The organism is Eubacterium oxidoreducens (assembly GCF_900104415.1).
Classification (GTDB): domain Bacteria; phylum Bacillota; class Clostridia; order Lachnospirales; family Lachnospiraceae; genus Eubacterium_C; species Eubacterium_C oxidoreducens.
The window spans coordinates 1-57,671 of the sequence record NZ_FMXR01000009.1; the positions used below are offsets into that span (position 1 = coordinate 1).

At 40.0% G+C, this 57,671-nt stretch carries 61 protein-coding genes and 2 pseudogenes (1 of these 63 running past the window's edge); 12 read left to right on the forward strand and 51 right to left on the reverse strand.

From position 1 onward, the window contains the following. A partial coding sequence (locus BLS20_RS06225) for a transposase domain-containing protein (RefSeq protein ID WP_143010235.1) occupies positions 1-249 on the forward strand: 249 nt, incomplete at its 5' end. A gap of 151 nt (positions 250-400) precedes the next feature. Here the strand turns inward: BLS20_RS06225 and BLS20_RS06230 are convergent. The 4 genes from BLS20_RS06230 to BLS20_RS06245 all read right to left on the reverse strand — a co-directional run bounded on the left by BLS20_RS06230 (position 401) and on the right by BLS20_RS06245 (position 3,997). Continuing rightward, positions 401-892 (reverse strand): hypothetical protein, encoded by a 492-nt coding sequence (locus BLS20_RS06230; RefSeq protein ID WP_090173370.1) that lies wholly within the window; start codon positions 890-892, stop codon positions 401-403. Beyond that, positions 892-1,326 (reverse strand): PqqD family protein, encoded by a 435-nt coding sequence (locus BLS20_RS06235; RefSeq protein WP_090173372.1) that lies wholly within the window; start codon positions 1,324-1,326, stop codon positions 892-894. The genes BLS20_RS06230 and BLS20_RS06235 overlap by 1 nt, the downstream gene beginning before the upstream one ends. A gap of 68 nt (positions 1,327-1,394) precedes the next feature. Continuing rightward, entirely contained in the window at positions 1,395-2,078 is a 684-nt protein-coding gene (locus BLS20_RS06240) for a DNA alkylation repair protein (RefSeq protein WP_423230172.1), read from the reverse strand. A 50-nt stretch (positions 2,079-2,128) separates the two neighbouring features. Then, a complete protein-coding gene (locus BLS20_RS06245; protein ID WP_090173376.1) occupies positions 2,129-3,997 on the reverse strand; it encodes a heavy metal translocating P-type ATPase in 1,869 nt (622 codons plus the stop codon). 124 nt (positions 3,998-4,121) lie between these two features. Here BLS20_RS06245 and BLS20_RS06250 point away from each other — a divergent pair, with 124 nt between their 5' ends. Next, positions 4,122-4,394 carry a metal-sensing transcriptional repressor gene (locus BLS20_RS06250; RefSeq protein WP_090173378.1) on the forward strand — a complete coding sequence of 91 codons (273 nt, stop codon included), beginning with the start codon at positions 4,122-4,124 and terminating at the stop codon, positions 4,392-4,394. Positions 4,395-4,465: 71 nt separating this feature from the next. Here the strand turns inward: BLS20_RS06250 and BLS20_RS06255 are convergent, their stop codons facing one another. The 21 genes from BLS20_RS06255 to BLS20_RS06355 form a co-directional block, all read right to left on the reverse strand. Beyond that, a complete protein-coding gene (locus BLS20_RS06255; RefSeq protein ID WP_090173381.1) occupies positions 4,466-4,876 on the reverse strand; it encodes a MarR family winged helix-turn-helix transcriptional regulator in 411 nt (136 codons plus the stop codon). Further along, positions 4,869-5,933 carry an alpha/beta fold hydrolase gene (locus BLS20_RS06260; protein WP_090173383.1) on the reverse strand — a complete coding sequence of 355 codons (1,065 nt, stop codon included), beginning with the start codon at positions 5,931-5,933 and terminating at the stop codon, positions 4,869-4,871. The genes BLS20_RS06255 and BLS20_RS06260 overlap by 8 nt, the downstream gene beginning before the upstream one ends. 471 nt (positions 5,934-6,404) lie before the next feature. After that, positions 6,405-7,667 (reverse strand): glutamate-1-semialdehyde 2,1-aminomutase, encoded by a 1,263-nt coding sequence (hemL, locus tag BLS20_RS06265; protein WP_176762316.1) that lies wholly within the window; start codon positions 7,665-7,667, stop codon positions 6,405-6,407. 6 nt (positions 7,668-7,673) lie between these two features. Further along, on the reverse strand, positions 7,674-8,651 hold the full coding sequence (hemB, locus tag BLS20_RS06270) for a porphobilinogen synthase (protein ID WP_090173656.1): 978 nt from the start codon (positions 8,649-8,651) through the stop codon (positions 7,674-7,676). A gap of 66 nt (positions 8,652-8,717) precedes the next feature. Then, the gene (gene cobA, locus BLS20_RS06275; RefSeq protein WP_090173386.1) at positions 8,718-10,283 is read right to left on the reverse strand and encodes a uroporphyrinogen-III C-methyltransferase; all 1,566 of its coding nucleotides are present in this window, start codon (positions 10,281-10,283) and stop codon (positions 8,718-8,720) included. After that, positions 10,283-11,248: a hydroxymethylbilane synthase gene (locus tag BLS20_RS06280; RefSeq protein WP_176762317.1), complete on the reverse strand. Its 966-nt coding sequence runs from the start codon at positions 11,246-11,248 to the stop codon at positions 10,283-10,285. Before BLS20_RS06280 ends, cobA begins: the two co-directional genes overlap by 1 nt. Positions 11,249-11,272: 24 nt before the next feature. Then, on the reverse strand, positions 11,273-11,863 hold the full coding sequence (locus BLS20_RS06285; RefSeq protein WP_090173390.1) for a precorrin-2 dehydrogenase/sirohydrochlorin ferrochelatase family protein: 591 nt from the start codon (positions 11,861-11,863) through the stop codon (positions 11,273-11,275). 26 nt (positions 11,864-11,889) lie between these two features. After that, entirely contained in the window at positions 11,890-13,035 is a 1,146-nt protein-coding gene (gene hemA, locus BLS20_RS06290; RefSeq protein ID WP_090173392.1) for a glutamyl-tRNA reductase, read from the reverse strand. Between the two features lie 105 nt (positions 13,036-13,140). After that, entirely contained in the window at positions 13,141-13,392 is a 252-nt protein-coding gene (locus BLS20_RS06295; RefSeq protein WP_090173394.1) for a sulfurtransferase TusA family protein, read from the reverse strand. 27 nt (positions 13,393-13,419) lie between these two features. Next, complete coding sequence (locus tag BLS20_RS06300) at positions 13,420-14,280, reverse strand: 4Fe-4S binding protein (RefSeq protein WP_090173397.1); 861 nt, start codon at positions 14,278-14,280, stop codon at positions 13,420-13,422. 19 nt (positions 14,281-14,299) lie between these two features. Further along, a complete protein-coding gene (locus tag BLS20_RS06305; RefSeq protein ID WP_090173399.1) occupies positions 14,300-14,716 on the reverse strand; it encodes a M67 family metallopeptidase in 417 nt (138 codons plus the stop codon). Between the two features lie 38 nt (positions 14,717-14,754). Beyond that, positions 14,755-15,570 (reverse strand): thiazole biosynthesis adenylyltransferase ThiF, encoded by an 816-nt coding sequence (gene thiF / locus BLS20_RS06310; RefSeq protein ID WP_090173401.1) that lies wholly within the window; start codon positions 15,568-15,570, stop codon positions 14,755-14,757. Between the two features lie 41 nt (positions 15,571-15,611). Beyond that, a complete protein-coding gene (thiS, locus tag BLS20_RS06315; RefSeq protein WP_090173403.1) occupies positions 15,612-15,821 on the reverse strand; it encodes a sulfur carrier protein ThiS in 210 nt (69 codons plus the stop codon). Between the two features lie 14 nt (positions 15,822-15,835). Next, positions 15,836-17,092, reverse strand: coding sequence for an O-acetylhomoserine aminocarboxypropyltransferase/cysteine synthase family protein (locus tag BLS20_RS06320; protein ID WP_090173405.1), 1,257 nt, complete (start codon positions 17,090-17,092; stop codon positions 15,836-15,838). Between the two features lie 116 nt (positions 17,093-17,208). Beyond that, complete coding sequence (locus tag BLS20_RS06325) at positions 17,209-18,855, reverse strand: sulfate adenylyltransferase subunit 1 (RefSeq protein WP_090173407.1); 1,647 nt, start codon at positions 18,853-18,855, stop codon at positions 17,209-17,211. A gap of 1 nt (position 18,856) precedes the next feature. After that, on the reverse strand, positions 18,857-19,759 hold the full coding sequence (cysD, locus tag BLS20_RS06330; RefSeq protein ID WP_090173409.1) for a sulfate adenylyltransferase subunit CysD: 903 nt from the start codon (positions 19,757-19,759) through the stop codon (positions 18,857-18,859). Positions 19,760-19,772: 13 nt separating this feature from the next. Continuing rightward, a complete protein-coding gene (locus tag BLS20_RS06335) occupies positions 19,773-20,090 on the reverse strand; it encodes a 4Fe-4S dicluster domain-containing protein (RefSeq protein WP_090173411.1) in 318 nt (105 codons plus the stop codon). 15 nt (positions 20,091-20,105) lie between these two features. Further along, positions 20,106-21,872 carry an adenylyl-sulfate reductase subunit alpha gene (locus tag BLS20_RS06340; protein WP_176762318.1) on the reverse strand — a complete coding sequence of 589 codons (1,767 nt, stop codon included), beginning with the start codon at positions 21,870-21,872 and terminating at the stop codon, positions 20,106-20,108. Between the two features lie 159 nt (positions 21,873-22,031). After that, the gene (locus BLS20_RS06345; RefSeq protein WP_176762319.1) at positions 22,032-22,277 is read right to left on the reverse strand and encodes a hypothetical protein; all 246 of its coding nucleotides are present in this window, start codon (positions 22,275-22,277) and stop codon (positions 22,032-22,034) included. A gap of 22 nt (positions 22,278-22,299) precedes the next feature. After that, the gene (locus BLS20_RS06350) at positions 22,300-22,662 is read right to left on the reverse strand and encodes a helix-turn-helix domain-containing protein (protein WP_027207030.1); all 363 of its coding nucleotides are present in this window, start codon (positions 22,660-22,662) and stop codon (positions 22,300-22,302) included. A gap of 85 nt (positions 22,663-22,747) precedes the next feature. Next, on the reverse strand, positions 22,748-22,942 hold the full coding sequence (locus BLS20_RS06355; RefSeq protein ID WP_090173415.1) for a hypothetical protein: 195 nt from the start codon (positions 22,940-22,942) through the stop codon (positions 22,748-22,750). A gap of 146 nt (positions 22,943-23,088) precedes the next feature. Between BLS20_RS06355 and BLS20_RS06360 the strand changes: the two genes are divergently transcribed. After that, positions 23,089-24,864, forward strand: a complete 1,776-nt coding sequence (locus BLS20_RS06360; RefSeq protein ID WP_090173418.1) for a sensor domain-containing diguanylate cyclase — start codon at positions 23,089-23,091, stop codon at positions 24,862-24,864. 115 nt (positions 24,865-24,979) lie between these two features. Then, positions 24,980-25,192, forward strand: a pseudogene (locus tag BLS20_RS13500) (transposase); the annotation flags it as partial. Positions 25,193-25,241: 49 nt separating this feature from the next. On the opposite strand, the pseudogene BLS20_RS13905 reads toward BLS20_RS13500, so the two are convergent. From BLS20_RS13905 to BLS20_RS06385, 5 genes and pseudogenes are all read right to left on the reverse strand, one after another. Next, a pseudogene (locus BLS20_RS13905) lies at positions 25,242-25,391 on the reverse strand (CDP-alcohol phosphatidyltransferase family protein); the annotation flags it as partial. 1 nt (position 25,392) lies between these two features. Continuing rightward, positions 25,393-25,755: a VOC family protein gene (locus BLS20_RS06370; protein WP_090173422.1), complete on the reverse strand. Its 363-nt coding sequence runs from the start codon at positions 25,753-25,755 to the stop codon at positions 25,393-25,395. Between the two features lie 181 nt (positions 25,756-25,936). Then, on the reverse strand, positions 25,937-26,884 hold the full coding sequence (locus tag BLS20_RS06375) for a hypothetical protein (RefSeq protein ID WP_090173424.1): 948 nt from the start codon (positions 26,882-26,884) through the stop codon (positions 25,937-25,939). Then, on the reverse strand, positions 26,877-27,719 hold the full coding sequence (gene dinD, locus BLS20_RS06380) for a DNA damage-inducible protein D (RefSeq protein ID WP_090173425.1): 843 nt from the start codon (positions 27,717-27,719) through the stop codon (positions 26,877-26,879). The genes BLS20_RS06375 and dinD overlap by 8 nt, the downstream gene beginning before the upstream one ends. Continuing rightward, on the reverse strand, positions 27,691-28,149 hold the full coding sequence (locus BLS20_RS06385) for a hypothetical protein (RefSeq protein ID WP_090173427.1): 459 nt from the start codon (positions 28,147-28,149) through the stop codon (positions 27,691-27,693). The genes dinD and BLS20_RS06385 overlap by 29 nt, the downstream gene beginning before the upstream one ends. A gap of 98 nt (positions 28,150-28,247) precedes the next feature. Between BLS20_RS06385 and BLS20_RS06390 the strand changes: the two genes are divergently transcribed. Further along, the gene (locus BLS20_RS06390) at positions 28,248-28,604 is read left to right on the forward strand and encodes a helix-turn-helix domain-containing protein (RefSeq protein WP_090173429.1); all 357 of its coding nucleotides are present in this window, start codon (positions 28,248-28,250) and stop codon (positions 28,602-28,604) included. Between the two features lie 6 nt (positions 28,605-28,610). On the opposite strand, the gene rlmD is transcribed toward BLS20_RS06390, so the two are convergent. From rlmD to BLS20_RS06410, 4 genes are all read right to left on the reverse strand, one after another. After that, entirely contained in the window at positions 28,611-30,077 is a 1,467-nt protein-coding gene (gene rlmD / locus BLS20_RS06395) for a 23S rRNA (uracil(1939)-C(5))-methyltransferase RlmD (protein WP_090173431.1), read from the reverse strand. Positions 30,078-30,168: 91 nt separating this feature from the next. Next, on the reverse strand, positions 30,169-30,384 hold the full coding sequence (locus BLS20_RS06400) for a hypothetical protein (RefSeq protein ID WP_090173433.1): 216 nt from the start codon (positions 30,382-30,384) through the stop codon (positions 30,169-30,171). 75 nt (positions 30,385-30,459) lie between these two features. Continuing rightward, the gene (pcrA, locus tag BLS20_RS06405) at positions 30,460-32,685 is read right to left on the reverse strand and encodes a DNA helicase PcrA (protein ID WP_090173435.1); all 2,226 of its coding nucleotides are present in this window, start codon (positions 32,683-32,685) and stop codon (positions 30,460-30,462) included. Between the two features lie 58 nt (positions 32,686-32,743). Beyond that, entirely contained in the window at positions 32,744-33,031 is a 288-nt protein-coding gene (locus BLS20_RS06410) for a YerC/YecD family TrpR-related protein (RefSeq protein ID WP_090173437.1), read from the reverse strand. A 175-nt stretch (positions 33,032-33,206) separates the two neighbouring features. On the opposite strand from BLS20_RS06410, the gene BLS20_RS06415 reads away from it, so the two are divergent. After that, positions 33,207-34,148, forward strand: coding sequence for a sugar phosphate nucleotidyltransferase (locus tag BLS20_RS06415; RefSeq protein ID WP_090173438.1), 942 nt, complete (start codon positions 33,207-33,209; stop codon positions 34,146-34,148). A gap of 242 nt (positions 34,149-34,390) precedes the next feature. Here the strand turns inward: BLS20_RS06415 and BLS20_RS06420 are convergent, their stop codons facing one another. Next, positions 34,391-34,612, reverse strand: coding sequence for a hypothetical protein (locus tag BLS20_RS06420; protein WP_090173440.1), 222 nt, complete (start codon positions 34,610-34,612; stop codon positions 34,391-34,393). Positions 34,613-34,891: 279 nt separating this feature from the next. Between BLS20_RS06420 and BLS20_RS06425 the strand changes: the two genes are divergently transcribed. Genes BLS20_RS06425 through mscL form a run of 3 tightly spaced genes read left to right on the forward strand, consistent with a single transcriptional unit; the run spans position 34,892 to position 37,015 of the window. Next, positions 34,892-35,686 carry an enoyl-CoA hydratase-related protein gene (locus tag BLS20_RS06425; protein WP_090173441.1) on the forward strand — a complete coding sequence of 265 codons (795 nt, stop codon included), beginning with the start codon at positions 34,892-34,894 and terminating at the stop codon, positions 35,684-35,686. Positions 35,687-35,718: 32 nt separating this feature from the next. Next, positions 35,719-36,534, forward strand: a complete 816-nt coding sequence (gene proC / locus BLS20_RS06430; protein WP_090173442.1) for a pyrroline-5-carboxylate reductase — start codon at positions 35,719-35,721, stop codon at positions 36,532-36,534. 19 nt (positions 36,535-36,553) lie between these two features. Next, complete coding sequence (gene mscL / locus BLS20_RS06435; RefSeq protein ID WP_090173444.1) at positions 36,554-37,015, forward strand: large conductance mechanosensitive channel protein MscL; 462 nt, start codon at positions 36,554-36,556, stop codon at positions 37,013-37,015. Positions 37,016-37,278: 263 nt separating this feature from the next. Here mscL and BLS20_RS06440 read toward each other — a convergent pair whose 3' ends face one another. The 6 genes from BLS20_RS06440 to tig form a co-directional block, all read right to left on the reverse strand. Further along, on the reverse strand, positions 37,279-38,568 hold the full coding sequence (locus BLS20_RS06440; RefSeq protein WP_090173446.1) for an aspartate aminotransferase type Ic: 1,290 nt from the start codon (positions 38,566-38,568) through the stop codon (positions 37,279-37,281). 16 nt (positions 38,569-38,584) lie between these two features. After that, complete coding sequence (locus BLS20_RS06445; RefSeq protein ID WP_090173448.1) at positions 38,585-39,907, reverse strand: replication-associated recombination protein A; 1,323 nt, start codon at positions 39,905-39,907, stop codon at positions 38,585-38,587. Positions 39,908-40,021: 114 nt separating this feature from the next. Next, positions 40,022-42,607, reverse strand: a complete 2,586-nt coding sequence (clpB, locus tag BLS20_RS06450) for an ATP-dependent chaperone ClpB (protein ID WP_090173450.1) — start codon at positions 42,605-42,607, stop codon at positions 40,022-40,024. A 426-nt stretch (positions 42,608-43,033) separates the two neighbouring features. Then, positions 43,034-43,546, reverse strand: coding sequence for a cob(I)yrinic acid a,c-diamide adenosyltransferase (locus BLS20_RS06455; RefSeq protein WP_090173452.1), 513 nt, complete (start codon positions 43,544-43,546; stop codon positions 43,034-43,036). Positions 43,547-43,555: 9 nt separating this feature from the next. Next, positions 43,556-44,947 carry an asparagine--tRNA ligase gene (gene asnS / locus BLS20_RS06460; RefSeq protein WP_090173657.1) on the reverse strand — a complete coding sequence of 464 codons (1,392 nt, stop codon included), beginning with the start codon at positions 44,945-44,947 and terminating at the stop codon, positions 43,556-43,558. Between the two features lie 91 nt (positions 44,948-45,038). Next, positions 45,039-46,223, reverse strand: coding sequence for a trigger factor (tig, locus tag BLS20_RS06465; RefSeq protein WP_090173453.1), 1,185 nt, complete (start codon positions 46,221-46,223; stop codon positions 45,039-45,041). 166 nt (positions 46,224-46,389) lie between these two features. On the opposite strand from tig, the gene BLS20_RS06470 reads away from it, so the two are divergent. Beyond that, entirely contained in the window at positions 46,390-46,836 is a 447-nt protein-coding gene (locus BLS20_RS06470) for a hypothetical protein (RefSeq protein WP_090173455.1), read from the forward strand. An 83-nt stretch (positions 46,837-46,919) separates the two neighbouring features. Here the strand turns inward: BLS20_RS06470 and BLS20_RS06475 are convergent, their stop codons facing one another. Genes BLS20_RS06475 through BLS20_RS06510 form a run of 8 tightly spaced genes read right to left on the reverse strand, consistent with a single transcriptional unit; the run spans position 46,920 to position 53,799 of the window. Next, the gene (locus BLS20_RS06475; protein ID WP_090173457.1) at positions 46,920-48,062 is read right to left on the reverse strand and encodes a tyramine oxidase subunit B; all 1,143 of its coding nucleotides are present in this window, start codon (positions 48,060-48,062) and stop codon (positions 46,920-46,922) included. Positions 48,063-48,078: 16 nt separating this feature from the next. Beyond that, a complete protein-coding gene (locus BLS20_RS06480) occupies positions 48,079-49,533 on the reverse strand; it encodes an APC family permease (protein ID WP_090173458.1) in 1,455 nt (484 codons plus the stop codon). Between the two features lie 45 nt (positions 49,534-49,578). After that, positions 49,579-49,956 carry a P-II family nitrogen regulator gene (locus BLS20_RS06485; RefSeq protein WP_090173460.1) on the reverse strand — a complete coding sequence of 126 codons (378 nt, stop codon included), beginning with the start codon at positions 49,954-49,956 and terminating at the stop codon, positions 49,579-49,581. Positions 49,957-49,974: 18 nt separating this feature from the next. After that, on the reverse strand, positions 49,975-51,114 hold the full coding sequence (locus tag BLS20_RS06490; RefSeq protein ID WP_090173462.1) for an NAD(P)/FAD-dependent oxidoreductase: 1,140 nt from the start codon (positions 51,112-51,114) through the stop codon (positions 49,975-49,977). Then, positions 51,114-51,440: a (2Fe-2S)-binding protein gene (locus BLS20_RS06495; RefSeq protein ID WP_090173464.1), complete on the reverse strand. Its 327-nt coding sequence runs from the start codon at positions 51,438-51,440 to the stop codon at positions 51,114-51,116. The genes BLS20_RS06490 and BLS20_RS06495 overlap by 1 nt, the downstream gene beginning before the upstream one ends. Before the next feature lie 13 nt (positions 51,441-51,453). Beyond that, entirely contained in the window at positions 51,454-53,067 is a 1,614-nt protein-coding gene (locus tag BLS20_RS06500) for an FAD-dependent oxidoreductase (protein ID WP_090173658.1), read from the reverse strand. A 5-nt stretch (positions 53,068-53,072) separates the two neighbouring features. After that, positions 53,073-53,387 carry a (2Fe-2S)-binding protein gene (locus BLS20_RS06505; protein WP_090173466.1) on the reverse strand — a complete coding sequence of 105 codons (315 nt, stop codon included), beginning with the start codon at positions 53,385-53,387 and terminating at the stop codon, positions 53,073-53,075. Positions 53,388-53,406: 19 nt separating this feature from the next. Continuing rightward, positions 53,407-53,799 carry a Rid family hydrolase gene (locus BLS20_RS06510; protein WP_090173469.1) on the reverse strand — a complete coding sequence of 131 codons (393 nt, stop codon included), beginning with the start codon at positions 53,797-53,799 and terminating at the stop codon, positions 53,407-53,409. 263 nt (positions 53,800-54,062) lie between these two features. Here BLS20_RS06510 and BLS20_RS06515 point away from each other — a divergent pair, with 263 nt between their 5' ends. After that, entirely contained in the window at positions 54,063-54,947 is an 885-nt protein-coding gene (locus BLS20_RS06515) for a LysR family transcriptional regulator (protein ID WP_090173471.1), read from the forward strand. Between the two features lie 179 nt (positions 54,948-55,126). On the opposite strand, the gene BLS20_RS06520 is transcribed toward BLS20_RS06515, so the two are convergent. Both BLS20_RS06520 and galU read right to left on the reverse strand, forming a co-directional pair. Further along, positions 55,127-55,783: a C39 family peptidase gene (locus BLS20_RS06520; RefSeq protein WP_090173659.1), complete on the reverse strand. Its 657-nt coding sequence runs from the start codon at positions 55,781-55,783 to the stop codon at positions 55,127-55,129. A 265-nt stretch (positions 55,784-56,048) separates the two neighbouring features. Then, entirely contained in the window at positions 56,049-56,939 is an 891-nt protein-coding gene (galU, locus tag BLS20_RS06525; RefSeq protein ID WP_090173660.1) for a UTP--glucose-1-phosphate uridylyltransferase GalU, read from the reverse strand. A gap of 170 nt (positions 56,940-57,109) precedes the next feature. Here galU and BLS20_RS06530 point away from each other — a divergent pair, with 170 nt between their 5' ends. Beyond that, positions 57,110-57,671, forward strand: the 5' portion of a protein-coding gene (locus BLS20_RS06530) for an Ig-like domain-containing protein (protein WP_176762320.1). The gene runs 458 nt beyond the window's last position; only the first 562 of its 1,020 coding nucleotides appear in the window; it begins with the start codon at positions 57,110-57,112; the stop codon falls past the right edge of the window.

Genomic DNA, 57,671 nt, shown 5'->3' on the forward strand with positions numbered 1-57,671 from the left:
ATCCGTGGCTTCTGCATAGGCAAGAAGAACTGGGTGATGATTGATACTGTTGCAGGCGCTAAGTCCAGTGCAATCGCTTACAGTATTGCTGAAACAGCAAAGGCAAACCACTTGAAGCCTTATGAGTATTTCAAACACTTACTCACAGTAATTCCTGATCACATGGATGATACGGATCGAAGCTTCCTAGAAGAACTTCTTCCTTGGTCAGATGAATTACCAGCTGAGTGCAGAAAACCAATGAAGTAAATGTCACGACTACGGGCGTGACTTAATTAAAAGGAGGTACCGGTGGTTTACCGGTTACGTTATTTCTATCATCATAACACAAAAAGAATGCCACTGGGGCATTCTCCGACTGCATCAAAAACGACCGACACTTGTCGGCCGTTTTTAAATCCTATGAATGATTAGACTGGGTTACAACTTTTGAAATATAAGCGATTCCATAATGCTTATAATTACCGGTACTTCCATCCGTACTTTCCCAGGTTGCAAGATGGTATCCCGGAGTCAGACTGCCGCTACCGATATTGGTGGAACATTTCGCACTTGCACTTGAAACGCTCTTTCCAATTGACACATTATAAATCGGTCTGTTTCTATCAACCTCACCGTAACGGTATTCATAACCGACTCCACCGGTTGTTGTCGCTCCCATAATCTTGGAAGTTTCTGAAGTCTCTCCACAGCTTCCATGTTTCTTACCATCTGAATTCGAACCCCAATTATAGGTTACCGTGCCAATTCCATCCCCAATATAATTCTTATAAGATCCCGGAATCGCACATGTAAAATTCGCATAATAATCAGAACCTTCACATGTTGCCACATACTCATTTGGAACAAAATTCTCAACTAAAACTTCAGGTCTCATCCACCGTTTTTTCATTACTCTACCTCCACTAAAATTCCTAAATTCACTGACTCAATCACAAACTCTTTTACATCCCCGCTAATCTGTTCCGGATTCCCTTCATACTCAGCTTCCACTCTTTTTATGACATCCTCTATGGTACTTGGCTCTTGAAATTCTTTCCACAAAAATCCCGCCGTATCATTCGGTGTCATAACAGCATTGGAAATCTCACTTGTTGCATCAATTGGAACAATTACATATTCTCCTGCAATCTGTCTAAGTACAAACCCAGAGCTGATGCGATATCTACGATTGATGTTGCTTTCTTTGCCGTCCACATCACACCTGCTTTCCAATAGTTCCTTAAATACTTCTTTCAAATAATAAATTATAAACTTATTTTGAAAGATTATCAAGTCTACTTCTACAACAATATTATAAAACATTTTCATGCAAAATCCAATCATAATACCGTTTTTTCTACATAGTATTCATTTTTGTATCTCTTTTGGCTGCATTATTGCCGACCTGTCTATTATCTGCGAGTCACCTTCCATGATTTTAAATAACTTTTTTGTTCCGGTGTAATCCTGCTGCTCTCCACACTTTTTTGAATCGCTTTGTTATGCGTCCAGTCATCTAGCCTTTTTTGTTCTATATATGGAAGTACGCTTTCGTATTGCTTAGCTAAAGCAGTTGCAAAATACCATGCAATCATCATATTGATGTAATACTCTTTACTTCTTAATCCGGCAACCATCTTCGGATACTCCGGCGCAAAATCTTCATCTAGAAAATGCTTCATCAGCATCCCTATTCCAAATCTTACTGTATAAGTTTTCTCAGAATGAATCCACACCTTTATGCGTTGCAAAAGTACCGTCTTATACTTTTTAAAAATTTTCGGTGACATCTGATCACAGGTAGCCCAGTTATCCACATGCGGCAGGAATTTTTCCAGCTCGTTCAAACACTCATCTAGATTTTTCATCTCTGAGATTATAAACGCATGCAATTGGTTTTCTTCAAAATACTGATGTGGCAATTCATCCAAAAACACCTTATATGTGTCATCTTTTCTTAATTCTTTTGCAATTGTCTTAAGCTGCGGCGTCCTTACGCCAATTATGGCCTTTGCATCTATCGAAGGAATGATCTTGATTTGCATATCGCGATATTTAAGGTCTTGAAGTTCCAACAATTTCTTGTACAAATTCATGCCGTCCACTTGCATCCTCCCCTTTCACAAAGCTTTGCATTTATATCTTTTTACCTTTTCTTCCATTTGAGCAAAAATGCAGAATTCACAATTACAATTACCGAACCTGCATTATGTACCAATGCTCCTACTACAGGATTTAATATTCCCGTGATTGCCAAGATGATTGCCACAAAATTAAGGATCATCGAAAATGTAAGATTTACCTTGATTATGTTCATCATATGCTTAGAAAGACCAATCAGGTGTGGAAGATTCTCGATTTCATCGTTTACAAGCACTATATCTGCTGCATCCACTGCTATATCAGAACCTATTTTCCCCATTGCAATCCCAACCGTTGCTTTTTTTAATGCCAAAGCGTCATTAATACCGTCTCCTATCATACAGATTCTTTCGCTTCTAGCCATCTCATTTTCAATATAATTCATCTTATCTTCAGGCAGACATTGATACTGAACTTTTGATATGCCGGTTTTCTTTCCAATTTCAATGGCCGCATTCTTATTATCGCCGGTTAACAAAACAGGCTCTACGTTACAATCCTTAATTCTTTTTATTGTATCATGCGCATTTATCCTAATGGTATCTGCCAGCGCTATAAATCCTATACACTCCAAATCGGCACTAATCCATGTAATCGTACACCCTTTTTCCATGTACGCGGCGGCTATATTCTTTTTTTCTTCTGGTACTAGGATTCCATAATCTTCTAATAAGAATTCATTTCCCAGTAAATAGTCTACTCCTGCAAGGTTGCCTGCAACGCCTCTTCCTGGAAGCATTTTAAAATGTTCAACATCTGCAAAATATGCGTTTCTAGCTTTTGCATACCGGTAAATTGCCTGACCTAATGGATGCTCCGATTTTTGTTCAATACTTCCCACCACACTACATATCTTAGCTTCATCCCAGTTCGCTAAACTGCACTTAATGGCCACCACTTCCGGTTTTCCATAGGTTAACGTTCCAGTCTTATCAAAAGCAATCTTTTTGACGGAAGCTAATCTTTCTAAGGCATCCCCTTCTCTAACCAGCAATCCATGTTTTGTGATATTTCCAATGGCTGCCATAATTGCCGTTGGGGTAGCAAGCACAAGCGAGCACGGACAAAAGACAACCAATATTGTAACCGATCGAATTATTTCATGTGTAAAAATAAAAGTACAAACAGCCGCTACCACTGCAATAATTACAATCCATACCGCCCATCTGTCCGCAAGACGCACTACCTTCGCTTTACTAACATCTGCCGCTTGAACCAACCGAATCATTCTTTGAATAGAACTATTCTCATCCGTTTTCATAACTCTCATTTCAAATGAGCCATACTGATTCAAAGTTCCACTGTATACCTCATCCCCTTCCTTCTTATCCACAGGAAGCGATTCGCCTGTAAGGCTCGCCTGATTAATTAAGGTTTTTCCCTTTATAATCACCCCATCTACAGGAATTGTCTCACCCGGATTCACTCTAACAATATCCCCCACCGCAATCTTTTCTGCCGGAGTAATGCTCTCATGATTGTCACGTATCACCCTTGCTTGGCGAGGTGTCAGTTTTACCAGATTTTCTATATTCGATCTCGTTCTAGAAACAGTCAACTCTTCAAGAAGGCTACCTAATTGCATAATAAAGGCGACCTCACCTGCTGCAAAATATTCTCCAATAAAAACCGCTGCTACCAGTGCAAGCGCAACTAATACATCTGCCGTGATATCATGATCTCTAAATAGTCCTATTATTGCGGAAACCACAATAGGAATACCGCATAAAATAATAGCCAGCCATGCCATATCCAGATTCCAACGATTACTTGTAAGCATACTGATTATCAACCCTAATCCAGAAACAACAAGCAATAGGATATCTTTTCTTATACCTCCATATTCAAATAATTCTTCTATTTTGTCAAACATACTCTCCTCTTTCCATACCCATAGGGGTATATGTAATTTCGCCCTCATTATACCCATAGGGGTATGTGCATGTCAACCATAATCGTGTATGATGGATTTAGATTATATAATTCGGAGGAGTACTATGAAACAGTGTATGGATTCAGACAATCTTCATAGAAGACTTAAGAAAATAATTGGTCAGGTTAACGCAATTGACAGAATGGTCGATGAGGATGTTCCTTGTGAGGATGTTCTTGCACAGATTAATGCTGCGAAATCCGCGCTTAATAAAGTAGGGCAGGTTGTCTTAGAAGGGCATATTACTCATTGTATCAAGGATGCTATTGAACGTGGGGATGAAAAAGAAATAAAGAATTTTACCAAAGCAATTGAACGCTTTGCCAATATGCAGTAATAACCATTTCAGACGTGAATACCGAAGTGTCCGGCAACAAGATGAAGATGAGTTCTTTTTTCGATAATCCGCTATACTTTATCTGCCAACCTATTCAGCACCGTCTCCAGTGTACTGATTTCGGAAGGAGTGAGTCCCTTATACAGGTCAGCCAGGCGGTCTGTGTTGGCTGCCGTAATAGCCTTATACTTTTCCCATCCCTCTTGGGTCAGGTAAAGTTTCTTTAAACGCTTATCATCTGCATTTTTCTTTATTTCGATCAAGCCCCCGGTTTCAAGAAGCTTTACGTTTCTCGCAATGGCAGCCTTATCAATGCACAGAAGTGAGGCAATACCTTCCTGTGTGATCCCTTCCGATGCACCTATATTTGATATCACAACACTTTCTGAAAAGGAAATTCCTAAATCCTTTAAGAAGCTATTTGCATAATTCAAATAGCTTCTATACAGGATTCCAACGTTTTGAAAAATGTTTCTATCCATTCTCTACCTCCAAGAAAAAATCTTCTACAATAGCGATAAACTGATCCGGTACCTCAAGATTTGTTACGTGGCCCGAGTCCACATATAAGTATTTTCCATCGCTGAGGCAATCCATAGCCACTTCTGCCATTTCCTTTGACATCGCCCCATCCAGGGTTCCATCAGCCAGATAACCTGTGTTGGCCTGAATCAACAACACCGGACAGTCTATCTTCTTTAGCGCTTCCTCATGATCGAAATCCTCATTCCAAGTGCCATCATAGAAGGCAGCTCCAAAAGTTGGATCATAATAGTCCAGCCCACGCAGCATTTCCTGAACTGACACAGGCATGAAGGCAATCTCAAGAGGCTCATCACTGTGGAAGGTGCGATAGATGGTCACCATACCCTTAATTAATTTTTCTGCTCCTGGAAACACATATGTGGCAAAGAACTGCTTGCTGTTATCAATCCAGTACATGAGGTAATCGCCATCATAGTCCTCTGACTCCAAAGCATTGTGGCTCTGGGTAAAAGCTTTATTGGCAACAGTTGTCTTAACAGCAGGATACTCCGACGAAAATAGAGGAGGATCTTCCAATATTACCGCTTTCACCACATCGCCTCTGTTAGCCGCAAGATATGTAGCTAGAAGCCCCCCTGATGAGTTGCCGGTCACATAAACTTCCGTGCCGATAACCTCATCGATGAAGCGGCCTAGATCATTTCCTATGTTTTCGGCGCTCATCACGTAGCCTTCTGGTACTATAGTCTTGCCATGTCCCGGATAGTCGATAGCGTATACATGAAAGCCTTTTGAAAGCTCCGGCAGAACAGCGCTGTACGTGTACCAGTCCAGTAGTTGTGCGTGAAGTAGGACAAGAGCCGGACCGTTATCAGGTCCTTCAGCATAGTTAAAGGTTACGCTGCCCACCTGCACCTGCTTTTCCACTATTCCCGCCTCGACCAGTTCTTTGTCCGCAGGATTTTTATATGTTGCAACATAAATGATCAGTCCACACAATATCAGTACAAGTGCGCAGATCAGTATTAAAAGAAATCTTACCACTTTTTTCATTTCTTGGTCTCCACAAACAAATTGACTGAGTCAACCATATATTATATTGTTGACTCAGTCAAGTATTTAAAAATATTTTTTTATCCAAGTTTGATAACCTGGAAGATATTATTTATAATGCCTCTTCAAAAGTTTATGATGCCAAATGACCCTAACAACTGTAGGAGCAATAACTCCTGCAATCAAAGAAATTCAAGAGTACTGGCCATCGATTTCTTTCATGCCTCTTGTTACTATATCTTTAGTATCGTCTTTCCCTTCGATCCACCGGAAGCCACTTTCTTCAGTGCCTTGTTCACTACTTTTTTTACTTTCTATTTTTGTAAATCAACTGCTCCTGGCAGTATCCTGCCTTTAAAGTTCTCGCAGTCGCATTCCCCATGGAACAAGAGCATGCTGACCTTCCCTGTCATACCATTTGTATCTTCTACTGTCTAAGAAAAAAATGACGATGATATGTATTGTCAAAGTTTAGGAACGTATAGTATCTATCGTCTTACGAATATCGTCTTCAGTGTGTGCATCGCTTATAAACATTGCCTCAAACTGGGATGGAGCTATATTAATACCATTGTCCAGCATGTGACCAAAATATTCTGCATAGGCTTTTGTATCTGAAGTTGCAGCATCATTATAATTTGATACCTGCCTGTCTGTAAAAAATACACTCATAAGAGAGCCAACTCTGTTAACCGTCTTATAACCGGCTGATATATATGCTTTTTCCAGCTGTGCTGCCTTATCATCTATTCTCTTATAAATGTCCTGATCATCCATTAATAGCTTAAGTGTTGCAAGTCCTGCTGCCGTAGCTATAGGATTGCCGGAAAGAGTACCTGCCTGGTACACACTGCCAAGTGGAGATATAACTTCCATAATATCCTTTCTGCCGCCATATGCAGCTAGTGGCATTCCTCCTCCAATTATCTTGCCCATAGTAATGAGATCCGGCTTTACTCCATAGTACTGCGCGGCACCACCTATTGAGAGCCTAAATCCTGTTATAACTTCATCAAATATCAGAACTGTTCCATATTTAGTAGTTATATCTCTAAGGAACTGTAGAAATCCTTCCTCAGGTGGTACAACACCCATGTTAGCAGCAACTGGCTCTACAACAAGGGCTGCAATTGATTCTCCATATCGGCCAAATAACTCTCTTACTGATTCTTCATTATTATATTCTGCAACAAGTGTACAGTCTGTGTATGCTTTGGGAACACCGGCACTATCAGGTACTGCATTAGTTATTAGTCCAGATCCTGACTTTACCAGTAGGCCATCTGAATGGCCATGGTAGCATCCTGTAAACTTCAAAATCAAATCTCTTCCTGTATATCCACGTGCGGCCCTTACAGCACTCATTACAGCCTCTGTTCCAGAGCTTACAAGTCTTACCATTTCTATTGCTGGAACAGCAGCCATTATCAGTTCTGCAAGTTCTGATTCTCTTCTGGTAGGTGCTCCAAATGTAAGCCCCTTTGCACATGCCTTTGTAACAGCATCTATTACTATAGGATGTGCATGTCCCAGAATACCTGGTCCCCATGAGCAGACATAATCAATATATTCATTACCATCAACATCTACAATCTTACTGCCCATGGCATGATCTATAAATATCGGATTACGTCCAACTGCCTTGAATGCTCTTACTGGAGAGTTGACTCCGCCTGGCATAAGTGTCTGTGCTTTTTCAAATAACTGTTCTGATTGTATAGTTGTAATTCCCATTATTTTTTATCTTCCTTCATGTATCTCTTTCATCCATTTGGCTGCATCAAGTGCATGATAGGTAATGATTATGGATGCCCCGGCTCTCCTCATTGCATAGAGATTCTCCATAACTATTCTCTTCTCATCAATCCAGCCCTTTTCTGCAGCAGCCTTAACCATGGAATATTCACCGCTTACGTTATATACAGCAATTGGATAATCAAATGTTTCTGATGCTTCTTTTACAACATCTAGATAAGCAAGAGCTGGCTTGACCATTACTATATCCGCTCCCATTTCTATATCATTTTGTATCTCTCTTATGCCTTCAACACCATTTCTAGGATCCATCTGATAAGATCTTCTGTCTCCAAAACCTGGTGCAGATCCGGCTGCATTTCTAAATGGCGAATAATATCCTGAAGCATATTTGGCACTATAACCCATTATTGGAACATTACTGTATCCGTTGGCATCGAGTACATCACGAATGGATTCTACATCTCCATCCATCATATCAGATGGCGCAACCATATCAGCTCCTGCCTGCACGGTGGTAACAGCCATCTGTGCCAAAAGAGGTAGTGTCTCATCATTAAGTATTGTTCTGCCGCTTATAAGACCGCAGTGACCGTGATCTGTATATTCACACAGGCATATATCAGCTATTACTATAAGACCTGGATGCCTATCCTTAATATATCTGATAGCCCTCTGCACTATTCCATCTGGATTATAGGCATCGCTTCCCTTTGCATCCTTATGCTTAGGTATTCCAAATATAAGAATACCTGAAATACCGCTTTCATATACTTCATCAATTATAGAATCTAGTCTGTCTATAGAATATCTGTATACTCCAGGCATAGAATCTACAGGCTCAGTTATGTTTACTCCATCTATTACAAAAAGAGGATATATAAAATCTCTTACATCAAGTCTTGTCTCAGCCACAAGATCTCTTAATCTTTCTGTTTGTCTAAGTCTTCTAAATCTGTACATAATATCAATATCTCCCTTTATATCCATATACATGCTGCATTTATAGACATATACTATTATCCATAATCATCCGCAGCTATTGTGATCAGCCAGTATTGCCTCCACAATTCCTTCTGCAGTAGCCTTCTGAGCTACAATACAATCATATACTCCAGCCTCCGTAAGAGCCTTTTGTGTATACTTACCAATGCAAACAGCTCTTACACCTTCTGGTATTACTCCGCCATTTTGCATAAATAGTCTTACACCCTCTGCACTTGCAAAAGTTATATAGTCATAAACTCCATCCATCAAACATACACGTTCTATCTGTTCTGATATATGGTCATTTGCAATCGTATCATATAATGCTATTTCATCAAATGATACACCTGCTTTTTGCAATTTAGATGCAAGAACATCATTTCCCTTTGAAGCTCTTGGTATGAGTACATTGTATCTGCTTGTTGAATCAACTTTATTACCGATAACATACTCATCTTTTTTACTTGCATTAGCTCTTTGAATTATGAGCCTAGCCAGTCCATCCGAAGTGTATTCATCAGGAATTCCATCAGCATTTATTCCATATTCCTTAAGATAGCTGGCTGTACTACTTCCAATTGCAAGAATATCTATATTATAAAGGCTTCTGATATCTACTCCGCTCTTATTAAGCCTTTCCATGAATATCCTAATGGCATTTCTACCTGTAAAAGCTATAGCTCCATATTCTCTGTTGATAATACCCGAAAACACTTGGTCTACTTTATGTTCTTGTTCTATTTCTTTAATCTGTAAAACAGGTAATTTAGTTACTCTTGCCCCATGCTCCTGCATAAGTTCTTCTTCTCTTTTACAGAAATCCATTGTTCCGCAGGCAATAATATTTATGCCTTCAAGACCATCTCTTACATTGCTGTTAAGATTAAGTTCCGATACCTTGCCTACAACAATTATTGCAGGTGAGATAACATTAGAATCCGCCTTACATCTATCCGTAATAGTACCCAGAGTTCCTCTTAGTACATACTGATTGAGCATAGTTCCATTACTTATAACTGCTGCAGGGATATTCTCATCCATTCCTGATCTGATAAGGCTATCTGTAATATTTCCTATTGCTCCCAGTCCCATTAGGAATACCAGCGTTCCACTCGTATGTGCAAGTGCTTCAAAATCTATATCATCCTTAATCTCTCCACTTGCAGTATGTCCAGTTATTACTGTAAAAGACCTTGCCATATTTCTGTTAGTTACAGGAATACCTGCAGCCATAGGAACTGCCACAGCAGAAGTTATTCCCGGAACGACTTCATATGGAATCCCATTTTTCTTAAGTTCTTCACACTCTTCCGGACCTCTCCCAAAAACAAATGGGTCTCCGCCTTTTAGCCTTAGTACAGTATTTCCTTCCATAGCCTTTTGTACTATAAGCCTGCTAATTTCATCCTGTTTCATAGAATGGTGTCCGGCTCTCTTACCGGCATATATTTTTTCTGCGTCTGTGCGGCACAATGCAAGAGCCTCTATATCTACAAGGCTGTCATATATAATTACGTCACATTTCTGCAAGAGCCTTTTGACCTTAACCGTCATATATTCAATATTTCCAGGTCCCGCTCCTGCTATATATACATATTTTCTTTTCACTAATTATTTTTCCTTAATTTAATCTGTTCTCTAATATCGTCTACAGCTGTATCTATTTCTTCTATATTGCAGGTTCTAACTGCTATATCACTATTTTTATAAAAAGCTGATATCTTAATATGATTTTTTGTTTCAGACAGGTATTTGATATTAACAGCTGCTGCATCATGACAGTCTGCATTTAACATTTTCATTAGAGCTCTTTCATGATCAAAAATAAATTTAGTGTTTGCATCATTTATTTCTGAAATAATGTCTGCTACAGGATTTCCTTTAATTGTCTCTACAGCTATTATCCCCTGGCATGAAGCCGGAATCATATATTCATCAGGAACAGGGACAGCAATTATTCCGTTTTCTGCAAGATTAATTCCAAGTCTCTTAATTCCAGCTGATGCTAGTAGTGTTGCATCACATTCTCCTACTGCAAGTTTGGTCAGCCTTGTAGGAACATTACCTCTTAGAAGTGTAGTACTGCTTCCAGGCAGAAGTCTCTTAATAAGCTCTTCTCTTCTGGGACTTGAAGTTCCGATAGTAATATTAAAATTCATATTATTATGGATTTCAGCATCTTCTATATTCTGCAGATTACTAATATATTCAAGCGCTTTTCTAGCATCTGGATTTGTATTACGATCTGCAATGATAAACAAATCAGCATCATCTTCTCTTGGAAGCACAGCTGGAATTATAAATGGTTCAGGTGTATAAGATGGCATATCCTTACCACTATGAACAGCAATATCTATATCACCTGCTGCAAGGCGCTCTTCTATCTCTTTGAGGAAGAGTCCTTTACCGCCAATTGCAGCAAGCGATTTATCTGTTATCTTATCTCCGCTTGTCTTGATAATTACATTTTGAATTTCTATTTCCGGATGTTTCTCATGAATAAGGTCTGCGACTATCTGCACTTGTTTAAGAGCCAGCGCGCTTCCCCTTGTACCAACTCTGATAATATTCATACCTGTCCTCATATCTTGAAATAATTACCCCGCATTTATCAGTTCATTTAGTAGTTCTCTTAATATCACAGCCCTTTTAGCCTGATCCGGCTCGCTCTTTTTGAGTTTTTCTCTCTCTTTTCCCATAATATCAGCGATTTCTCCAATATTATCAGGGAGATTATCCTTTAGAATATCTCTTATATACTGCGTAATAACAGGGCCTTTACCGCCACTTGATATACCACATATAATATCTCCATTTTTGTAAATAGAAGAAAAAATAAAACTACACAGCTCTGTATCATCAACTACGTTAATCGGTATTCTTCTGGATTTACAATATCTACTAATTATAATATTCACGTCTCTGTTATTTGTAGCAGCTACTACAAAGCTGATATTACCTTCTCGCAGCTCTTCATCTAGAAGTGCCTCCGTAAATTCTGCCTTAATAATCTTTACATCATTACAGACAGACATTTTCTCTATCTCTTCATCTATCATAGGGGCTATTACTACAACTTTAGCCCCGTACTCCAGAACGTCTTTTATCTTTCTCGATGCTACTTTGCCGGCTCCTATAACTACAACCTTGGTATCATCAAGATTTATATATAATGGAAAATAAGCCATAATTCACTCCATCTTTTATATCTGAATTAAATAAGGTTTCCAAGTAACCAGTCTGCTATTTGTTCTACCTGTTCTTTATCTGCTTTTTTTCTAAGACCATATACTAATTTATCAATTCCATTTGCCGATATCATTTCCCGTATTTCCGGAAGTTTTGTAATTATTTCATGTAGCCTTAGTTCTTTTTCTATTTCATCAGCATGCATATCAGCTTTTTTTCTAGCATCTAGTGCCTTTTCTGCCTTGAGATTATTATTATGTTCTGATAACTGTTTAAAATAGTCTATAGTCACAAGTCTGCAATTATCCAGTTCTTCAATACTACTATCTATATCAGGTGGAACTGCAAGATCGATAAATATACGCTTCCTGTCGTTTCCAACTGTTTTAATATATTCATCTGCTGTTACTGTATAATGAGGGGATTCTGTTGAACTTATAATGATATCCATATCTCTCATAAGCTCATATCTGTCATGAAACTCTGCCATTTTAATCTGAGGATATGATGGTAACAACCCTTCAGCATTGTGCTTTCTGGTTGTCCCTGTAACAATTACTCCACCTTTAGCCACAATATTCTTGGCTGTAATATTGCCAATCTTACCAGTTATTCCAAGTATCATAACCTTATTACCGTAGCCTTCTGATATTAGACTACTGACCATATTTGCAACAAGTGTACCTATAGATACAGGTGTTGTAGATAGTCCTGTACTAGTCTTAATCTCTTTAGCTGCTGCTATAGCCATCTGAAAAATGGTATTGAGTTCATAATCAGTTGCTCCTGATTCATGAGCTTCGTAATAAGCTTCTTTGATCTGCCTTAGAATCTCATCTTCTCCAAGTACCATTGAATCAATTCCACATGCAACTCTTGTAAGATGCCTTATAGCCCTGCTTCCAGTATAGATCCCCAGATATCCAATCGCATGTGAATGAGGAACATTCTTGTATCTGCACAGGAACTTCTCCACTTCCTTAACGTTTTCATCATCACCATTCCAGAATATCTCGCATCTATTACAGGTACTTAATATTACACATTCTCTTATCTCCGGGAATATCTCAAATAGCTGTCTTCTAAATTCTTTTTTGTCTTCATCACTAAATGCAAATCTTGAACGTTCTTCAAGGCCTGCTTTTTTATGGCTTATGCTAATAATATTCATATCTCAGATTTTATCACTTTACTTCAGATAAATATAGCCAGAATGGAGCTTGTATCTAATAATTTTCAACATGCTCCATTCTGGCATTATTGATATTTCCTGTTATTACTCTTCAACCTTTTTGACAAAAAGGTCATAAGTACCATCATCATTTTCTGATATCTTAAGTATCTGATGTCCCTCATCTTTAAGACTTCTAGGTACATTCTTGATAGGCTCTCCATCGTTCATGTGAACTTTTAGTATCTGTCCATCATCGAGCTCTTCTATTGCAACCTTGGCCTTTACAAATGTTACCGGACATACAACGTCTGTGATATCTACTGTATCGTCAAACTGAATTTCTATATCAGCCATATTTATTCCTCCTCTATTTCTTTTTTATTATGAGTTATAAGCTTCTCGTACTGCCTTTTCAAGCTCCTGTCTGCCAACTCTCTCAATAGTGAATTTGAAACGTTCACCTGGATTTGCATGTTCGTTAAAAAATCCTATTGTTGCATCACACACTTTCATAAGCTTGTCATGGTCTTCTATAAAAGGAATTATTGGCTCACCTTTACTGATATGATTACCAAACAATCCTCCAAAGCTTACGATATATCCTGGGATAGTATCAAAACTATCAGTAGGACAACCAAATGCACAACGTCCGCAGTAATTACATTTTTCTCTGTCTATCTCAACAACACCATCTGTAATAGTGATAGCTTTTTCACGACATACCTTGGCGCAGAGTCCACAGTTAATGCAGCTTTCCTTTTTCCAGTCAACCTTCAGTCCTCCCTTAATACCAAGATCATTTTCCTCAGCTTTAAGGCAGTTATTCTGACAGGCCGTAATTCCAAATTTGAACTTGTGAGGAAGCTCTCTGCCAAAATATCTCTGATCCAATTCCTGTGCAAGTTTTTCAGATTCAATACATCCATTAGGACATGTCTCTGAACCCTGGCAGGCTGTAATAGTTCTAACTCTTGGGCCGCATACACCTGGCGCTACATCTCCTTCTGCAAGGGCTTCTTTTACTTCATCTATATCTTCAAGACGGATAAATGGGATTTCTACCCCCTGTCTTGAAGTTAGATGTACATATCCATGTCCATATTGATCAGCTACTTCTGATATTTTGGCCAGCTGTCTTGCAGTAACTTGTCCGCCAACTACTCTGAGTCTTAGAGAAAAATGGTTTTTCTGCTTCTGTCTCATGAAGCCGCCTTTTTTTAATGTTGCATAATCAACTGCCATAATCTGTCTCCTACAATTTTTAAATTTGCTTAAGTTCTTCCTTAGTAACTATTCCTTCCTCAACATGAAATGAGTTGAGAACCGGGTTGTTATCATCCATAAGTGATAGGATCATATAACTTGCATCCTTATCATATGCAAGTCTTTTATCTTCTTCTGAAGGTCTTGATGGACTCTCAGGATGTGAATGCCAGTTGCCAAGTGGCTTAAGTCCATTAGACCTCATATCCTTAATTGACTGAATATGCTCCTTAGGATCAATTGAGAAATGTTCATTGGAGTGGTCTATATTAGTCAGTAAATACACCTTCTCAATTCTCCTTACACCATCATCTCCATCAGTACCAGCAATCAGTCCACATGCCTCATTAGGCAGTTCCTGTCTTGCATATTCCAGAATCTTGTTATAGTCATCTCTTGTAATTTCAATTCTCATAATTAAAAGTTCCTTTTTCTAATTAATCAGGCATGTATCTAGTCACCAGGATGCCATTCGCAAGCAGCCTGCGCATAGTCTATAAGTTCTGTAATAGTTGGCTCATCAGAACATACGGCGCAGCCCTTTCCTCTGGCTGGAAGCTTAACTTTTCTAAATTCCATCGTGAGTGCGTCATATGTCAGCAGATATCCTACTAGTAGTTCACCAACTCCTGTTATGTATTTAACTGCTTCCATAGCCTGAAGTGATCCAATAACACCTCCCATAGCTCCGATCACTCCAGCCTGCTTACATGTTGGTACAGCTTCTGGTGGTGGTGGATTCTTGAATACACATCTGTAGCAAGGTCCTTCTCCTGGAACAATTGTCATAAGCTGCCCTTTAAATCTGATGATTCCTGCGTGTGACAGTGGCTTACGCTCCTGTACGCATGCATCATTTATTAAAAATTTGGCAGGAAAATTGTCAGTTCCATCAATTACAAAATCATAATCTCTTATAAGATCTTTGATATTCTCACTTGTAACAAACTCATGGTATGTATTAACTGTTATGTCTGGGTTTATTGCCAGCATAGATTCTTTGGCAGATTCCACTTTGAGTTTGCCTATGTCATTAGTTGAATGTATTACCTGTCTCTGAAGATTGGACAGATCAACTACATCTGCGTCTACAATTCCGATTGTACCAACGCCGGCAGCTGCCAGATACAGCGCTGCAGGTGCACCAAGTCCGCCAGCTCCTATTATCAGTACTTTACTGTTTAAGAGCTTTTTCTGACCTTTTACACCTATTTCTTTTAAAATAATATGTCTGGAATAACGCTCCAGCTGTTCATTTGTAAAAGCCATTTCTATACCTTTCTATTTATCATAATCAAATGTCATACACTTTATCTCTGTCCGCCACCCATGAAATACAAGAATTCAACTTCATCGCCTTCGTTTAATTCAAGAGTTTCAAATTCATCTCTTTTGGCAAATTCCTCATTAACTGAAACTGTTACATATTCTGGAGACTCTACATTTTCAAGTTCAATTAACTGTGCAATTGTAGTTCCGTTTTCTATTTCTTTTTTTGATCCTGCTACTGTTATTGTCATTTTTCTACTCTCCTTTATTTATTATCCTTTTTATCTAATTCTTCATTTGCCTTTTCAATTGCCTGTGTAAAATCATATATAAGGTCTTCTGCATCCTCTATACCTACGCTTATCCTGATTGTATCTTCATAGACTCCTGCAGCTTCCTGCTGTGCCTTGTCTGAATGTATATACAGTGTTGACTGAGGATGAATTGCAAGAGTTCTGATATCGCCAATATTACTAGCTATATGGACATATTTCAGGTTATTAATTACTTTATAAGCCTTTTCTCTAGAGCCAACACGTATTGTCAGGATTGCTCCTCCGTTTCCATTAAGCTCTGTCTTATATAGCTCATGGTATGGGTGACTATTAAGAGACAGATAATTAACTGTAATCCCATCTATCTCGTTAAGTGCTCTTGCCAGCTTGTCTGCATTTTCATTAACTCTCTGCATTCTGAGCCCTAGTGTCTCCATTCCTATTATGTTGTAATAGGCATTCTGCGGAGCAAGACAACTTCCAAAATTCTCCCATGTATCTGTTCTAAGTCTTACCATGTATGCCATGTTCTGATATTTACTAAAATCTTCAAGGGCCCTGAACTTATCAAAATCCCATTTAAACTTGCCACTATCAACTATTATTCCACTTATTGAATTGCCTCCGCCATTTATATACTTGGACGATGAATGAACTACTATATCCGCTCCCAGCTTAATAGGATTAATTACTGCCGGTGTTGCAGTAGTACTGTCAACAATAAGCGGTATATTATGTTCATGTGCAAATTCAGAAATACTCTTTATATCCAGAACATTTAGAGCTGGATTACTGACTACTTCTCCAAATATTACTCTAGTTCTGTCATTTATTACTTTGCTGGCATTCTCTTTAGTAAGTGGATTTACAAAATGAGTTTTTATTCCAAATTTTTCCAGATCCTTGAATAAATCCAGTGTTCCTCCATATAATCCAGAACTTGTAATAATCTCATCCCCTGCAGTCAGTATATTAATAAGTGATAATGTAACAGCTGCCATCCCAGAGCTACAGGCTAGGGCGGAAGATCCGCCCTCTAATTCACATACCCTCTGCTCAAATGCTGCGACTGTAGGATTACCGATTCTGGTGTATGCATATCCCATTGCTTTATGTGTAAATACCTTTTCTTGCTGCTCAGCACTTTCATAGGCAAATGCGCTGACCTGTGCTATCGCTGGAAGGGTCGCTCCATCGCTATATGGCTGTATACTCTTACCATGTAACAGCTTTGTATTAAAATTCATATAATCCCCCTTTCCATTTATAATTTTTGAATTCTAGATAATGGTACATCCTATATGGCAGTAACTGTTAATACATATAAACTATACCTTGCTATAATCATTTGCTATAACCGTTATCAGATATAATCAGCATTTCTGGAAATGCTCTCTGTATTAGAAGATATCTTTCTGACATATTCATATATTGATTCAATATCTGTTCCGGTTAGCGCAGACCATTTATTGTAATAATTCTCTGAGCCTATGGAATTTCTGATTTCAGTAGTGTCAGTACCCTTTGCAACAACGTACAATACAATTACACCGGCCTGCTGAAGAGCTCTTAGAACCTTTATGTCAGTTGCTGTATCTATGTTCTGATACAGATAAGCGTGTCTACTGTCTGACAGAAGTCTTAATTCTACTGCTCTTGCCTTATCATAGGTCAAATCTGGTTCCTGCAGTGCAACTTCTACTACTGCGGATTTATGACCAATAAGTGCTGCCCTTTTATCCGGTGTAAGAACTGTATCATCTGATTCTGCCTCTGATATTCCTGTTACTATTCCGCATGCAGAAGTCATATTGGTCACACGGTCAATCAATATCAGCTCTCCCAGAGTCTTATGCTCCTTGAAGATGTCTACAACAATTTTGTCTGCAAAAGAAATATTGACAGAAGCTATTTCATTTTTGCTAAGAGAATTTGTTACCTGCTCCTCTCCAGTATTAACATTTATAGAGTAGATAATATCTGTAAGTGTGGCAGGAATTGTTTTGGTTCCCAGTTTTACAAGAAAGTTTCCGTCTTTCAGAAGGTCTGTATCATCCATCCATAGAATCGTTGCCGATACAGATGATGCGATTTTAACTCCGCTTTCTCTTTCCAGAACGCTTCCTCTTGATACATCAATTTCTCTGTCAAGCTGCAAAGTAACGGGCTGTCCAACTGTTGCTGTATTCTGGTTGTTTCCAGCTACTATAAGTGACTTAACATGCGCTTTTTCCTTACCAGGAAGTGCTACTATCTCATCACCTACAGAGATTTTTCCAGATTCTATCTGACCTTGAAATCCTCTAAATGTATGGTCAGGACGGCAAACTCTCTGAACCGGGAGATAGAATCCTTTTTCTACTACAGTATCTTCCACATCTATCTGTTCAAGATATTCAAGAAGTGCTGGTCCTTCATACCATGAAGTATTAGTACTTCTGACAGTTACATTGTCTCCTTCTGTCGCAGATACAGGTATCAGCTTGACGCTGTGAAGATTAAGTTCTCTTGAAAGCTCCTGTACCTGTTCAGATATCTCCTCAAAACGTTCTCTGCTATATCCCACAAGATCCATCTTGTTGATTGCAAAGACAAAGAATTTGATTCCCATAAGAGCACAGATTCTGGCATGTCTTCTTGTCTGCACCAACACGCCCTGTTTGGCATCAATAAGAATAACAGCAAGGTCTGCAAATGATGCTCCAACAGCCATATTTCTCGTATACTCCTCATGTCCTGGAGTATCAGCTACAATGAAACTTCTGTTATCTGTAGTGAAGTATCTGTAGGCTACATCAATTGTGATGCCCTGCTCTCTTTCTGCCATAAGACCATCTAACAAAAGTGAATAGTCTATTTCTCCACCTCTGCTTCCTACTTTTGAATCTAGTAACAGGGCTTTTTCCTGATCTGCATATAGCAGCTTGGAATCATATAATATGTGTCCTATGAGTGTTGATTTTCCATCATCAACACTTCCGCAAGTTATAAATTTAAGAAGTCCTTTCATCCTAGAAATAGCCCTCCTTCTTTCTCTTCTCCATGCTGGCCACTCCGCCATCATGATCTATTACTCTGCTGGTTCTCTCTGACTCAACCGAACTAAGTGTCTCTTCTATAATTTCATCAAGTGTAGATGCCTTTGATTCAACCCCGCCTGTTAATGGATAGCATCCAAGTGTTCTGAATCTGACACTCTTATACTCTATTTTTTCTCCATCTCTGAGCTTAAATCTGTCATCGTCTACCATAATAATGTTGCCGTCTCTTTCGATAACAGGTCTTTCCTTGGCAAAATATAATGGAACTATTTCAATCTGCTCTCTCTGGATATATTGCCATATATCTTTTTCAGTCCAGTTAGATATTGGAAATACTCTTATGCTCTCGCCTTTGTGAATCTGTGCATTATATAGCTTCCACATCTCAGGCCTCTGATTTTTGGGATCCCATGCCTGCGCTTCATTTCTAAATGAAAAGATTCTCTCTTTAGCTCTGGACTTCTCTTCATCTCGTCTTCCTCCACCAAATGCTGCTGTAAATTTGTATTTGGCAAGTGCCTGTTTAAGTGCCTGTGTCTTCATGATGTCTGTATATGCTGAGCCATGATCAAATGGATTTATACCATCTTTTACTCCCTGCTCATTGGTATGCACAAGCATCTCTATTCCATACTTCTCTGCTACATGATCTCTGAACTCAATCATTTCGTGGAATTTCCATGTTGTATCTACATGTAAAAAAGGAAATGGTGGCTTTTCAGGATAAAAGGCCTTGAGCGCAAGATGTAACATTACCGAGCTGTCCTTTCCTATTGAGTACAGCATTACTGGATTCTCACATTCAGCAGCTACTTCTCGTATTATGTATATAGCTTCTGCTTCAAGAGCATCCAGATGTGATAAATTTCCCATAATTTATATCTCCTTAGTATTTATTTGATTTCTGCGTATCTATTACAATTACTCTTTCAACTTTGTCCGGACTTATTACTTTCCAAGTGACCGTTCTATTGTCATCACCATATGTATATGTAAGAGTGCTGCCTCTTCCCCCTATATCAGCTCCGAGGAAAAACTTAACAGCTTCAACCTTGCATTCCTTAAGACATGAGGTACATCCCCAACAGTCTTCCGGATGTCTGATAACTGCTTTATGATCTGTAATCTTAAGCAGATTACCCGGACATACATCAGCGCATTTTCCACATCCCACACACTTATTCCTGTCTATGAATATGCTCATACCGAAGCCACCTCCTTATGCGCTGTACCTTGCCAATATTGAAGGATCTGTGTAGTGTCCATCAGTTCCTTTAATATGCTCTACAAGATTTCTCTCTATTATCTCTATCTCTCCATCTGGAAGCCTTCTGGAATTAACATATTTGAGCCATTTACTGCTCTTATCTGGATAATCTGTATTTTCTGCGAAACTATGCCATCTTGTTTCTTTTCGTGCCTTCAGATGAGCTATAACATTTAAACATACGATAAGTCTTTCTCTTATTTCATATATTCTGAGAAGATCATCCATATCTACTGCTCTTAGCTGTGGCAATATTCTCTGAAGTCTTTCTATATGTTCTCTTGCAAGGCCCAGTTCCGCTTCGTTATATTGATAGTTTCTGGATATTCCACCTGCATATTCATCCATTGCTTTCTGCATGGCCATTTCCATCTGGTCTATAGTAATAGTTGCTACAAAGTCTTCTACGTTATCTTTATTTTTCAGATATGATTCATATTCTCTAAATTTATCTGTAACTATCTGCCTTATAAACAAATCTATATTTTCAGTAACATCTTTTTGGGTTTCTAATCGTCTCTTACTATCTATGTCTTGTGCAATCGCTTCAGCAGCTATTTCGCCCTCTGCCAGTGCACCTGTAACATATTTCTGTGGTGCGCCTCCAGCAACATCTCCAGCAGCATACAGTCCCTTTATAGTTGTGCGCCTGTCGTTATCTACCCAGAATCCGCTTGCTGTATGCCCTCCAACTATATACGGTTCCGTACCTTCTATTTCAACTGGTTTGCCTTTCGGTCCTGCACCTGACTCCAGCCACTTAAGTGTCTGACTAGGTGCCATATTGAGGTATGCCTTATACAAGTCCTCTTCCTGTTCACTACTGATATGAGTCGTATCCAGATAACATGGTCCTCGCCCTTCTCTGTTCTCTGTGACCGTTCCGTACAATCTGTTAGATGTTGTGATTCCATATTTAGATTCATATACTTCACCTCTGGAATTGGTTTGCTTAGCTCCAACTCCTTGTGCAATCGTTCCCGTAGGAGCAATTGTGTCCTTACATCTAAGTGCTATGAATCTCATCTCAAATGTTGTCATCTCCGCACCTGCAAGTATTCCCATTGCATATCCGGCGCCTGTATTAAATGGAGGATACCACATCTTATGTCTTGAGAATCCCGGATTATTAGGTCTGTATAATCCAGCCGCTCCACCTGTTGCTATGAGAACGTTTACACATTTAAATGAAAAAAATTCCTCACAGGTTGTGCTAAATCCAACAGCTCCATATACAACTCCATCACGATATATAAGATCAGTAATATTTACATGATTTAGAATCTGTACATTAGGCTGCTGTCTAACAGCATCTGCAAGGATAGGTTTAATATTTTCTCCATTAATCTTGATATTGCGATTTCCCCTGCTGACATACTCTCCATTTGAATCCTTAAGTATTACGAGTCCCAAATCTTCCATAACTTTAGTTACACTATTAAGTCTATTGGACATCGATAAGAGCAGGTCTTCACGAACTATTCCATCCGCATCTTTTTTGCAATAATCAACGTATTGTTGTGCAGTCCTGCCTTTAGTAATGTATGCATTTATCGCATTAACTCCGGCAGCAAGGCATCCGCTTCTCTTAATATTTGCTTTTTCAACTATTATTACTTTTAAGTCTTTATTATTTTGTCCTAAGGTGTAGGCTGCATAACATCCTGCAGTACCACCACCTATTATCAGAACATCTGCTTCCAGCTCTGTATTATTCACACCTCTAATCTCCTACTAAATGCTATGAAAACGTTTACCATCCTTGTGACGTTCTAAATCATACCATATCGCTAGGAATAGGGATAATAGTTTTTTCATATTACTACATATAAGTTTTCGTTATATATGTATGTTTCTAATTGTTTGTCCTTAAAGCCTTTAGATACTTTTATCTGGAAGTTTTAACAAAGCATCAACAACCGGACGAATCATTTGTACCGATTCCACCTTGTTAATAGCACAGAGTTTTCGTCCTGCATCCTTACTGGATGCTCCACAATGGTATGCTTGCTCTGTTGATAATCCATAATCGAGTACAATAAGCCTATCATGACAATCAGTATTAGGCTTAATTCGAAGCGGTGGATATTGGTTTAGAAAATCGGCCGCAAACCACTGGTTCAAATTTTTAATCGAATAATTTTAACTACATATCCTCAAGACTCTCTATCTTTTTCAGTGCTTCCATATAAGCCATAAGACGCTTCTGCTGTTCTTCCTTGAGATTATGATAATCTTCAATCATCTGAACATCGCCTGGAGTGAATTTACTTTCTGGACTTGCTGCAGCAATTTCCTCTTCATCCTCAATTCCTTTACCGGTAAGCAATTGTTCCGGTGTAATCTGTAATACGTTGCAAATGTCCATTATCTTTTCTACAGTAGGATTAGTCTTTCTCTTTTTCCATTCGCTTATGGTACTGGTTGAAATACCTACCTGCTTTGCAAACTCCGCCTGAGTCATATTGCGTTCTTTCAAAACCTTTATAATTCTTTCGCTGATAATCATGAGTGATACCTCGCTTTCTGTTCACTTATATAACATTCATATTGGTGAATTTATTTTACCACGCCTCATGATATCCTTCAATGTTCTACTTCGTTTTCTTATTACGGAACTTCATATACGCTTTATAAGATTCATATATATATCTTTTTTGAAGATAGACATCAGGATCCAGTAATGAATCAAAATCAATTTCATCAGCGTATTTTGCTATTATATTTCCGATAAAGTTTGCAAGAGAACTCCATTCATCTTTGTCTTTTACTATCACTTTATTCTTCACAGTTATCCCCTTCCTTGAATGAGATTTTTGGCCTTTCACAAATTAGCAAGCAGTGCATCGGTGTACACCTGTGCGTTTGTCTCGTCATATAAAATGCGATATAATATAGATGTATAAATGTTTATTCTCACACTAGGAGATTATCTATGGTACAAAAGACTTATTCTTTCACCAACTATGAGGAATTGTTACCAATACTTGATGAAATTAAGACAGGCAGCAATTACAATTCTGCAAGCGGTGTCCTGATACAAATGTTTAATCCACGTCTTGATATTGATGAGCAGGCTGTTGTGGTGACCATTAATGAGCAGTGCCCAAAAGCCTGCGTCACCGGTATGACTGCAGCCAATATCGCCGATGTAAAATATGACATTTCCGACAGACCAATACAGCTTTCGGTATCCTACTTCTTTAAGACAACGCTTACATATCTTGAATATGATCTTAATGAAACCACTGCATTCGTGGCAGGTCGAAAAACTAACGAGGTACTTGAAAACACGCCTGATGCCTGCGCCATGCAGATAGTCTATGCTTCAAATCGTTCCACCATAACCACCTTTACCAGGGAATTTTTGCACCATGAAATACCAGTCTTTGGTGCCAAGGCCGGACGCAGTATCAGAGCTCTCAATCAGAATCATGTCTATGGAAAAAACTGTTATGACAACGCTATTATTGCTGTGATTTTCTGCAGTGAAGACCTAAGTGTTTATGTCGAGCACAATCTTGGATGGCAGGAGATTGGTATGGAGATGGCCATCACAAAAGTAGATGGAGACCACATCATCACAGAAATAGACGGAAAGCCTGCAGTAGAGATTTATGAAAAATATTTAAATGTAAAACCGGGACGTTATTTTGTTCAGAATGTCTGTGAATTTCCTCTGATCCTTCATCGCAATGACATTCTAATGGCCAGGGTTCCATCTGGCTGTGACGATAAAGGAGCCCTTCACTTTACAACTGACGTCTATCCCGGGGAGCACTTCCGTCTGTCCTATGCAGATCCTGTAAAGCTTGGACGTCTGTCAGCCCAGTCAGTAAGAGATCTTAAGTTTTTTGCTCCAGAAGCTTTATATGTGTTTGAATGTGGAAACCGAATGAGATTCTTAAAGCAGGGATATCAGGAAGAACTTGAAAGGTACAAGTCCGTTGTTCCTCAGATGTCTTTTACCACAGGATATGCGGAGATCATGGTGACACCAGACAGGCAGGGCGGCGACCTTAGCAGTGCACTTGTGGCTGTTGGCATGAAAGAAGAAGGCCATAAGAATCAGATAATCCCATGCAGGAGTATCGATACCAATTTCTTTGATGACTGCACAGAACTCTCCCAGAGTCAGAACGTCGAGATTCCATTTATCGATCGCATCCTGATCTTCCTTGAAAGCATGTCAAAAGAGCTTGATGACTTTAACAAAGAACTTGGAAAGATAGCAACTACAGACAGACTGACTCAGGTCTTTAACCGCTGGGAACTTGATAATAAGATATCTGCGGCCATGGAGCAGAAACAGACAGATTCAGAAAAAGAGTTTGCTCTTCTATTCATGGATATAGATCACTTCAAGCAGGTCAACGATACCTTTGGCCATGACGCTGGAGATGAAGTCCTTAGAAGCACTGTAAACCTGGTAAGAAACGAACTGAAAGAGGACTATGTATTTGGCAGATGGGGAGGCGAAGAATTTCTGTGCATGCTTCCTGCATCCAAGGAGGAAGCCCTTGAGTTCGCAGAGACAATACGAAGCCTTATCGATGAAGCCTACTTTGTAAATGTAAAACACGTAACCATCAGCATCGGTGTAACTATGGCAAAAGAAACAGATACCAAGGACAGCTTTATAAAAAGAGCTGACGATGGACTTTATGAGGCAAAGGAAACAGGAAGAAACAAGGTTGTATTTAAAGAATAACAATCTAACTCACCAGTAACGCAATCAGAGGGGCCGGCCCTCAGAGTGAAGACAAAGGTCGTTTTTATCGCGGCCTTTTCTTTATGTATATTTGTAAAAATGTCGATTTTAAGCAGGTTTTTTCAAAAAATATGAGTATGTTTATGATGAATACAATGATTGCTATATTTGTCCTAATGACCAGATACTAAAATACAGTACTACAAACAGAGATGGTTATAAGGAATATAAAAGCTGTGGGCACATCTGCGAGAAGTGTGATTTCTTGAGCCAATGTACAGCAAGTAAGAACCATGTAAAAGTGGTAACTCGACATGTATGGGTACCGCTACAAATACCATATCTGCAATCGTATCCAGCTTTGAGCCGAACTCACTGACGGTACCTGTTTTCCTTGCCACAGCACCATCAATCATATCTGAGAATCCGGCAGCTATATACAGTGCATAAAACATTGGCGATAATGCCGGACAGAACAATAAAGCAACGCTGAGCACTAGTCTGATTCCAGTTATGATATTAGCCATTTTACATCGGTGTCCCTACTTCTATCAGGTTCCCATCCGGATCATAGAAGCGTATGACCTTCTGTCCCCAGCTATGCGTCATAAGCCTGTTGACGTATTTCACATCCGGATAATACTTTTCAAGTTTTTCCACAAAGCCTTCTATGTCACGTTCCTCAAAATAGAGCTCACCGGCATTATTCTCCGGAATGATTTCTTTCCCAAGGAACTCTTTCCAGTATTTTTCCTCCTGCAGTACCATCCCTTCTGTCAGGATCATATTTCCATCATTGTCATGAATCATCTCAAGACCGAACAGATCATGATAAAACTGTCTGGCTCTCTCGATGTCTTTTACAACGATCAGCACATTTTTAAGCTTCATTATCTTCCTTTCTTTTTCTCAGAATCCTTAATCCTGTAATAATCCTCAGCGTCTACACCAATATTCACATGATGCTTCGCCTTCGCATTTTGGTTAATCAACTGAACCACGGTCTCGACTGTTGTTTACTTGAGCAACCAAATATCATAATGACATAGAGTGGCTACCTCAGCAATATTCTTTATTCTATTAGAGCATCTTTTGTAACTGTTTTTGAATAAGCAAAATCCATGTCACCATCTATAAGTACTATATCTCTGTACATATTAGGGTTAAGGAGTTTTATCACTTCAGCCTGTGAGATATAAAAACTAATCCCCGGCGCGTTACAACTCATAAGATTTACACCCGCGTCTTCAACATCTTTATGTGTAATTAAATACAAAATATTCTCCAGACAGCTATACTCTCTGTAGTCTCTCAAACCCGGATCATGACCATAATTCTTATTTGGATCATCCTCCTCATAATCATATGTTGGTATAATAAGGTCCTTGTTCTCAATTCTCAATTCATCAAATGCATAGCCGTCATCATATACAGAAAAAAATATGCCCTGCCCAACAATAAAACTCTCACTATAAGGAGTTCCATTATTGATGTGGATATACTGTTGAATTTGAAGATTATTCTTGTCAAGGACATCAGCGTCTATTAATTCGAAAAGCTTGACTCTGCTTTGACTTATACTATCTATCAAATCTCTCTTTGAAATCAATTTTTCTTTTTCGTTCTTGATTTCCTTAACATAGTCAACATCTTCAATATATTCATTAACGCTCTGATAGCCTGCCTTCCTTGCATCATTCTCAAACATTTTTCCGGCCACCATAAACTTGAGCGGATAGATACTCTTTATCGCTTCTGTGTTATTTCGCAAAGTCTCAACGCGCGTAATCTCTATATGTTTAAGCTTTTTCATTGCTTCTATGTCGGACGTTAAGATAGTATTAAAATCGCATTCCAAAACCAAGGTTGGTAATTCTTTAATATGTTTAACTATTTCAGGATATTCACCTTGTAACTGTTCTATGCTTTTGCATCCAAGTGCTTTCCAGACATCCTTTGCTAATAAGTATACCTTGTCTTCAATCACTATTCTGGTTCTAAACAGACTGATTCTATTCATGAAGTTTCCCCGATTTCTTAGCAAGTTGCTTATCTTCCTTTTGTACTTTTCTTTCCAGTTTTCTAATATCCTCAGAAGGAGGAAGATTTTCCGGTTTGATTCCCCTTTGCCCCAGCATCTCTCTTACTGAACTGTTGTTGTCAACATGTTCAACCGTTATAGCAGACTCCCCTTGTAAATCCTTTTCTTCAACATTGTAATTTGTCATCTCTGTTGCAAGATTCTTGGCTGCTATTGTAAGTGTCGGCAAAAAATCCGCCAACGGCCTTGAGTCCTTGACACCAAGACGTTCTTTCATTTCTTTGGTGGTATGTCCTCCAAATAAAGCCTGATCACCTTTTGAGCGTATTCTTGCGAACCCGGCATCGTCAACACCACGCTCATAGATATTCTGAGATAGTCGCTTTTCCGACTCCCTAAGCTTACCACGCGCTTCTGTTCTTTCTATATATGCAATTCGTTCTTCAATAAGTTCCTGCTTTCTTGTTTGCACCGCAAAATAACTCTGCGCGAATGCAATCTGTTCCTTTCGGGGATCTCCATTCTCAGCAATGAGATAGCAGGCATAACGAGTGAGCATATAATCATCCACTTCTCGATTTCCGCCTTTACCGATTTTTATCATTTTGCTGACATCAGCAAAATGATCCTTTACAGTTATCCCATTGTTTTCACAAGAAGTCTTTGCCTTTTCTATGGTCTTCTCAAAATTTCTCCATTGAGCATATTCCAGCAGTTCCATCAACTCTCTTGCATACCAGAATTCAATGCCATTCTCTTCATGCCTGATATCATCAAATCTTTTCTTATACTGTATTATTGCTTTTTTCTCCAAGTCTTTCCCCTCCTGCTACCTCCAACTTTTCCAAAATGCGAACCCGCATAAGCGGTTCGGTTCCACCGTGGTATGGTTCGGAAGCTCTCACATCATAAAGACTCTTATCAATATTGTCAGAAATATTATATTGAAGATGCCTGAGAACACGCCATATATCAATGAGGTCCCGGCAGGTGTCGCTTTTATAGGAATCATGAAACATTACGTTCAGCGCCATTCTCAGCTTCTCCGTCATTTCATCTCTATCTTTAATCCATTCATGAAATCGCCTGTCATTCTCAGGATCATTTTTATCATAGAAAAACCTGTCTTCAGCAATAATGTCAGCAACCAGATCTGGTTGATTCATCAGAATACGTCCATATATTTCCGTAGACAAAATCAGTAAGTTTAGCTGTTCTTCCGTCATCTCTACTTCCAATTTCATAATCCGTCACCTTCCTTGACATTCATAGTCTGGATTTATATAATATTACCAATGGTAATATTATATTGTTACCATTGGTAATTGTCAAGGAGGTTATTATGAACCATACGAACAATACTCTTATTCCTGAACGACTCAAATCGGCAAGAGAAAGGCTTAACCTTTCCAAAGCTGAAGCTGCACGGCGGATTGGATTAACGGCTGCATCCTACGTTAGATATGAAGCAGGTGACCGCAGGCCTTCTCCACAGGTCATAATATCGATAGCGGAGAAAATGAATACATCAGTTGCCTATTTATCAGGAGAAACAGATGATATTTCCCCTGATGTAATAAACATTCATAAAAGTAGTAATCCTATCTTATTTGAACTGATAAAGAACACTCAAAGCGCAGATGACACAACTTTGCAACGCTTGCTTACTTATTACCATCAGCTGACCAAAAACGATTAGTTTGTATTATCGTTTTTCTTTATCTGCCTCTGCGTCCTTAACCCGATAATAGTTTTCCATATCAAGCGTAAACGTGACATGATCCTTTGCATTTCGAAGTCGTTCGAGCAAACAACAGGTCTCAATATTAGCCGTAAACGGAAACATATCTACACAACAGACTCTTTTCACCTCATATCCGGCCTCTAGCAGCATTTCAAGATCTCTAGCAAGCGAAGTTGGTTTACAAGATATGTACACTAAACTTTCCACCTCGTAGGATAACAATTTTTTCAGAGCCTTTGCAAGAACCCCTTCTCGCGGAGGATCTACCACAAGGAAATCCGGTTTTTGTTCAATATTATCCAGCACCGCAAATACATCCCCTGCAATGAACTCACAATTTTCAATGTGATTTTCCTTTGCATTCTCACGGGCAGCTTTCACAGCTTCTTCTACAATTTCAACCCCAATAACCTTTTGGGCTGATGCTGCCATAAGCTGTGCAATCGTTCCTGTACCACTGTACAAATCATATACAATTTTATCATCCCCGGCTGAACCAATAAAATCTCTGGCTGTCTCATAAAGCACTTCCGCACCAAGGGAATTGGTCTGAAAAAAGGAAAATGGCGTAATCTTAAACTTCAGTCCGAGCAATTCCTCATAAAAATAATCCTTACCGTAAAGTGTTGTCATTCCCTGATTGATAACCGCATCCGCAAGTGAATCATTTTGTATCTGTAATATACCGGCAATTTGCGACTCCAATGGCAAGTTTAACAACTGTGTTTTCCATTGTTCTAAAAGCTGTTCTTCTCTACATCCAAGTTCATCCGTCTGTGTACTTGTCACCAGACACACTAAAATCTCACCGGTCTTTTCTCCTCGTCGCAATAGTAAATGTCTCAAATAACCTTTATGCGTATTTTTATGAAAAAAAGGAATCTTGCGTTCCCGAAAATAAAGCATCGTCATCTCAAGAATCTTTCCGAAATCTTCGCATGCAATTCTGCAATCCCCTACCGGAACAATATCGTGAAAGCTACCTCTTTTATGCATTCCCAGTGTCAAAGGCCCATCCTTCATCTCGTCTCCAAAGGAATACTCCATCTTATTCCGATAACCATCCATCTTAGGCGAAGGTTTTACGCCTTCAAATACATCATCCTCTAGCATATAAAGGAGTTCCTTTACCTGATTATACTTAATCTGAAGATGCGTATCATAATCCATCGATTGATACAGACATCCGCCACAAATTCCAGCATGCTTACAACGAGGAATCGCAAGCTCATTAGGTGCTTTTTCAATGACCGAAAGCAACGTTCCTTCTGCTTTTCCTTTTCGTTTTTTGGATACTCTAGCCTGAATTCGTTGCCCCGGCAAAGCATTCTTAATCAGAATCTGTTCTCCTTCTTCCGTAACAGCAATCCCTTTGTTCGGAAATCCGATTCTTTCTACATTAGCTTCTACAATCTGACCTTTTTTCATAGTATCTCCTTTTTTATGCAAAATAAAAAAGGCCCTAAAACAAGAGCCCTTCTTCATTTTACTTCTAAATCTCTAAATCCGTAAGAAATGATTAATCCTCATCATCAAAGAAATCATCATCAAAGTCATCATCAAAACCGTCATCATATTCATCGATATAATCCGGTGCAAAATAACGATACAGGAAATAGAATGCAACGCCCGCAGCAACAATGATACCTGCTACAATCAAAAATCTGCGGAACTTCTTCTTATCTCGATTCGCCAACATATTACTCAATTTTTCAAATTTAATTAAATCACTCATGGATCCCACTCCTTTATCAATTAATTATACGTTCAAATAACTTGCACTAATTATAGCACATCTAATATCTCGATACTAGATTTTTTTCAATTTTGCAAATGTAGCAAACATTTTCTTGACACCATAATTATCAAACAAAACCGTCACCTCAAAATCACGACCTCCACGCACGATTTCCTGTACAAGACCTTCTCCGAATTTCATGTGTCGCACGCGATCTCCTACAACATATTCAAGCTGACCTTCCGACAAAGAAGCCTTCCCAAAATCTTTTGCTTCACGCTTAGGTGCACTTGACTTAGTCAGATAAGAATTTTGTTTAAAAGCAGACTTTGCCTGTCTTGACGGACTCTGCTCACGAATCGGTCTTGTCTCGTTAATTGTTCCGGTCAAAAGTGTCGAATCAATTTCCTTTACAAATCTAGAAACTCTGGCAAAATTTATTTCCCCTCGCACCATTCGCATTCTAGCTGAGGTAATTGTCAGCTGTTTCATTGCTCTTGTAATTCCCACATACATCAGGCGACGTTCTTCTTCAACTTCGGATTCATCCCCCGAAGAGATGGACATATAAGAAGGAAACAGCCCGTCTTCAAGGCCGGCCAGATAAACATTTGGAAACTCTAACCCTTTGGCGCTGTGCAGTGTCATCAATACCACATATTCACTTTCCTCTTCTAAATTGTCAATATCTGCAATCAGGGCAACCTCTTCTAAGAATCCACCCAAAGTCGGCTCATCAACCTCTTCTTCGTAGGTTGCAATTTTATTGATTAATTCGTCAATATTTTCTATACGAGAAAGTGCCTCATCTGTACCTTCTGCCTCTAATTCCCGAACATAGCCGGTCTGCTCGATAATCTCTTCTATCAATTCTCTTATAGACAAGCCGCTTAACAGCTTCGTACGCATCACTTGAACAAATTGGACAAATGTTTCTATCTTGGCAGCTGCTCTAGAAACCGAAGAGATTTCCTGCACCCTTAAAAGCGCATCATAAAAGCCGATTCCCTGCTCATCCGCATAACCGGAAACTTTCGCAATTGTTGTTGCACCAATCCCGCGTTTTGGTACATTAATGATTCGCATTACGGCCAGATCATCTCGTGCATTGTCTATCGTCTTTAAGTAGCTTAGTAAATCCTTGATTTCCTTACGCGCATAGAAGTTTACGCCCCCGATAATCTTATACGGAATATTCTCTGCCACAAAACGTTCTTCAAACAATCGCGATTGCGCATTGGTTCGATAAAGAATCGCACAATCTGAGTACCCAAACGTACCTTCTTTTACCTTTGCTGCAATATCATGAGACACAAAATATGCTTCTTCATCCCCATTTTCAAATTGTTTAAATACAATCTTATTTCCTGTTGGATTCTCTGTCCAAAGCGTCTTCTCCTTACGACCATAGTTATTTCTTATCACACTGTTCGCCGCATTTAAGATATTTTGTGTAGAACGATAATTTTGCTCAAGTCGAATCACATGCGCTTTTGGATAATACTGTTCAAAATTAAGAATATTTTGAATATTTGCCCCTCTAAATTTGTATATGGATTGATCATCATCACCAACGACACAAAGATTCTCATATTTTCCCGCCAATAACCGAATAAGTTCAAACTGCGCTGTATTGGTGTCCTGGTATTCATCTACCATCACATACTCAAATCGTTCCTGATATTGCCGGCATACCGTTTCATCTTTTTGCAACAATTCAACCGTCTGCACAATCAAATCATCAAAATCCATGGCATTGTTTTTCTTTAAAGCACTTTGATATTCCCGATAAACCTGCGCATATGTGGACTTCACGTAATCTCCGTTTGCTTCCCGTGCATACTCTGTCGGATTTATCAGCTTATCCTTTGCTCCGGATATCTCCGCCATAAATGTCTTTTCTTTGAATCTTTTCGTATCGATATTAAGCTTTTTACAGATTGTTTTAATCAAATGCTTTTGGTCATCACTATCATAAATTGTAAAATGATTCTCATATCCGATTCGATCCGCATAGCGCCGTAGTATTCTTACGCAGGTAGAATGAAATGTCGCAACCCAAATCGCATCTGCTCCAAATCCGACTGCGCGATCGACTCGCTCCCTCATCTCTCCTGCCGCCTTATTGGTAAATGTAATTGCCAAAATCTTATATGGAGCTACATTATTCTCTATTAAAAAAGCAATTCGGCTCGTTAACACTTTCGTTTTTCCCGATCCGGCTCCTGCCAAAATTAAAAGCGGCCCTTGCGTATGCTTTACAGCCTCTAATTGTCTATCATTTAACTCTTCGTACATTCTATACTCCCATCTGATAAAGAAAGCATCAGGGGAATTGATTCCCTGATGCTCTTTCTTATTTCTTCAACCGTTCAAATACCATATCGTACCCGTCATTACCATAATTCAGTGCTCGATTCACTCTACTAATTGTAGCCGTTGAAGCACCTGTCAGTTCTGCAATGTCCTGATATGTCTTTTCTTCCCGAAGCATCTTCGCAACTTCAAACCTTTGAGATAGCGAAAGTAATTCATTCACTGTACATACATCCTCAAAAAAACGGTAACATTCTTCTTTATTTTCAAGCGATAATACAGCATCAAACAATTGTGAAATCGCTTCTGTTCGTAGTTCTTTTCCCACTGTGATTCACCCCGAATTAATAATTATTCTTTTTCGGATTATGTCCGAAATGCAATCTAGTGAGATTTTAACATATTAAAGTTGTAAAGTAAATATAGAAAAATTGGACGAAACCTCTTTTATCCTATATAATGAACAAAGTCTTATAAATCTGACTACGAGGAGGTAATCTATTTTGAACAAACCGGTATTGGTAATTATGGCAGCCGGCGTCGGCAGTCGTTATGGTGATAAACTCAAACAACTCGATGCGATTGGCACTTGTGGAGAACCAATTATGGAATTTTCCATCTATGATGCCAAGAAAGCAGGATTTGAAGATGTGGTCTTCATCATAAAAAAAGAAATCGAATCTAAATTTAAATCCGAAATCGGCGATCGTATTTCCAAATATATGAACGTACGTTATGCATATCAGGAAATCAATGCCCTTCCGGAAGGCTTTCAGGTTCCCGGCGACAGAAGTAAGCCTTGGGGTACTGCTCACGCACTTCTTTGCGCAAAGGATGTCATTGATGGACCGTTTGCAGTAATTAATGCGGATGATTATTACGGCACCTCAGCCTTTGAACTTATTTATAACTATTTGACACGTACACAAGATGACAGCAAATTCCGCTATGCCATGGTATCTTATGAGCTGAAAAATACAATTTCTCCAAATGGTACTGTTTCTCGCGGAGTCTGCACAATCGGAAACAACTCCTACCTTTCTTCCATCCAGGAATACACGAAGATTAAAGGTGATGAACAAGGAAACTGCGAATATTCCCTAGATGATGGCATCACGTTTACTTCTATCGACGGTAATTCCCCTGTTTCTATGAATCTTTGGGGATTTTCCAAAAGTTTTCTTGAAGAAATCGAAAAGCGTTTCCCTGCCTTTTTAGAGGATGCTTTGAAGAATGCGCCTGAAAAAGCGGAATATTTCCTTCCAAGCGTTGTATCTTCTCTTATGGCTGAAGACAAAGCTACCGTCAAAGTGCTTCCTTGCAAGGATAAATGGTATGGTATCACCTATCACGAGGACAAGTTCCCAACGGTTCTTGCTCTTTCTAGAATCACCAGAGCCGGTGTCTATCCGCAACCACTGTTTGGCACTCCGGTTAATATCTAGTAATAAGTAAAATATTTTCTAAAACAAAGGAGCAGTAGATACCCGTTAGGATATCCACTGCTCTATATTTTAATCAACTCAATAATATTCCCCATAAATCAAGTCAAGACTCGCTCGCGAGTCTTGCGCGCCGGATTCGGGTCTGCTTCAGCAGACAAATTCCTGTCCGAATCCGTGCGCATCCTCGCGGAGCGTTTAACTCAGTCGGAGCTTGTACTCCGACTGAGTTAAAATTGTACAAGCTATACGGCCTCAGCAAAATATTCCTTAACCAGTTGCTGTGCTTTCTTTTCCAAATCAACATGAATGTCTAGACCGCCCTTTTGCGCTTCTTCCCTCACCACTCGGCGCGCAAGATTCTTACGGGTGACAAAAGGCATCTTTCCCTTGGATTCTTTTTTCAAACTTTTTTCCAACTGACTAATACAAACTGCCTCAACGGTTTTTCCTTCATATTTAATCATATTAAGATCCCCTTCCTCTCTCAACATTATGTATAGTTGCTATATATTCTAACTATATTTTGCGGATACCAATTGGTATACCATTCGTTTGCAATTACATTTTAACACTATCTTTCTCAACTTTCAACCATTCTCTTATCTTAATTTCGGATTCATCCGTTTCAAACGTTTTGATGCTTCATAATTTCATTGACAAAAACTTGTAAAAAAAATAAAATTTATATAAACAAAAGGTGCGCGAAATACGCTACTTACCAAGAAAAAGGAGGAGTCATTTACATGAACAACTTAACATTAGCTGTAGAAAACGAGATTGCTGTTCTTACCATCACAAGACCGGCTGCGTTAAATGCATTAAACAGCGAAACATTAGATGAATTAAACGAAGTATTAACAGAGATTGAAGCTCGCGATGATATTAAGGTCGTAATTCTGACCGGCGGTGCTGATAAGAAAGGCAATGAATTCAAGTCTTTCGTAGCCGGAGCTGATATCTCAGAAATGGTGAACTTTACTGCTGCACAGGCTCGTGCCTTTGGAATGCGTGCATCGGTTCCTTTCTTTAAATTAATGAACATGCGTCAGGTTACCATCGCTGCTGTTAATGGTTTTGCGCTCGGCGGTGGATGCGAGATTTCTATGGCCTGCGATATTCGTATTGCATCCGACAACGCTTCTTTCGGACAACCTGAAACCGGTCTTGGCATCATCCCTGGATTTGGTGGAACACAGCGTCTTGCAAGATTAGTCGGAATGGGTCGCGCCAAAGAACTGATTTTTACCTGTGATACAATCGATGCACAGGAAGCTTATCGAATTGGATTGGTTAATAAGGTCGTACCGAAAGAAGAACTTATGAGCACTGCTAAGGAAATGGCTGCAAAAATCGCTTCTAAGGCAAGCTATGCTATTGCCGTTGCCAAGGCAGCCATCAACAATGGTTACGATATGGATATTAAAAATGCGGTTGAAATGGAAGCCAATCTCTTTGGCATTACTTGCTCAACACATGACAAAACAGAAGGCATGAGCGCTTTTCTTGAAAGAAGAAAACCTGACCTTACTGATTTCTAATCTGCTATTACCTACAAAGGAGCTCGTATATTATGTCAAATATTAAAATTGGTTTCATCGGAAGCGGCAATATGGGCAGTGCTATGATTGGCGGAATCATTCAATCAAAGCTCGTAGATGCCGACCATGTAATGGTAAGCGATCCTATGGAAGATAAATTAGCTTCCATAAAGGAACGCTTTTCTATCAAAACCACAACTGATAATAAAGAAGTTGCAACATTTGCCGATTATTTGTTCTTGGCTGTTAAGCCTAATATCATCCGCGATGTCATCTCTCAAATCAAAGATGTCATTACAAACGATAAGGTCATTATTTCCATTGCTGCCGGTACACCGATTGCTGCAATCGAAGAAGCCTTTGGCAAAACAGTCAACCTGATTCGTGTTATGCCTAATACACCGGCACTTGTTGGCGAAGCTATGAGTGCTTTATCTCCAAATGAAGAGATTAACGATGAGCAAATTTCTTTTGCCTGCAAAGTATTTAACAGCTTCGGCAAATGCGAAGTTGTAAAGGAATCTCTTATGGATGCCGTTGTCGGCATCAGTGGTTCTTCTCCAGCCTATGTCTATATGTTTATTGAGGCTATGGCGGATGCCGCTGTATGTGATGGCATGCCACGTGCACAAGCTTATAAATTTGCCGCACAGTCCGTTTACGGTGCTGCCAAAATGGTTCTTGAGACAGGTGAACATCCGGGGGTATTAAAGGATGCCGTCTGCTCCCCTGCCGGAACGACAATCAAGGCGGTTGCCAAACTTGAAGAAAAGGGATTTCGTGATGCTGTCATCAGCGCTCAGTTAGCATGTTCTGAAATGTCACGAGAGATGTCTAAGAAAAAATAAAAAAAAGAAGGAGAAGATTATGTTTAAGGAATTCAAAGAATTTGCCCTAAGAGGCAATATGCTTGATCTCGCTATCGGTATGATTATCGGTAGTGCATTTACAGCAATTGTTAATTCTGTTGTAGATGATATCATCATGCCACTCCTAGGTCTTTTTACCGGAAATATTGATTTTTCCAATCTGTTTGTATCACTTGATGGAAATCATTATGATTCCCTTGCACAGGCCGAAGAAGCCGGTGCTGCCGTTATAAAATACGGCTCATTTATTGGATACGTAATCTACTTTGTCATTATTGCATTTATTTTGTTCTTAATAATCAAAGGGATTAACAAAATGATCGAGAAAAGCAAAAAAGAAGAGGCTGCAGATCCTACTACAAAAGAATGCCCATATTGTGCTAGTGAGATTCCAATTATAGCAAAAAGATGCCCACAATGTACAACTCCTTTAGAAGGCTTTGTAGATCCTGCAAAATAAAATAAAACGCCCGAAGATATCTTACAAGAGCATATCTTCGGGTTTTTTTCGTCTTCTTTTCGTGGTACTATTCTCCCATTAGTTTTTCTTAAGAATCATTTTAGAAACGTTTTATTGTTTTGCCACATCCTGGACATAAATTCTCGATATTATAATTTTGCGATAAACAAAATAATACCTATAAACAACATATAACTCCCTATCTTATTTTTATGATTTGAAAAAAGCAACCTATTATCCGGTTGCTTTTTTCATTTCCATTTTTATTCCATTTCTTCTAAAAGCTTATCGATACTTACCAGTTTTACACATACAATAAACACTTCTACCGCCATACGCAGATCCTCCATAGAAGGATAAGATGGTGCAATTCGAATCACGCTATCATGCGGATCCTTTCCATATGGAAATGGCGCACCTGCAGGCGTCATCTGTACACCTGCTTTTTTACAACGTGAGACGATCTTTTTGGCACAACCTTCAAGCGCTTCAAAACAGATAAAATAGCCGCCCTTTGGTGTATACCATTTTCCGATTTCTAATCCGGTAATCTCTTCATCTAACCGATTCAAAATCAATTCAAACTTCGGACGCATAATATCCGCATGTTTCATCATATGCTCATAAATTCCATGAATATCCTGGAAGAAACGTACATGGCGAAGTTCATTAACCTTATCATGTCCAATTGTCTGTACCTTCAACTGTTTTTTAATATCTTCAAGGTTATTAAGTGAAGTTGCTATACAGGCAACGCCTGAACCCGGAAATGAAATCTTAGATGTCGATGCAAATTTATATACCATATCCGGATTACCGGCTCTCTTACATTCTGCCAAAATCTCAATAAGATTATCCTGATCCATATCATATAAATGATGAACGCCATATGCATTGTCCCAATATATTCTAAAGTCAGGTGCTGCAGGCTTCAATCTTGCAAAACGACGAACCGTCTCATCAGAATAGGTGATTCCGGTTGGATTGGAATACTTTGGCGTACACCAGATTCCCTTTATAGATGCATCACTAGATACAAGCTGCTCTACCATATCCATATCCGGACCGGTTGAATGCATCGGAATGTTAATCATCTCAATCCCAAAATGTTCTGTAATCGCAAAATGTCTATCATAACCCGGAACAGGACATAGGAATTTTACTTTATCTAATTTGCACCACGGTGTACTTCCCATTACACCATGTGTCATAGAACGTGAAATCGTATCATACATCACATTCAAGGAAGAATTACCGTAAATAATAATATTATCCGGATTACATTCTATCATGTCGCCTAAAAGCACTTTTGCCTCATGAATTCCATCTAGCACACCATAATTACGACAATCTGTTCCATCTTCACAGCGAAGATCCGCATCTGAGCTAAGCACATCCATCATTCCCATGGAAAGATCAAGCTGTGCGGTAGAAGGTTTTCCTCTGGACATATCCAAATGAAGCTCACTATTTTGGTATTCCTTATAGACAGCTTTTACTTTTTTTCTCTCTTCTAATAATTCTTCTTTTGACATTGATGCATATGGTTCCATCTTATTCCTCCTAAATCTAATCTAAATCTTCTAATTCTTTTAGATGATCATATATCTTCTTTTCATATCCAATCTGGGTTGGATGATAAAACTTACTTCCGACCAATGAATCCGGCAGATATTGCTGCTTTACATAATGCTGCGGAAAATCATGCGCATATTGATATCCGATTCCATGCCCAAGCCTCGCAGCGCCCTTATAATGTGCATCCTGCAAATGAACCGGAATAGAATCTGTCTTCGTCTTTTCTACTGCCTGTGAAGCCTTTTCAATTGCCATATAAGCGGCATTGCTTTTTGGCGCCGATGCAAGATAGCAGACTGCTTGCGATAGGACAATCTGTGCCTCTGGCATTCCTATTCTCTCAACAGCCTGTGCGCAGGAGACCGCAACTGTAAGTGCATACGGATCTGCATTTCCCACATCTTCTGATGCCAGAATCATAAGCCGTCTGGCAATAAATTTAATATCTTCCCCTGCATAAAGCATTCTGGCCAGATAATAGACTGCTGCATCCGGATCGGAACCACGGACACTTTTTATAAATGCAGAGATGGTATCAAAATGCGAATCTCCATCCTTATCATACTTTACTATCCTTTTTTGAATACATTCAGATGCAATCTCTTTTGTTATATGAATGATCCCATCTTGATCCGGCTGTGTGGTCATTACCCCAAGTTCAAGAGCTGTCAATGCGCTTCTTGCATCGCCATTTGCAACATCCGCCAGAAATTCAAGTGCCTCATCATCAGCCTGCGCCTGAAATGCTCCTAGTCCTTTTTCTTCGTTGCTTAGTGCTCTTTGCAACAGCTTCTTTATATCCGAAACTTCTAAAGATTTTAATTCAAATATAATGGATCTAGACAGCAACGCTCCATTTACTTCAAAATACGGATTCTCTGTTGTTGCTCCAATAAGCGTAATCGTTCCATCTTCCACAAAAGGAAGCAGATAATCTTGTTGCCCTTTATTAAAACGATGTATCTCATCAATAAACAAGATGGTCTTCTTCTGATACATCCCCATTGTCTTCTTTGCCTTTTCTACTACCTGTTCCATATCTTTTTTACCGGCAGCAGTCGCATTAATCTGGGTAAATTCAGCGCTAGTCGAACCTGCAATCACTTTCGCCAGTGTTGTCTTTCCACACCCCGGCGGACCATAAAAAATTACAGATGACAACCGATCCGCTTTAATTGCCCGGTACAACATCTTATCCTTCGCAACAATATGCTCCTGACCTACCACTTCTTCCAAAGTTGTCGGTCGCATTCTTGACGCAAGGGGAGCACTGCTTTCCATTTCCTGATTTCTCATATATTCAAACAGATCCATCATGCCCTCCTTTACCTCAAAAAAAGGGGCCTAAAAACATCTAAAGCCCCTTTGTTTCTTTCCTATTATAAGTACTTTACATTTGAAATGCAACTTTTCTTTTTTTGATTCGATTTAAGCCGGAACAGTTGCTGTCAATTTTCCTTGTTCTAGACTAATTACGATGGTATCACCTTCCTCAACCTCATCTGCCAAAATACATTTTGCAGCTAACGTTTCCACTGTTTTTTGCAGATAACGCTTAATTGGTCTTGCTCCATAGGATGGATCATAAGCTGCATCCGCTATATAATCGGCCGCCTCATCCGTAAGCGTAATTGTAAGCTCGCGATCTGATACACGCCGGTTAAGATCCGCCATCAACAACTTCATAATATCTTGAATATAAGCTTTTGTCAGCGGTTTAAACATGATGATTTCATCTAGTCTGTTCAAAAACTCCGGTCTGAAATTACTATGTACCCGGCTCATCACACTTTCTTTCGCCGATTCCTTGATGCTTCCATCCTCTTCAATTCCCTCTAACAAAAATTCCGAACCCAGATTAGAGGTCATAATTAAAATGGTATTTTTAAAATCTACGGTTCTTCCCTGAGAATCTGTGATTCGCCCATCATCAAGTACCTGAAGTAATACGTTAAATACATCCGGATGCGCTTTTTCTACTTCGTCAAACAATACCACACTATATGGTTTTCTTCGAACTGCTTCTGTAAGTTGTCCTCCTTCTTCATATCCAACATATCCCGGAGGCGCTCCAATGAGTCTTGATACCGAATACTTTTCCATATATTCACTCATATCAATTCGAACCATATTATTTTCATCGTCAAACAGACTTTGCGCCAAAGCCTTTGCCAGCTCCGTCTTACCAACCCCGGTCGGTCCCAGGAACAAAAATGAACCAATTGGTTTTCCCGGATCTTTGATACCGGCTTTTGATCGAATGATAGCTTCTGTTACTTTCGTAACTGCCTCATCTTGACCCACAACTCGTTTGTGCAATTCTTCATCTAGATGAAGCGTTTTATTTCGTTCTGATTCTGTTAGCTTTGCTACCGGAATACCAGTCCATCTCGAAATAATCCTTGCGATTTCTTCATCGCTGACATTTTCATGAACCAACGAACGATCCTGCCTACGCACAGCTTCTTCTTCCGCCTTTAATTCCTGTTCTAATTGAGGCAGACGTCCATATTGAAGCTGCGCAGCCTTTTCTAAGTCGTATTGTTGCTGCGCAATCTCAATTTCTTTTCTCACCTGCTCAAGTTCCTCACGAATGAGCTGCACCTTTTCGACAGACTTCTTTTCATTATCCCATTTGGATTTTTGTTCATTAAATTCGCTTCGAAGTTCTGCAATCTCTTTTTGCAGATCCGAAAGTCTTTGCTGAGATAGGCGATCGGTCTCTTTCTTAAGCGCCATTTCCTCAATCTCAAGTTGCATTAATTTGCGATTCATCTCATCAAGCTGTGCCGGCATAGAATCAAGTTCTGTCTTCACCAGCGCGCAAGCTTCATCTACAAGGTCAATTGCCTTATCCGGCAAAAATCTATCTGATATATATCGATTGGACAATGTCGCTGCACTCACCAAAGCTGCATCTGCAATCTTTACTCCATGAAAGACTTCATAGCGCTCTTTCAGGCCACGAAGGATGGAAATCGTATCCTCCACGGTCGGTTCTTCCACATGCACCGGTTGAAAACGTCTTTCAAGAGCTGCATCTTTTTCTATATATTCACGATATTCATCTAGTGTAGTCGCTCCAATACAATGAAGTTCGCCCCTCGCCAAAAGTGGCTTTAACATATTTCCTGCATCTAACGCTCCATCCGTTTTGCCTGCTCCGACAATTGTATGAAGTTCATCTATAAAGAGAATAATCTGTCCATCAGAGTTCTTCACTTCGTCCAATACAGCTTTTAGACGTTCCTCAAATTCACCACGATATTTTGCCCCTGCTACCAGCGCTCCCATATCAAGTGCATATAGGATTTTATCCTTCAAACCTTCCGGTACATCTCCCTTAACAATACGCTGTGCAAGTCCTTCTACAACAGCCGTCTTACCTACGCCCGGTTCTCCTATGAGCACCGGATTATTCTTTGTCTTACGTGACAAAATACGCACAACGTTTCGAATCTCACTATCTCTTCCAATTACAGGGTCAAGCTTTTGTTCTCGCGCACGCTGCACCATATCAAATCCATACTTTTCCAGCGTATCATAGGTATCTTCCGGATGATCCGTATCAACTTTTTTATCACCACGAACACTATTAAGTGCTGTCATAAAGTTATTTCGATTGATATTATATTCCTTTAACAACTGTTTGATATCCTTATTTGGATACTTTAACATGCTTAAAAACAGATGTTCAACCGATACATAAGAATCCCCCATCTTCTTGGCTTCATCTTCTGCACAAATCAATACCTTGTTCAAAGCCTGCCCAACATAATTCTGACCGCCGGATACCTTCGGCCGTTTCCCGAGAAGATTTCTCACCTCCATAAGCAAGCTATTTACGTCAACATCCATCTTCTCGAGAAGATTTCCAAGCAATCCACCTTCCTGCTCTAACAATGCGCACAGCAAATGTTCTTGCTCAATTTCCTGATGATCATTCGCTACCGCTATCTTCTCGCATTCTTGCACTGCTTCAATCGATTTTTGTGTAAACTTTTGAATATTCATATTGCACTCCTCCTTCCACCCATAAGGATTCTCACAACCATAAAATAGCACCTTTTGTTAGCACTGTCAAGAGTTGAGTGCTAATATTGTCAGAAAATTTTCCATAAAAATTCGCTGCAGAGATATCTTTCCATTCAAGAACTTATCTCTACAGCGTTCACTCTACATAATTTATATCAATGTAACACCATTTATTCTTTATTATGTAGATAGCATAACATTTCAAAGGTTACAAAAGGGATACACGCAATCCCCCTCTTAACCGAAGTCAAGACTCGCTCGCGAGTCTTGCGCGCCGGATTCGGGTCTGCTTCAGCAGACAAATTCCTGTCCGAATCCGTGCGCATCCTCGCGGAGCGTTTAACTCAGTCGGAGAAATCCCCCACCTACGCTAACGCTTAGAGGTGGGGGATTTCTCCGACTGAGTTAATACTCAATTCCTTCTCTTGCTTTGATTCCTCGATCAAATGGATGTTTGATTTTTTTAATTTCAGATATATAATCTGCTTTCTCTATAAACTCCACTTTCGGATTTCTTCCGGTCATAATAATTTCACAATCCTGAAGCTTTTTTATTGCCGCAAGAACCTCGTCCACTTGCAGAAGGTTTGCATTTACAGCATCTAATATTTCATCCCAGACAACAACGCCGGCTCTTCGATTTATAGCGGTATCCACCAAGGACTCGAAATACTTCGGATAATTAGTCTGTGCGCTTTTTAGCTCCTCTTTTGTCATGCTTATGGTAAACTTAACCAGCCCCGAATAAGAAATCACATCAATTCCCGGCACATAGGAAAATGCTTCCACTTCCCCACTAGAGCCACCTTTTAAAAACTGGCCAATCACAACATGATGTCCTCTTCCCGCTGCTCTAAGCGCAAGTCCCATTGCCGCAGTTGTCTTTCCTTTTCCATCTCCTATATATAAATGTAACATCCTATACTCCTATAGCTCGCAGTTCTTAACAGTTCTTGGAAACGGCACAACATCTCTGATATTTTGCATTCCCGTCAAATACATCAAACATCTTTCGAATCCCAATCCGAATCCGGCATGACGTGCCGAACCATACTTTCGTAAATCCAGATAGAATTCATAATCTTTTTCACTCATTTGAAGTTCCATCATTCGCTGCTTTAATTTATCCAGATTATCTTCCCTTTGCGAACCGCCAATAATCTCGCCGATTCCCGGTACCAAACAGTCTACTGCCGCAACCGTTCGACCATCTTCATTCATTTTCATATAAAATGCCTTAATTTCTTTTGGATAATCCGTTACAAAGACTGGTCGTTTAAATATTTCCTCCGTCAGATAGCGTTCATGCTCCGTCTGCAAATCACAGCCCCAGGTCACCTTATAATCAAATCGGTCATTTTGTTTTGCCAAAATTTCGACTGCCTCCGTATAAGTGATTCTGGCAAAATCATTTTCCAGCACGTTGCGCAAACGCTGCTTTAATCCTTTATCAACAAAGGAATCAAAAAAATCAATTTCCTCTTTTGCATGCTCTGTCACATAGCGAATGATATATTTAAGCATTTCCTCTGCCAAGATCATGTCATCATATAAATCTGCAAATGCAATCTCTGGTTCAATCATCCAAAACTCTGCAGCATGGCGTGTCGTGTTCGAATTCTCAGCTCGAAAAGTCGGCCCAAATGTATAAATCTTCTTAAATGCCATCGCATAGGCTTCCCCATTTAGCTGCCCGGATACCGTAAGATTTGCCGGTTTTCCAAAAAAGTCCTGCCCGTAATCAATCTCTCCTGCTTCATCTTGAGGAACATTATTAAGGTCCAGTGTCGTTACCTGAAACATTTCACCTGCGCCTTCACAATCACTGCCGGTAATAATCGGCGTATGCACATAAACAAAATCACGCTCCTGAAAAAATTTATGAATTGCATAGGATAGAACCGAACGAACACGAAAAACTGCTTCAAATGTATTGGTTCTTGGTCTTAAATGTGAAATCGTTCTTAGATATTCAAAAGAATGTCTCTTTTTTTGCAGTGGATAATCCGAGGTAGATGCCCCCTCCACTTCAACCTTTGATGCCTGTATCTCAAATGGCTGTTTTGCATTTGGAGTCTCCACCAAAACACCGGTTACCACAAGTGCTGCTCCAACATTGAGTTTTTCCACTTCCTCAAAATTGTCCAACTCATTTGTATATACGACCTGAATTGGCTCAAAAAACGTTCCATCATTTATCACAATAAACCCAAATGTTTTGGAATTGCGAATCGAACGTACCCATCCGCCTATGCTCACTTCCTGTTCAAAATACGGATTCGGATTTTGAAATATCTCCCTGATGTCTATAAGTTTCATACCAGATTCTCCATTTCCTGTTGTGTAAAAGTTTCCCGTAAAGAAAAACAGGCCGCGGCAGGAATCATCCACCACGGCCATCGCCTGCTTATTATTCTGATGTAGAAGAATCAGAACTTTCCGTATCGTCTGATTCATCATCCTCCGAAAAAGTAACCTTCGCATTATCTACAAGGAACTGCGCCACCTTAGAATAATACAGATAAGAATTAGAAATATAACTCTTAGAATATTCTTCATAAAGGGCACTCTCATCCTCATATCCATAGCTACTGATTAAGCCGGAAATATATTCGTCAAGCTCATCATCTGTAACTTCCATATCCTCTGTTTCCGCAACCGCACGAAGAACTTCTTCTTCCTTCACGGTTTCACTCATATAGGTCTCTACCTGCTCATCGAACTCATCTTCTGTCATACCCATATAAGTGGAAATATAATCTTCAAGCGAAATGCCGTATGCTTCACAAGAAGATTCCATACTTGCCTTATACATGGAAACCCGCATTTCCAAAAGACCATCCGGTGTTCCGTTAACAGTTGCATTTTCAACTACTGCACTGATTACAGCGCTTTGTGTATCTGAAGTCTTCTGGCTTTCCGCTGTACTTTCAAGATTTTCTTTAACAGCTTCTAGATATTCTTCTTTTGTATCATAACCAAGGTTTTCAGATACATAATCATCTGTCATATTGTCATAAGTAATGTCTTTTTGTTTTATTAATTTATTGATGGTAAAGGTAAATACCGCATCTTTACCTGCATAATCTTCATTGGAATAATCATCCGGAAACGTTACATTAACATCAACTGTATCGCCAACCTTTGCCCCAACAAGTCCTTCACAAAATCCGTCGATAAAGCTTGAACCACTCGTTGTTGCATTATTCGCTATATCAAGATTCACATCCTCTGCACTTCCGCCATCAAATGCTTCTCCATCTATTTTACCGGTATAATCTACATTCACCAAAGAGTCTTCCTTAACCGTATCCCCTTTTGCTTTTACATAAACCGGATTACTGGAAATATCAGACTCAACCTGTTCCTTAACATCATCATCCGTCACTTCATAATCAGAAGCATTCAAAGATACTTCAACACCTTTATAATCACCCAATTTCACATAATCAAGTGCTGTATACTCAATCTCCTCTTGTGCTGTTTCTGATGTACTTGTACTGGTACTGGTTCCATCCGATGCTTTTCCACATCCCACAATTGAAACTGCCATTAATCCGGCACAAGCCAATACTGCAATTCGTCTCAACTCCATAATTCCTAACCTTTCTTCCTTACATTTATTCTGTTTCCACAAAATACATTCTCACATTCATTAAAGATACCATATTTAGTGAAAAATATAAACCCTTTTCATTGATTTTTAACAGAATCAATGTTACAATGAATCTCGAGTTTATAGAACTTAGGAGGAAGAAAAATTGAGTCCAGCAATCATTGCAATGATAATTATTATAGCTGCTTTGGTCGTTGTTATTATCGTCTTGACCATACTTGGTAAGAGGGCACAACGTAAGCGTGATGAACAACAAGTAGAGATTGATAAAGTTGCACAGACCTATTCTATGTTGATTATCGACAAAAAGAAGATGAAATTACGTGATGCAGGATTCCCTCAGTTCGTTTTAGATCAGGTTCCAAAAAGAATGCTTGGTCGCAAGATTCCAATCGTAAAAGCTAAGATTGGACCTAAGATTTCATCCTTCATCTGTGAACCAGATATCTTCGATATGGTTCCGGTCAAAAAGGAAATCAAAGGAACTGTCAGCGGATTGTATCTTACCGGAGTTAAAGGTCTTCGTGGAGCACTTGAAACACCGGAGAAGAAACAGGGATTTATCGATCGTCTTTTCAATGGCAGAAAATAAAACTACAAGATTATAAACGTTTAAAAAGGAAATTGTCACACATCGCGACAATTTCCTTTTTTGTTTTCTTATATTCGATTCATTTAGAACAGTGCCGGCTGTTCCCACAGATTCAGTTTTGTTCCAATGCCAAGTTCCAACGCTTTTTCATAGCACTTCTTTCCCCATGCCACATCTTCTACCGGCATACCACCAACAGAGTAGATGATAACCTGATCGTCAGACTCACGGCCTTTTTCCTTTCCCGCCAGGATTGCTCCAAGATTCTTAATCTCACTCTTATCAAGCTTACCATCATGTACAAGGTCCAGCCATAAGCTACCCGGAATGTAGATTTCATTGTAAGTCGGATAAGGATACTCTTCTGCCCATGCTTCATACAGTTTAATATTGTCGCAAACCAGTTTCGGCTTACCGGAGCAGATATATTCATCAGAAAAATCTCCGGAGCCCGGAATACAAAACAGTGCACCAGGCTTTATCCATGATTCATCAATAAATGGATATGCGCTTCTGTCCATTCCCATCGTTGTCGATGTTGCGAAACTTAAGATATCAGAATCACGCACACACTCTTCAATCGTATCTACTACAGTGATTGTCGTAAACTGCGGCAGATGTTCCTTCACATAGGAGATACAGCGGTCGATAGACTCTTTTCCTCTTCCCTTGATTTTCAATGTGTGAAGTGATGGTCGAAGCGCTGCAAATGTCTCAATCGCCGTAATGTTAATAACGCCCGGTCCTACGATTCCAAGAACTTCAGCATTTTCCAAAGCCAGGTTTTTAACACCTGCTCCCGGAATTCCGGAAGTACGATAAGCAGATAACAGGTTGGCCGACATCAAAGAAAGTGGTGCTCCGGTATCCTTATCATTTAACATGACCATTAGGATGGAACGCGGAAGCCCTTTTTCCCTGTTTTCCACATTAGAACCGTACCACTTCATTCCTGCCATATCTGTCTCACCGCCGACATATGCAGGCATTGCCATAAATCTTCTGTCAGGGCCATTCTTAGGCATATTCGGGAACAGTGGGTGTTCTGGAAATGTCACCATACAACCGTGAGAATTTCCATTTTCTCCACCCATCAGATAATCCCCCTTATCCATGGTAATTAATAACTCTTCCATACATTCTGTGCAGGCAACCACATCATTAACGCCTGCCTTAATCATATCCGGTTCACTTAAATATAATAAATCTAATTTTGTATCGCTCATTGTTTTATCCTCCTGCTTATTCTGCTGCTATATTGATATCTGTTTCATCCGGATTCGTTTCATCCGGCTTAGATGATTTTCTTTTCCTGTGATATTCGTTATATAACTCATTTTCCATTGCCATCACTTCTTTAACCGGGTACGGCTTAAACAGTGGCCGTTTCACTTTAAATCTCACCCAGAAAAATGCGTATACCGCAAGGATGATGACAACAATCGCCACGACTTTATACAAAGACAACTTCACCGCCACATCGGGATCAATGTTGTAAATCATATACGCCGAACCAGCCATTCCCAAGATAGGAATCAGCGGGCCAAACGGCAATTTAAAGTTCCTTGGTGCTTTCGGAAGTCTCCTTCTTAGTAGCAAAACATTCAGATTAGAAATGATATAACTGATTAACCACAGCACTGCCAGAACGGAAATCATATAGGAAATCGAATCCGTTGTAGATAATCCTGTTACATTTAATAGGATAAATACACCCGCTTCAATCAAAATCCCAATATAAGGCGCTTTCTTTTTATTTGTCTTTTGGAAAAATTCCGGAAGTAACCCAATCTTTGACATCCCCATCAGGATATAAGATAGCGATGACATAATCGTATTAACTGAACTGATGGCTGCAAGCAGCGTTACAATCAGCATCCAGTATTTTCCAAGTGGTCCAAGAAGCATCTGTCCGAATAAGATATGCGGCGTTGTACTTGCTCCAAGCTCTCCCCACTGTGTATAATTGCGAAATCCGATGCTTAAAAATGTCTGCATTCCTAAGATGATAACCATGCTAAGCACCATTCCAAGCGGAATATTTCGCTTGGCGTTTTTTGTTTCCTTTGTCAAAGGGATTACATATTCGCCTCCCACAAAAAGGAAGAATGCCAATCCGCATAATCCTGTTACGCTCTTAAAATCAGATGCCAGAACGCTTGGCTGCTCTACCACTTCACCGACGCCGATTCCAAGTGCTCCCATAACACCCATAACCACCATCGAAGCAATCAGGGCAAATGCCACAAAGTCCTGTACTTTGATAAAGACATCAACGCCATTAAGATTAGTCACCATCAAAATCAAAACTAGTATCACGGTAAATATCCACGCCGGAATATTCATATTCTCGAACATACCGGCAAATGTATTTCCAAACATTGCTCCTTCTACCGATCCCGCCAGCGAATTACACAGTGCATATCCGCCTACCATACAGATGATGGTCACAAACGGTCCTACACAAGCCAGTGAAAACTGCGCCAGGCCACCGGTCAAATCCGGCATTAGCGAATTCAGTTCGGCAATTGACATCAGAGTAAAGATATTCACAACGCATGCGATAATCATCGTAATAACAAATGTCAGACCGATTGCGGAAACGCCAAGTCCCAAAGACATTAGGCAACTGGAGCCGACAACCAGTCCCACACCCGTGGCAATAACACTGCCAAGGCCTAATTTCTTTCCATTCATATCGTGTTCCTCCTAACAAATCTTTTTGCAACTTATTTTTATGAATTAATCGAGTGCGCCTTCTTTTAGCGCCTCCATTCCTTCTTCTCCGGTTCGTACTCGAATCGCATTGGTAACCGGTGTGACAAAGATCTTGCCATCACCTATATGGCCGGTGTAGAGTTCCTTTTCCACATATTCTAAGAAAGAATCTACTTCTGCCGTCGGAAGAACAACCATGACAACCTGTTTGGATAACAACAATGGCTCTTCATTTTTTTCAACTTCATATTCACGGGTTCCCATCTGTACTCCACATCCCTTTGCCGAATAAATGGTCATACCCGTAATTCCAAACTTTCCAAATCCTTTTACCAGCTCGGCAACTTTTGCTTCCTTGGTAATAATTTCTACTTTTGATAACTCTTCGATCGCAACTTTCATATGTCTTTCCTCCTGATGTTAAATTTTCGCTTTAAAGCGGTTATATCTTAGCTGGCTGATATCGACCTTTGTCTTTCCATCGATAATCAGCATCGCGAGCTGTTCTCCGACTGCCGGTGCAATCCCGAAACCATGACCTGTAAAGGCGCATGCAATAACAAGTCCCGGAACCTCATCGGTCATTCCCAATACCGGAACGCCGTCTGCACAGGTGTCGATATAGCCGGCCCATGTTCTGACAATTTTGGCATCCTGAAGTTCCGGAAAATACTTCATAATACCTCGGCAGATACACGGCGCCGTAATGGCATTATTCCCCGGTGAATCCGGTGTTCCGCCATCTTTGTTGTCCGTCTCAAGACCGGAAGATCCTCCGAATACAAAGGATCCATGATCCGACTGATGACCATAAAAATCAGCTTCCGCCGTTCCGAGCATCTGGTTAAACATATGCGGCTCAGCTTCCGTTACCAGACACTCCATAAGGTCTTTATGCATCGGAACATCAATTCCGACGGTTGCCAGGATATCTCTGGATTCATATCCTGCGGCCACGACTACATAATCAGCCTCGTACACGTTGTCATGTTCTGTGATAACCTCTCTTAAGCGGCCTCTTATCTTTCGTAAACGAACCACCTTTTCTCCGGTAATAAATCTTGCTCCAAGCTGTCTTGCTTTTCTGTAAAATGCAAGCGTTGTAATCATCGGATTCGCATGTCCGTCTGTCGGGCACCAACTTGCTCCGATTACTTCATCTGATAGATGCGGATTAATCTTCTTTACTTCTTCTGCATCAATCATCCGAACATCTAGACCACACTCGACTGCTCTGTCTGTCAGACCTTGTAAGATTTTAAGATGCGCCGGCGTCTTACCTAGTCTTAAATTTCCTTCCTTGTGATACTCACAGTTCACACCAAGTTCTTTTGAAAGTCCCGGCCACAAATTCTTAATTCCATACATGGCAAGCGGAAGTTCTCTAGGATCACGTCCGGACTGTCTGACGCCGCCTCCGTTTCTGGAAGAACCACCATTTCCGATATGATCACTACCTTCTAATACAATGACGGATTTTCCTCTCTTTGACAGATAATAAGCTGTCGCGCAACCGATTACGCCGCCGCCAACAATAATGACATCTGCTTTATTCTCCATTACGCATCCACCTCCTCATGTCCAAAGATTCTCATCTCTGTCGGTCTCATCGGTGAGCGGGCCGTTGCAGGTTCTAGCTGCGCCGGTGATACCCCAAGTTCTCTAGCAATAATTCCCTTTACCAGTCTCGAACAGGTCTGTCCCTGACAAAGTCCCATACCCGTTCGTAGATATCTTCTTACTTCCGTAACGGTCCACATTCCATCATGGACAGCTCTTCGAATCTCACCTTTTGTAATTTCTTCGCATCGGCAGATGAGCATATCATCATCCGGTGCTTCTATGTATTCACCAATATCGACGGATCGATCTACAACACAGTTCATATTCATTTCCTCCTTAAGCATGTGCAACCTTTTGTCTATGCGCTGCCACTTCTTTTGTCTGATAAAACCTTGCCTTCATCGCGTATTTTTTCGGAACCGCTATCGTAACAAGATTTGTATGGTCAAATGCCTTCATGCTCTTTACCGATACCACTTCGGCCTCACAGACCATCTTGCCGTTTCGTCCCAGTGCAATTCCTACATCCCCTTCTTTTGGAAGTGGTAAGAATTCATATGGAAGCGTTACGGTTGCATAATCTTCTCCGGCATCTTCATCTACCAAAAAGATTGCCTGTCCGGAGCAGCTTGCCACACACATGCCACAATTGATACAAGTACTGTCTTCCACCGAAATCGGAAGATTGGTGATGTGATCTCCGATAGAGATACATCCCTTCGGACATGCATCCTGACAAGGATTACACGGAATATTTTGTGTACATTCAATTACCGGATGAACGCCGACTTTATGAATGACTCCCGGATATCTTTCAATCTCATCTTCTGCGACATAACCATTTAGCAGCAGACTATCTGATACCGGAATTCCTTCCTCCGTCTTATCAAGTTTCTTTCCTCTGTTCTTTGGCGCAAACATTCCCTGGCGAAGGCTTTCTAAATCGTCTTCGAGTTTCGCAAGTTTTGTATCCTTTTCTTCTTTCGTGCAATATCCCAGATATTCGGCTACGCACACACCTGCCATACGTCCTTCAATCATTGCTGAACTTGCTTCTTCAATTCCGGATACATCACCGGCAGCAAAGACACCTGATATTGAAGTTTCTCCATATTCATCTACGATCGGCACCTGTCCGCCTCGCTTTGGATTGTCTTCCATCTTGCAACCTGCCATCTTAAGCAGCTGTGACATCGGTGAAAGTCCGACTGCAAGACATATCGTATCCACATCAAAGTACTTATCTGATCCTTCTATTGGCTGAAAATGTTCATCCACCTCGCTGATGGTAACGCCTGTTACCTGATCTTCTCCATGTGCTTTCGTAATCGTATGTGACAGGTAAAATGGGACTCCTGTACGGGATACCTTTGAAGCATGTACGCCGTATCCGCCAACTCTTGGCGCTGCATCTACCAGTGCTACCACTTCACATCCTGCCTGCAACAACTGGAAGGAAACTACCAGTCCAACATTACCGGTTCCAAGCATCAGGATTTTCTTACCCGGCTGAATTCCATGAAGGTTCATCATGGTCTGTGCAGCTCCTGCACCGATTACCCCCGGCAACGTCCACCCCGGAAATGTCACCATATTCTCAGCTGCTCCGGTCGCAATAATAATGGTGTCACCTTTGTAATGGTGAATCGCATCTGCGATTCTCACACTTACTTCCTTATCCTGATACAGACCGACAACCGTTGCATTTAACACAACTTCCACGCCAGCTTCATCGGCTTCTTTTAACAATTGTGTACCGATGTTGATACCTCTGATTTTTGCCCTGTGTTCTTTCGAACCAAAGAACTTATGGATCTGCTTAAACAGCTGACCTCCGGGTTTTTCATTTTCATCAAATACCACAACCTTCATTCCCATCTGTGCTGCTTCAATCGCAGCTGACAGCCCCGAAGGTCCTGCTCCAACAATGATTACGTCATATCGCTTCATCATACCTACGCCTCCTTTGCCTCAACACCGTACTGTGTCTGGACCACCATGCCCGGCTCAAGCGGTGTCACACATGTTCTGATGTTTGGCTTTCCATCCACGATCATGACACAGTCAGTGCAACGACCGATGGCACAAAACAAACCTCTTGGCTTGTGTTCCTTTTTTGTGTAACGGTGAATCATAACTCCATTTGCCTTTAGTGCAACGGCAATCGGCTCACCTTCATATCCCGTCAAACTTGTTCCGTTGTAGGTAAATGTAATTTCTTTTCCTTTTTCTGTCTCTCCCAAGATTGGATGACTTTCTATTCTGCTCATTGGTAATCTCTCCTTTATCTTAACTTGCTGCGATGGCTGTCATTTCGATTTCCACCAGCTGCGTCGGTCTGTTCAGTGCCGGAATTCCGACTACCGTACATAGCGGCTTAATATCATGAAACAGTTCTGAATATGCATCGCAAATCTTAGCAGACTGTGACATGTCCGTTGTGTAAACTTTCACCTCAATCACTTCCTGTGCAGATGCCTCAGCTTTTTCAAGCAGCTCAATCTGTTTTTTTAGTACGTAATGTGTCTGCTCATATGCATCCTCACCATATACGCTTCCATCCGGCTGAACGGAAGTCGTTCCTCCGATTTTAATAAACGGTCCAACCTGAACCATTCTTGAATATCCAACTTTTTCTTCGAGCGGTGCTCCTGATCCATAATTTTTTCTTTCTAATTCCATGTTCATCACAGCTCCTTTTTAATCTTTATCTCATTTCAAAAGCAAAAGAACGAAGGAGCCGCATCTATTCGACACGAACTCCTTCGTTCTAAAGTTGCTTTCGATTTGCTATTGTAATTATGTTATAGCACAACGTTTTCATTGCGAAAAGCAGATTTTTCTTTTGAGACCACAACCAAAAGGTTGAACTATATGGTATAATTTACCAATAAATCAAAAAATTTCTATTCGATTCATATACATTATGTTAGGAGAAAGTAACTATGACCCAGAAACAATTAACTTATTTTGTTACCGTTTACGAACAAAAAAGCATTTCCAAAGCCGCCAAAATGTTATACATCACACCACAGGCCTTGTCGAAATCACTTGCATCCTTAGAAGAAGAATTACAGATTTCACTTTTTTCGCATACCAGCAACCGCATTGTTCCAACCGAAGAAGCCGCAAGACTGGTTAATCATGCTCGAAACATTATCCTGGAATACGACATCGTGGAAAACCGGTTATTTAAACAAGCAAACATTCGTCATCCCCTGCCCATCTCTTGTACCTATGATTCCCTGCAGGTAATGAGCTCTGAATTTTTTCATTCCTTTATGGTGGAACATCCCAATATCCTGCTGCAGCTTCGTGAATATCCCGACCAGCATATCTTAAAGCAACTTGATCACAATCAAGTTGACCTCGCCTTTTTACCGGGACCTTTAGATTATGACAAATACGAATACACTCCTATATTCTCTGATGACTTTCATCTTATTCTGCCGAAAAACCATCGGCTTGCCGACCGTGATTATATCGATATCGAAGACTTAAAAGACGAACCCTTGGTAATCAAAAGCGGCGACAGCACAACCAGTATCAGTCAATACAGTACCTTTATCGACCACGGCATCTTGCCAAATATCATTTTGGAAACCTCGGACAACTATCTTCTTATGGACCTGATTGCCAGAGGGCAGGCACTTGGCATGGTTTTGGGATTTTTCGCTTCCAAAATCAGCCATCCAAAAGTCGTCACAAAACCATTTCACAATTTGAAAATGTCTAAGACCATCTATCTTACCCAAAAGAAAGATTTTCCGCTCAGTCATGAGGCCAGACATTTTAAAGAAGATTTACTTGATTATATCTATCGTCTATAAAAAAGCCGACATGTTCTCACAAACATGTCGGCTGATTCATTTATTCATATTCAAGCACTTCATCCATATTGCTATGTAACAATTCAAGAAATGTCGGTATGGATTGCATACCGACATTTTTTTACGTGCATGGCTATTTTTCGTCCAAATGACTCGCTAACTTAAGTCCCCATGAGTCATTATTCCACGGAATAGAGTGTGTTTTTCTCAAACAGTCCAATTGCAAATCCCATTCGCATGAATAATGGCATATGTTCATACGCCCGGAAGCTGGTGCGCTCCAATAATTCTTCCAGCGTCAGCACTTCGTAATAGCCATAGGGATTTGCAACCGTAATCGTATCATTTGGAATGTCAGCGCCTACAATCAAGGAATAATGCAGCGTCCATTCATCCCCATACAGCGCCGCCCATTCAAAGGGAACCGGCTTACCGGATTCTAAGGTGTCATACATGATATCGATAAACTCGGTATTCTTTACATACTTGTGCATGGTCGTGGTATATTCCGTGAACTGCTTGTTCATCTCCTTGCAAAAATTTTTGCCGGAGGAAGTCACAACTGTTCCGTATTCATCGAAGAGACTATCCTCTGTCACATTTCCCCCATTCCATGCTGAGAACATCTCAATGACCGCATACCCACAAGAAATGTGTTGCTGAATCACTTCCACGTCACCTACTTTTACCGGATTCTGATACTTCGGATCCGTATACACCGCCGAATAATCGTCCTGCGTTAGCGTAGTACGAATGCTGACAATTAGGAGCAATACAAGGGTGATTGCTACCATCACGGCTAAGATTATTCCTGTGATTTTTGCTGCTTTTTTCATCTTTCTTCCTTTTCTTTCCTTTATTTTGGTCCTCGTCCCCAAGGGCCATCTCCCTACAATCCGGAAGTTATCGAGTTACAATAGTGTCATCAAAAATCCAAATATATCTTGACTTACATTTAAGATATAATGCATATTCAGAAAAGGATGTAGCCAATCTGACTACATCCATCAAAAATCTAAATTGTCATAGAAGTTCCATATTTACAGAAAAAATTTCAAAGGCTCGTTACTTCTTAATTACCTTTGTTCTGACAATCTTTTTTTAATCATAATCCAGCATCGCATCCATATTTCCATGAAGCAAGTCGAGATATTCTTTCATATCTTCTCTTAATTCATCAGAACGAAGCGCACATTCAATGTTCGCCTGCAAAAATCCAATCTTACTTCCCACATCATAACGATGACCCTTAAAATTATATGCATAAACCGGTTGCTGCTTAGCCAATCGTTTTAATGCATCTGTAAGCTGAATCTCTCCGCCGGCTCCTTCTTCCTGCGTTCTAAGCAGATCAAAAATCTCCGGTGTTATAATGTATCGACCAAGTACTGCCACATTTGATGGAGCATCTTCTAATTTTGGCTTTTCCACCATATCTTCTACCTGATAGATATCTTGCACCAGTTCTTTTCCAGCAATAATTCCATATTTATGTACATTTTCATCTGAAACCTTCTGTACACCAAGTACTGAGCCTGCATACTTATCATATACCGCAATCATCTGTCCAAGTGCCGGTGTTTTTGATACGACAACGTCATCTCCAAGAAGTACCGCAAATGGCTCATCTCCAACGAAATGTTCCGCTGTTAATACTGCATGTCCTAATCCTCTTGGTTCTTTTTGTCTTACATAATGAATATTGGCCATGTCAGCAATTTCACGAACCATCTTGAGCATCGCATCTTTATGATGCTTTTCCAGCTCAAATTCCAATTCCATAGAGCGGTCAAAATGATCTTCGATGGATCTTTTACTTCTTCCTGTTACAATGATAATATCTGTAATTCCAGCCTCAACAGCCTCTTCAATAATATATTGAATTGTAGGTTTATCTACAATCGGAAGCATTTCCTTAGGCTGTGCTTTTGTTGCCGGCAAAAAACGTGTTCCCAAACCGGCTGCCGGGATTATTGCCTTTCTTACTTTCATCCCAAAAACTCCTCCTTTTCTTTCTATCATATACTTTATCTCATTTAGTTTTATTTCGCAATATAGGACATTTTCCTTATTTACAAGATTTTTTGCGTATGCTATCTTTTCTATACGCATTTTCTTGCGTCGGGACCGGGATTGGATATCTTCTTTTCAGGAGGTATGTTATGAAAAAGGTCAATTCTATATTACAACGACGATTCCGTATCGCTTTATGCATCATCGGAATTATCATTCTTGGTACGCCTTGTATGCTTCATGCACAAGCGTCTACCATTCCTTTTATCATCATTAGTACTTATCATAAAGTACTTAATATCGATGATTCATTCACATTATATGCATTTACATCAAACGGCAAGAGGCCTTCTTTTAAAAGCAGTTCTTCATCTGTTGCATCCGTCAACACTTATGGTGTCGTCACTGCCAAAAAAGCAGGAACAGCTTGTATCACCGCCAAAATTTCCGGCGCTGAAGCTTCCTGCAAAGTAACCGTATCCAAAACAGGCATTACACTGTCGCACACCTCGGCCACTTTAGAATGCGGACAATCCATTCAGCTAAAGGCCACATCTTCTACCGGAGCCGAATGCTCCTATTCCTCTAGTAAAAGTTCTATTGCCAAAGTATCCTCGACAGGGCGTATCACCGCCCAAAAACCAGGGCAGGCAGAGATTCGTGTGAAGTGTCAAGGCACAACTGCCATCTGCCGCATTCGTGTAAAATCTC

Bases quoted from the DNA above. Each gene is read 5' to 3' on its own strand.
- pcrA (WP_090173435.1), bottom strand. From the start codon at position 32,685: ATGTACGAAGAGTTAAATGATAGACAATTAGAGGCTGTAAAGCATACG.
- asnS (WP_090173657.1), bottom strand. From the start codon at position 44,947: ATGAAACTTATAGACATCAGGGAGATATTTCAAAATCCGAATCCGTAT.
- BLS20_RS06515 (WP_090173471.1), top strand. From the start codon at position 54,063: ATGACCCAGAAACAATTAACTTATTTTGTTACCGTTTACGAACAAAAA.
- proC (WP_090173442.1), top strand. From the start codon at position 35,719: ATGTCAAATATTAAAATTGGTTTCATCGGAAGCGGCAATATGGGCAGT.
- BLS20_RS06510 (WP_090173469.1), bottom strand. From the start codon at position 53,799: ATGGAATTAGAAAGAAAAAATTATGGATCAGGAGCACCGCTCGAAGAA.
- tig (WP_090173453.1), bottom strand. From the start codon at position 46,223: ATGGAGTTGAGACGAATTGCAGTATTGGCTTGTGCCGGATTAATGGCA.
- BLS20_RS06260 (WP_090173383.1), bottom strand. From the start codon at position 5,933: ATGAAAAAAGTGGTAAGATTTCTTTTAATACTGATCTGCGCACTTGTA.
- BLS20_RS06370 (WP_090173422.1), bottom strand. From the start codon at position 25,755: ATGAAGCTTAAAAATGTGCTGATCGTTGTAAAAGACATCGAGAGAGCC.
- BLS20_RS06455 (WP_090173452.1), bottom strand. From the start codon at position 43,546: ATGTTACATTTATATATAGGAGATGGAAAAGGAAAGACAACTGCGGCA.
- BLS20_RS06390 (WP_090173429.1), top strand. From the start codon at position 28,248: ATGAACCATACGAACAATACTCTTATTCCTGAACGACTCAAATCGGCA.
- BLS20_RS06420 (WP_090173440.1), bottom strand. From the start codon at position 34,612: ATGATTAAATATGAAGGAAAAACCGTTGAGGCAGTTTGTATTAGTCAG.
- BLS20_RS06300 (WP_090173397.1), bottom strand. From the start codon at position 14,280: ATGGCAGTTGATTATGCAACATTAAAAAAAGGCGGCTTCATGAGACAG.
- BLS20_RS06500 (WP_090173658.1), bottom strand. From the start codon at position 53,067: ATGAAGCGATATGACGTAATCATTGTTGGAGCAGGACCTTCGGGGCTG.
- BLS20_RS06255 (WP_090173381.1), bottom strand. From the start codon at position 4,876: ATGGATAGAAACATTTTTCAAAACGTTGGAATCCTGTATAGAAGCTAT.
- BLS20_RS06445 (WP_090173448.1), bottom strand. From the start codon at position 39,907: ATGGATCTGTTTGAATATATGAGAAATCAGGAAATGGAAAGCAGTGCT.
- BLS20_RS06295 (WP_090173394.1), bottom strand. From the start codon at position 13,392: ATGGCTGATATAGAAATTCAGTTTGACGATACAGTAGATATCACAGAC.
- BLS20_RS06280 (WP_176762317.1), bottom strand. From the start codon at position 11,248: ATGAATATTATCAGAGTTGGTACAAGGGGAAGCGCGCTGGCTCTTAAA.
- BLS20_RS06505 (WP_090173466.1), bottom strand. From the start codon at position 53,387: ATGAGCAGAATAGAAAGTCATCCAATCTTGGGAGAGACAGAAAAAGGA.
- BLS20_RS06285 (WP_090173390.1), bottom strand. From the start codon at position 11,863: ATGGCTTATTTTCCATTATATATAAATCTTGATGATACCAAGGTTGTA.
- BLS20_RS06250 (WP_090173378.1), top strand. From the start codon at position 4,122: ATGAAACAGTGTATGGATTCAGACAATCTTCATAGAAGACTTAAGAAA.
- BLS20_RS06350 (WP_027207030.1), bottom strand. From the start codon at position 22,662: ATGATTATCAGCGAAAGAATTATAAAGGTTTTGAAAGAACGCAATATG.
- BLS20_RS06230 (WP_090173370.1), bottom strand. From the start codon at position 892: ATGAAAAAACGGTGGATGAGACCTGAAGTTTTAGTTGAGAATTTTGTT.
- BLS20_RS06480 (WP_090173458.1), bottom strand. From the start codon at position 49,533: ATGAATGGAAAGAAATTAGGCCTTGGCAGTGTTATTGCCACGGGTGTG.
- BLS20_RS06375 (WP_090173424.1), bottom strand. From the start codon at position 26,884: ATGAATAGAATCAGTCTGTTTAGAACCAGAATAGTGATTGAAGACAAG.
- thiS (WP_090173403.1), bottom strand. From the start codon at position 15,821: ATGACAATAACAGTAGCAGGATCAAAAAAAGAAATAGAAAACGGAACT.
- clpB (WP_090173450.1), bottom strand. From the start codon at position 42,607: ATGAATATTCAAAAGTTTACACAAAAATCGATTGAAGCAGTGCAAGAA.
- BLS20_RS06495 (WP_090173464.1), bottom strand. From the start codon at position 51,440: ATGAACTGTGTTGTAGATCGATCCGTCGATATTGGTGAATACATAGAA.
- BLS20_RS06245 (WP_090173376.1), bottom strand. From the start codon at position 3,997: ATGTTTGACAAAATAGAAGAATTATTTGAATATGGAGGTATAAGAAAA.
- hemB (WP_090173656.1), bottom strand. From the start codon at position 8,651: ATGTACAGATTTAGAAGACTTAGACAAACAGAAAGATTAAGAGATCTT.
- BLS20_RS06335 (WP_090173411.1), bottom strand. From the start codon at position 20,090: ATGAGCATATTCATAGACAGGAATAAGTGTGTGGGATGTGGAAAATGC.
- BLS20_RS06440 (WP_090173446.1), bottom strand. From the start codon at position 38,568: ATGGAACCATATGCATCAATGTCAAAAGAAGAATTATTAGAAGAGAGA.
- BLS20_RS06235 (WP_090173372.1), bottom strand. From the start codon at position 1,326: ATGATTGGATTTTGCATGAAAATGTTTTATAATATTGTTGTAGAAGTA.
- BLS20_RS06425 (WP_090173441.1), top strand. From the start codon at position 34,892: ATGAACAACTTAACATTAGCTGTAGAAAACGAGATTGCTGTTCTTACC.
- rlmD (WP_090173431.1), bottom strand. From the start codon at position 30,077: ATGAAAAAAGGTCAGATTGTAGAAGCTAATGTAGAAAGAATCGGATTT.
- BLS20_RS06490 (WP_090173462.1), bottom strand. From the start codon at position 51,114: ATGGAGAATAAAGCAGATGTCATTATTGTTGGCGGCGGCGTAATCGGT.
- BLS20_RS06475 (WP_090173457.1), bottom strand. From the start codon at position 48,062: ATGAGCGATACAAAATTAGATTTATTATATTTAAGTGAACCGGATATG.
- BLS20_RS06400 (WP_090173433.1), bottom strand. From the start codon at position 30,384: ATGAGTGATTTAATTAAATTTGAAAAATTGAGTAATATGTTGGCGAAT.
- BLS20_RS06305 (WP_090173399.1), bottom strand. From the start codon at position 14,716: ATGAGAATTGAAATTACAAGAGATGACTATAACAAGATTCTGGAATAT.
- BLS20_RS06360 (WP_090173418.1), top strand. From the start codon at position 23,089: ATGGTACAAAAGACTTATTCTTTCACCAACTATGAGGAATTGTTACCA.
- BLS20_RS06320 (WP_090173405.1), bottom strand. From the start codon at position 17,092: ATGAATTTTAATACAAAGCTGTTACATGGTAAGAGTATACAGCCATAT.
- hemA (WP_090173392.1), bottom strand. From the start codon at position 13,035: ATGAATATTATTAGCATAAGCCATAAAAAAGCAGGCCTTGAAGAACGT.
- BLS20_RS06485 (WP_090173460.1), bottom strand. From the start codon at position 49,956: ATGAAAGTTGCGATCGAAGAGTTATCAAAAGTAGAAATTATTACCAAG.
- BLS20_RS06240 (WP_423230172.1), bottom strand. From the start codon at position 2,078: ATGAATTTGTACAAGAAATTGTTGGAACTTCAAGACCTTAAATATCGC.
- BLS20_RS06325 (WP_090173407.1), bottom strand. From the start codon at position 18,855: ATGAAAGGACTTCTTAAATTTATAACTTGCGGAAGTGTTGATGATGGA.
- BLS20_RS06520 (WP_090173659.1), bottom strand. From the start codon at position 55,783: ATGAAAAAAGCAGCAAAAATCACAGGAATAATCTTAGCCGTGATGGTA.
- thiF (WP_090173401.1), bottom strand. From the start codon at position 15,570: ATGGCTTTTACAAATGAACAGCTGGAGCGTTATTCCAGACATATTATT.
- cysD (WP_090173409.1), bottom strand. From the start codon at position 19,759: ATGGGAAATTTATCACATCTGGATGCTCTTGAAGCAGAAGCTATATAC.
- BLS20_RS06385 (WP_090173427.1), bottom strand. From the start codon at position 28,149: ATGAAATTGGAAGTAGAGATGACGGAAGAACAGCTAAACTTACTGATT.
- hemL (WP_176762316.1), bottom strand. From the start codon at position 7,667: ATGGGAATTACAACTATACAATCAGAACAGTTATTTGAAAAAGCACAG.
- mscL (WP_090173444.1), top strand. From the start codon at position 36,554: ATGTTTAAGGAATTCAAAGAATTTGCCCTAAGAGGCAATATGCTTGAT.
- galU (WP_090173660.1), bottom strand. From the start codon at position 56,939: ATGAAAGTAAGAAAGGCAATAATCCCGGCAGCCGGTTTGGGAACACGT.